The following is a 57,671-nucleotide window of genomic DNA, read 5'->3' as shown; positions in this document are numbered from 1 at the left end:
AAACCAGGTACAAGAGTTGCGCGATAAATACGAAGTTTTACCGAAAGATATTGAATGGCATATGATCGGTCATTTACAAACAAATAAGGTAAAATATCTTGCGCCCTTTATCAAATTAATTCAATCTGTTGACAGTTTGAAATTGCTTCAGGAAATTAATAAACAGGCGTCAAAACATGACCGAATCATTGATTGTCTTTTGCAAATTTATATTGCGGACGAGGAAACGAAATTTGGCTTGGCTTACGACGAAGTAATCGAACTACTACGATCCGACGAATTCAGCATACTTAAAAATGTTCGTATTGTTGGTCTAATGGGAATTGCTACCAATACCGATAATGAGAAGCTGATCAAAGAAGAATTCTATGAGTTAAAAACACTTTTTAATGGCATTAAAGCCAGCTTCTTTCGAAAAGACGACGCTTTCAAGGAGTTATCGATGGGTATGTCGTCCGACTATAAAATTGCCATTGAACAAGGGAGTACAATGATTAGATTGGGAAGCACCATATTTGGGTCACGTTGAGTTGTTGAAACGTTAAGTTGTTGAGTCGTTAAATAGTTGAGTCGTTGAGACGTTGAATAGTTAGGTGACTACTTAACTACTTTCCTACTAAACTACTTAACTAGTTGTTGAGTCGTTAAATGGTTGAGTCGTTGAGACTTTGAATAGTTAGGTGACTACTTAACTACTTTCCTACTAAACTACTTAACTAGTTGTTGAGTCGTTAAATGGTTAAGTCGTTGAGACGTTGAATAGTTAGGTGACTACTTAACTATTTTCCTACTAAACTACTTAACTAGTTGTTGAAACGTTAAATAGTTGAGTCGTTAAATGGTTAAGTCGTTGAGACGTTGAATAGTTAGTGACTACTTAACTACTTTCCTACTAAACTACTTAACTAGTTGTTGAGTCGTTAAATGGTTGAGTCGTTGAGTCGTTGAATAGTTAGGTGACTACTTAACTACTTTCCTACTAAACTACTTAACTAGTTGTTGAGTCGTTAAATGGTTGAGTCGTTGAGACGTTGAATAGTTAGGTGACTACTTAACTACTTTCCTACTTAACTACTTAACTACTCCCCAACTATTTCCCTACTAAACTACTTGACTATTTTATTACACAAAGCATGATACGTAAAGCGCAAAAAGAAGACTGTTCGAGAATTTTAGAATTGATACATGAGTTAGCCTTGTATGAGAGGGCCCCGGAAGAGGTGACCGTTAGTCTGGAAGAAATGGAAGATGCCGGCTTTGGAGCGAATCCCGTATGGGAGGCTTTTGTAGCTGAAATTGACGGCGTTATACAAGGTATTGCTTTATACTATACACGTTATTCGACTTGGAAAGGGCGACGGCTTTATTTAGAGGACTTAATTGTTACCCAAGAAATGCGAGGTCGTGGCATCGGCAAGCTTCTGTTTGATAAAGTTATTGAAGAGATGCAGAACAAAGGCTATAGCGGTATGGTATGGCAAGTATTGGAGTGGAATGAGCCTGCGATAAACTTTTACAAAAAGTATCGCGCAACTTTTGATTCCGAATGGGTTAACGTTTCGATAAACAATTAATAGATTACCTTGTTAATTTGTCTAATATGCCGTTTTGTCTCTTCCTTTAATAAAGTGCTGATATGTTTAGAATAAAAAAATCTTTACTGATAAACGCTAGCCTGCTACTAACTTGTGCAAACATGCTGTTCCTATCATGCAATCTTAACAACGAACGGAGAACTGTCGCAAAAGCTGACACGCTCCGTTATCGGTATCAGCATTATATATTATCAAGTAAGGAGGTTGTGGATAACGATGGAAAAAAAGACACGACTTATTTCAAAGCGATTTTTCCTGAATTTGAACAAAAGGAAATCAATGATTTAATCAAAAGACAGTTTACAGCTAATAGGCAGCCCGACACGCAATATAATTCAATTGAACAAGAAGCAAAAGCATTTATTGAAAACTATGAAGATTTTGTAAAAATGGACGAATATCCCCGTGCCTGGTATTCTGAAATGCACGCAAAGGTATTACAAAACAAACCTTCTTTTCTATCTCTATCCTTAGAACTTAGCGACTATACAGGCGGAGCACACGGGAACTATAATACACTTTTTTACAATTACGACCCGTTAAAAGTCGACACCATTGGACTTGAAAAGATTATCCCTGTGGAAAAGCAACAATCGCTAACCAAGATAGCAGAAGTGATATTCAGAAAACAGGAGGGACTATCTACCGAGCAAGCACTGGACGAATCCTATTTTTTTGAAGATAATCGTTTTCATTTAAACAATAACTTTACCCTTACCCCAAAAGGTTTATTATTTTTGTATAATGTATATGAAATCAAACCTTACGCAGCAGGCATCACAGAATTGATGATTCCCTATGAGCAGATCGACTCATTGATGACGGAGGAAGGCAAACATATACGAACCCAGCTAAGACAGAATATTACAACAAATTAATGCAGGTATTTAAATTTGGAGGTGCATCTGTAAAGGATGCCGACGGGGTTAGAAATGTTGCCCGTATCGTAGAAGATTATAAAGATCAACAGCTTATTATTGTAGTTTCAGCCATGGGCAAAACTACGAATTTATTGGAAGAAGTAACAAAGGCCTATTATAACCAAGAGCCGGAGCTATACAACCTTTTCGAAAAAGCCAAAAAATTTCATGAACAGGTGCTAGACGAGCTATTTGAAGATAAACAGCATTCCATTTTTGACGAGGTCGCCAATTTATTTGTTGAGATCGATTGGATCATTGAAGAGGAGCCGCAAGACGCTTATGATTACTTGTATGATCAGATTGTTTCTATTGGTGAGCTGGTCTCTTCGCGCATTATAGAAGCATACCTGAGAAAAGTTGATATACATAGTCTTTGGATTGATGCTAGAAACTATATCCACACCGATAATACTTTTCGAGAAGGGCAGGTAAATTGGGAAAAGACCGAACGCAGCATGCGATCTTCGATTCCCGCTCTATTGGAGAAAAATATACTGGTTACTCAAGGCTTTATTGGTAGCACCTCTGAAAATTTCACGACTACCCTAGGCAGAGAAGGCTCTGATTATACCGCAGCCATTTTTGCTGCTTCCTTAGATGCAGAGCTAGTAACGATATGGAAGGATGTTCCCGGGGTGCTCAATGCAGACCCAAAATGGTTCGACTCAACTGAATTAATACCTGAACTTTCTTATTTAGATGCGATTGAGCTTACTTATTATGGAGCCACGGTAATACATCCGAAAACAATTAAACCTTTACAAAACAAGGGGATTGCGCTAGCCGTACGCTCTTTTGTTGATACCAAGAACAACGGCACAATCATAAGGGCAACCAATAATACATTACCGGTCTCCTCTTTCATCTTTAAAGTAAATCAGGTACTCATTTCTATTTTGCCCAAGGACTTTTCTTTTATAGTTGAGGATAACTTCAGTCACATCTTTGATGTGTTTGCCAAACATCGGTTAAAGATCAATATGATGCACAATAGTGCAGTTAGTTTTTCGGTGAGCGTCGATTATGATGAACAAAATATCGTTTCTCTGATTAAAGAGTTGAAAAAACAATATGATGTGGAGTTTACACGCGGCTTGGAGCTCGTAACCATACGATATCATAATCCGCAAACAATTGAACGGGTATTGATAAATAAAGAAGTGATCATGCAGTTACAGGATAACTATACCTGCCAAATGCTTATTCGATCGGTGGGTAGTTAGTTCGTTGAGTTGAAGAGTCGTCGAGGAGTTGATTAGCTGTTGTGATTATATGGGCGATAGTCGATTGCTGCAAGTTGATTACTAGTCCCTAAAAACCCAAAAAAATGAACCAAGCGATTTTAAAACCGGAAGTGCAAAATTTCTTGCGGGATCATATCCAAGCATCTCCCGCTTCAATAGCCTTAGGGAAAAGTCCCTTTCCGGATGTAAGCGCCCCTGAACTGGCCGAGCAGCTAGATGGGATGAAGCGAGCTCAAAAAAAATTACCGCAATGGTTTAATACAACGAATATCTATTACCCGGGCCTCTTGGGACTCGAACAGTCTTCTTCATCACTTACCGGCGCCTATAAAAGAGGATTAATAAATGTCGGCAGCTCGATTGTCGATATTACCGGCGGATTCGGCGTTGACGACTATTACTTTGCTCAACGCGCACAGCAAGTAATTCATTGCGAGCGCAATGCCTCTTTATCACGGATAGCCGAGCATAATGCCAAACAACTTGGCGTTACGAATATTCAATTTTTCCCGAATGACGGCATCGGCTACCTTCATTCCTCCGATAAAGTTTTTGATTTCATTTACATCGATCCCTCGCGAAGAGTCAAACAGCAAAAGGTGTTTAGGCTAAGCGATTGTGAGCCCGACGTAGTTATGCATGGACCTTTGCTTAAACAGAGAGGTAAAACTGTGTTAATAAAAGCCGCACCGCTTTTGGATATACAGGCAGCTGTTCATGAACTTTCGGGAGTTACCGACGTTCACATTATCAGTGTACACAACGAATGCAAAGAGCTGCTATTTGTTTTGCGTAATAACCCTACAAACGCAATCACTTTTCATTGTGTGGCGCTTAGCAACAAGACTTCAGACATTTTGCGCTTCAACGAGGAACAGGAGAAAACGAGCCAACCTGTTTTTGATAATCCCGGGAGGTACTTATATGAACCGGATGCAGCGCTGTTAAAGGCAGGGTGTTTTAAATATACGGCCGTTCATTTCAACTTATCGAAGTTGCATCAACATACCCATTTATATACCTCCGAAACTTTCAAAGAAGGCTTTATTGGCCGCTGTTTTGAGGTTATTAAAGTAGAAACGTATAGTGATTTCAAAAAAAATAAGAATTCAACTCAAGGAAATGTATCCACGAGAAATTTTCCATTGAAACCGCAAGAATTAAAAAAGAAGCACAAAATAAAAGATGGCGGTGATCAGTATCTATTTTTCTGCACCGGCCCCCAAGAACAGCTTCTTGTACTATTTTGCAGAAAGCGTTAAATTAAGATCACCATTAACTATTCGGCAGAGGGCTTTATATCTTTCATCTCCTCGTGTTCTAATCCGCTTACCCCACCCGAAACCACGAGCTTCATGGCATCTGTTGCGCTCATTTTTAGCGGTGTTACACGTTTTGCCTTTACCACACAAACTTGCCCGGCAAAAGAGTAGGAATACGGAAAATAAACAATAACATCTTCCGGCAAGTGTATTTTACGAAGATCGTGCTGCGTAAGAAAGCCGATTTTCTTGAGTCCCGTTTCATTCACTTCTACCAGAACCGGCTCGTTAAATTTTTTCTCATCCCCAACAAATGCCTCTGTAAAATCTTTAATCGACGAATACAATGTACTGAATAGCGGTACTCGGTTTAACAATTTATACAATCGATTATAGATTGGCTCGGTAATAAAATTGGTAACGATCACACCGGCAAGAATTAATATCAGGATCATTATGACAATACCTAAGCCCGGTATATACAGCGGTTGTCCTGTTTCGTCGCGTATCAGCCAACTTAGATTTAAAGCGGAATCAATTGTTGCTACGATCCAAAAGATCAATAGTAAGGCACCTGCTAAAGGCACCAAAAACAAAACTCCTTTGATTAGGTAGTTTAATAACAATCTCAACAATGTTCTATTCGACATTTTATGGGGTAGATTAAATTTATTCAAAGTAATAAACGCGTCTTACGCGTTGTGAAATACTTGTTAGGATTTCGTATGGGATAGTCCCGATCGCTTTTGCCAATGTTTCTGGAGAAAGTTCCTCTCCCATTACCAAAACCTCCTCTCCTTCCCTAACATCAATCCCTGTAACATCCAACATACACATATCCATACAAATATCTCCAACAGTGGGTACAAGCATTCCTTTTATAAGCATCTTTCCAACGCCATTGCCAAACCTTCGACTGTATCCATCGGCATAACCGATCTTTACCGTAGCAATGGTGCCGTCGCCGCTTAAACGCCCGTTCCTATTATAACCCACTGTATCTCCAGCCTTTATATACTTAACTTGGGTAATCCCCGTACGGAGGCGAGTTACCGACTGCAATGGCAAAGAACGATATTCATCTGCTGAGACACCATATAGCCCGATGCCCAAACGAACCATATCAAATTGTGCTTGCGGAAAGCGGGAAATAGCAGATGTATTAGCTATATGCCTAATAAAATGATAACCTAAGCCACGCGTTAAATCTTGCGTAAAAACATCAAATAACCGTATCTGTTCTGATGTAAAGTTATCGTGTTCCCGGATCCCGCTTGCCGCCAAGTGCGAAAATACACTTTTTACGACTATTTTATCGGTTCTTTTCAATTTGGCCAATAATCGATCCACATCGTCCGGTTCAAAGCCTAATCGATGCATACCTGTATCCACCTTAATGTGTATCGGATAGGCTTCCATCTTTTCTGAAGGCAACTTGCTGATAAAAGCTTCGAGTTCAGAAAAGCTATATATCTCCGGTTCAAGACGATACTCAATCATTTGTTCGAAAGTATCCTCTCCGGGGCTCATTACTACGATAGGAAGCGTGATACCACTTTTTCGAAGAGCAATCCCTTCATCGGCATAAGCAACCGTTAGGTAATCCACTTTATTAAATTGTAACAAATTAGCAATTTCAAAACTTCCACTCCCATAGGAAAAAGCTTTTACCATTACCATCAATTTAGTGCCTTGCTGCAACAATGATTTATAAACATTCAAATTGTGCTCCAGCGCATTTAGATTAATTTCCAACGTAGTTTCGTGCGTTTGTAGCGTAAGCGCTTTACTGATGTTTTCAAAGCCGAAAACCCGACTGCCTTTAATGAGTATTGTACTATCTCGAATCTCAAGCTTAGGTATATTTGTCAGCAATTGTTCTGTTGTATCAAAGAATTGGGTATCCATACGAAATAATGCTGCATTTTGACGAAGGTGTTTTCCTACGCCAATCAATCGATCAAGTCCTTTGCCTTCGAGCATGGAGGCTACTTTTGTATAAAGTGCCGTTTGATTTTGCCCTACTGTCGGTAAATCGGAAAGTATCAGCATTTTACGTGAATGTTGTTGCTGTTGTTTCAGAAAGTCTAAAGCGATCAGTAAAGATGACAGATCGTTGCTATACGAATCATCGATAATCGAGTTGTTATTAATGCCCTTTTTAAGTTCTAAACGCATACTTACAGGAAGGAGACGTTTCACACGATCAACGATAACCATCGCTTCATAACCTATTGCTAACATAAGGGCCCAGCAACAAACGAGATTTTCTATAGAAGCCTTATCCACGAATGGCACAGTTAGCACATAAGACTGTTGAAGGTACGTTGCTTCTAACACGTATTGCGATCCGTTTTCCTTGAGAGAAGCCGTTACCTCCAGCTGAGCGCCTTTGCCGATTCTCCATGTAAAATGATGTCGACCAGGTACCTCTATTGCTGAATCTACGTATATCGGGTTATAAACGATTTTATCAGCATCTTTAAAAAGCTTTAACTTTTCAATGGTCTTTTCTTTAGTGGAAGCAAAACCATCATCATGAGCATGGCCGATGTTTGTTAATATACCAATTGTTGGCTTCACCATTCTTTCAATGGCTTCCATTTCACCTACTTTACTAATACCGGCTTCAATAATGGCTAAATTATGTTGTCCATCCATTTGCCAGAGTGATAAAGGTACACCAAGCTGTGAGTTATAACTTTTTGGGCTCCGAACAATGTGGTATTCCGGAGATAGTAATTGATAAAGCCATTCCTTTACGATAGTTTTGCCATTACTTCCTGTAATCGCAATTACAGGATATGCAAATTGCTTCCGATGGTAGGTAGCCAACTGTTGTAATGCATGCAGTGTATCCTGCGCAAAAAGCCAATTGCAATTAAGGTAATCGGTAATGTTAACAGCTTCTGGCCTGACAACAAAATTCCTGACACCTGCACGGTAGGCCTCTTGCACATATTGATGTCCGTCTCTCCTTCCAGGCAGCGCAAAAAAAAGAGCGTGTTTCGCATCCGTTATTTTGCGACTATCATAGGCTAGCGTATAAACAATGGCTGAAGGATCAATTAATTCGGAAGCTACTGCAACAATAGTTGCTATATCTTGTACAGTATAAATCTTATTGCTCATTTCATGCTATATCTGGATATTTGGAAAGGCCAAAAGAAAGCCGTCTTTCTTTGAATAAGCAGTGGTTTTAGAACCTTTTTCTAACCATTTACCTTTGCAGGTCCAAAATTGAGTATTTTTTAGGAATACGGCAATTTTTTACGACTTTAGAAGTATGGACTACGAGAAAGAGATAAAACAAAAAAAGCTGACAAGACAACAGGCCAAATCAAAAGCGGAAAGCTACTGTGCCTATCAAGAAAGGAGCCAACAAGAAATGCGTGATAAGCTTTACAGCTGGGGGCTTCATCCAGTGGATGTTGAAGAAATTATTTCTGACCTTATTACCGAAAATTTCTTAAACGAAGAACGCTTTGCTTTAGCCTATGCTTCGGGAAAGTTTACGATCAAAAGTTGGGGTAAGATAAAAATCAGACAGGGACTAAAATTGCATCAAATTTCACAGCGACTTATTCACAATGCTTTGAACCAAATCAACCAACAAGCATATTATGATAAGTTGCGTGGATTGTTAGAAAAAAAAGCAGCGCATTTGAAAGAATCAGACCCTTATAAACGAAGAAATAAGTTGGCTCAGTACGCACTGTCCAAAGGCTATGAAAACGACTTTATTTTTGATATACTGACTAACAATAACTTATAAAATACTTTACATTTTTTTAAAAAATAATTTGCCAGAAATTGAAAACTGCCTATATTTGCATCACCAAAACGGAAAAACGGTCTCAAAAAGATCGAAACAAGCGAAAGTAGCTCAGTTGGTAGAGCGCAACCTTGCCAAGGTTGAGGTCGCGAGTTCGAACCTCGTCTTTCGCTCCGAATCCTTTCTCTCGAGAAAGGATTTTAATTTTAAAAGCTAGTATAGCTGCCTAGGTGGTGGAACTGGTAGACACGCAGGACTTAAAATCCTGTTCGCCTTAAAGCGAGTGCGGGTTCGATTCCCGCCCTAGGTACGAAAGCCGCAGTTTAGCAACTGCGGCTTTTTTTGTAATAAATTATGACCTCTTCACCTTCGATTGAATAGTAAAAATGTCCAGAATGGATTCATCAATTCGTTCTTTGGTTTGGTTCCTTCCGTCAAGGAAAAGAGCACTTTCGTAAAAAACGAAACCGATAACCATATAAAATTTTATCTTAGTATTTTAAATAGCTGTATATATGGCGCAAGAACTACTTCATCATTTACGAAAATTCATTAAAATATCTGCAGAAGACTTTCTTGACGTGATTCCTTATTTTAGCGGCAGAAGTTTACAAAAGAAAGATTTTCTATTAACTGAAGGTCAAATATGTAAATCCAATTATTTTGTGATAAAGGGTTGTTTACGAATGTACTTTGTTAATGAAAAAGGAGTTGAACAGACAACACAGTTTGCCATCGAAAATTGGTGGATAAGCGATTATATGGCTTTTCAACATCAGGCAGCGACGTCTTTTTTTATTCAAGCGGTAGAAAAAACAGAAGTCTTGATTATCGACCGTATCGTGCAAGATAAACTACTTGATCGATTTCCGATTATGGAAAAATATTTCCGTCTAACTTTTCAACATGCTTTTGCAGCTTCTCAAATGCGCATGAAATACCTATATGACTTCTCCAAAGAAGAATTGTACCGGCATTTTAGTACGAATTATCCTTCCTTCATCCAGCGAATCCCGCAGTACTTATTGGCATCCTACCTTGGCTTTACACCTGAGTACCTTAGTGAACTCAGAGCTAAAATACGTTCTTAAACCAGTTTAAGATTTATCTCCACCTTCTTCCCGACCTTTGAATCCATAAAGAAATACAAATTGTAAGATTATGAAAACGAGAGTCAATGTGCAGGCTGTAGAACCGGCCGCTTATTCAGCTATGTTTGGATTGGAAAAATATTTACAGGGAACTTCACTGAAGAAATCGCATAAGGAGTTGCTAAAAGTGCGGGCTTCGCAGATAAACGGTTGTGCCTTTTGTTTGGATATGCATACAAAAGATGCCATAAAAGGTGGTGAAACAGCACAGCGTTTGTTTTTGCTTAGTGCTTGGCGTGAAACCGATCTATTTGATGAAGAGGAAAAGGCTATATTGGCCCTGACAGAACAAATGACACTTATCCATCAGGGAGGCGTATCTAATGAAGTATATGAGCAAGCCGCCAACCTATTTGACGAGCATTACTTATCACAGTTAATCATGGCTATTGTTACGATCAATGCTTGGAATCGAATCGCGATTACTACCCATTTACCGATTTCCAAATAAGCATCCAGTATAATGCGGTGATAAAGAAGATGTCTAAAAAAGTGTCGCTCGACACGCGAAGAAAATATCTTTTTAGACATCTTCTTTCATTTTTAGTTTTAATTTTGCACCCGCAAAAAAACATTAATGAACTGGAAGAAAACGATCCGCATATCTTTTGTACTCTTTTTATTAATTATCCAAAGCTTATTTCTTATTGCTATTCTTTTAGAGCATCAGCGTACTACTTTCATTCCGATCTTTGTTATCTTCATTTCCATCGCGCTCACCATAACATATCTTAGGGCGCCCCTCCACCACGAAGAACATACTTATGAGCACATTTTCGTCGCTCTCTGGATTCCTGTTGGTGCTTTATGTTCCTATTATATAAATAACATATTACATTTAGGGCCTGTCATGGCGGCGGGCATGGTAGGAACAAGTGCCTCCTTTCTTCCGAATTTAAATAAGCGTTCACATTATTTAAAACAGCTTCCGCCCGCTTTTTATTGCGGAGCCTTTATCGGGATGTCAAGTACCAAGGTGGCATCAAGTATGCTTTTCATCTTAGCCGCCAGTATCTTCACGGGCATGTTGATGATTCTCTCCAAGAGCCTTTTTTCAGGTCTTGGTGGCAAGTTAGGTGTTCTCGCATTTGCCGGTGTAACCATTACATCTTTGATTTTTTTTCTTATTTTCTGATGTCTGTACTGATTTTATTCATTGTAAGTTTTGCTGCCGCAATTAGCACTTTCTATGTCAACGAGCATCTAAAGCAAGGTCCTGTCCGCTCATCAGCCTTTTTATCTTTAAGTATTGCGATCTTCTTCTTTTTATTTCCCAAGCTTTTATCCCCATACCTCACGACGAATATTCCTGTGGTTTTTATTGGCTCGTCCTTTATTGGTATGGTATCCGCACGTCTTGTTTCAAATTATTTTTTAATCGGTGCTGCCGGACTTGTTTTTTGCACGGTTTATCTCAATACGAGTAGTTTTTTTAACGGATATGGGGGAGCTTTGGGGACGTCTGCGGCGATTTCGTTACTCGCAGTACTCAGTTTACCTATACTGAAAGCAAGCGGCAAGTTCACAAACGGCTTTCATCTTTTGCGTAAAATCGTTTTTAACAGAAAACTACGAAAATGACCTTGTTTCCATTAACCATCGAAAATGTCAATTACGTACACGATTTTGAAAACAATTAAGAAAAAACTCGCGAAAAAATTATTTTTGCGTCTGCTTTATGGAAGATACGATTTTACCTGACGAGACATATTTTTATAAAAGCCAACCCCTAAGGGTAACTTTCAAGAACATAGACTACGAGGTTAGAATACTAAATAAAGACATCAAGAAGACCGACACATCGGTCAAAATCTTATTAGATGGTATCGTGCAAACCTTAGAGAGGTCAGCATCACAATGGTATTTTAGCGGATCAGATGATGATCCTGCTTTCGCGCAAGCAATCTGGCATTCCATTTCGCTACGATACCGGTTATAATCAATTGCTAAAAGTCGAAACTTGCGCCCTTTAAACAATCATTACAGTTCTGTTCTTCCTGAAAAATCAGATGGAATCCGAGTTGAAATCGTAATCCTCAGTCCTTGTTGCTTTGGCATTATTTTTAGACAAACGCAGGAACCGGATATATTTAGCGTTGTATAAACCACATGTTCCATTCGCTTCAATATGGCCATATTAATTGTCTGATAATGATAGGCGGGTAATTTTTCGCACAATACATCCCACAAGCTACTTCCTTCCAAATTTACATCGGAATATCCCAATAATTCGGCAGCTTTTTTATCTACCTTTACAATTTGATGCTCGCTGTCCACTTCTAAGTGACCTACGTCCGGCGATACTGTTCGGAGCATAACCTCGTGGAACCGGTCCGGTAATGAGGGAGCAGATGTCCTCTTCATACTTTCTGATCTAAACTATCTATGAAACAATTAAGGGGTATAATTTGTTTGCAAAGTTTGATGCTTAATAAGGCCAGCATATTTTTAACAAGTTCGTTACGTAGGCCATACGGCAACGATCATCCTTTGAATAGACAACAAATATTAAACCACGTATTGTAACAGGCTCCGAACACAGCGAAACTAAAATCAAAAAAACTTGTATATCAATAAATTATACGTATCTTTATAGCAATTAATATATTTTTTTATTTTATCTATTACACCATGCAAAAAGGCATAGTAAAATTCTTCAATGAAACCAAAGGATTCGGTTTTATTACTCCACAAGATGGCGGACGCGAAATTTTTGTTCACAGCTCCGGATTGAAAGACCGTATTCGTGAAAATGATGATGTTTCATTTGAAGTACAACAAGGCCAAAAAGGTCCAAATGCAGTAAATGTTAAGTTGATTTAATACAACTCCATGATATTGTCTTTAAACCGCATCAATGCAAATTGATGCGGTTTTATTTTTGATAATTGCTACTCGGTAAACAATGAATAACTCGCGTATCGTTACAGGATCGATAGTACCCCTTAAAAAAGTTTATTGATATCTTTGCAATAAAGTATTTAATATGGATCATACAAGATGATGCAATGGGTATAAAAAAAGAAAATGCAGATTTGAATATTGCCGTTCTTATTGATGCAGATAACGTTTCAAGTACTAAGATAGAAGGTATTTTAGATGAGGTAAAGCGGCATGGCACTCCTTCTATCAAACGAATCTATGGCGACTGGACTAGCACCTATGTTGCCGGGTGGAAAGAACCATTACTTACTCATGCCATCACGCCCATACAGCAGTACAGTTATACCACGGGGAAAAACGCAACCGATTCTGCACTTATAATAGATGCAATGGATATACTCCATACCCAAAAAGTGGATGGTTTTTGCATTGTCTCCAGCGATAGCGATTTTACAAGACTTGCCATTCGACTCAGAGAGTCGGGAAAGCTTGTATTAGGCATAGGTCAAAAGAAAACACCTAAACCATTTATTGCTGCTTGCGATAAATTCATTTATATTGAGATTCTATATAATAGCCGCGAGTCTACAGGCAGTGGAACACAAGCGCTAAATAAAGAAAAGGAACCTACCGAGCGGGAATCTCTTCGGAGTGCGGACGCAGAAAGCATCAGCCATAATTTTCTTAAATTAATAAAGAACACGATTGATGACGTTGCCGATGAAAGCGGATGGGCATCACTCGCTGAACTTGGTGCCTTGCTGAACAAAAGGAAACCCGATTTTGATCCTCGTATATACGGGTTTAGCAAACTGACACCCTTCTTTAAATCACTTAGTCGACATTTCGAAATCGAAGAAAAGAATGTCGAAAATTCTAAAATCAAACACGTATATATCAAGAATCGGGAACTTCTAAAGTCAAGTCGTAAAAAAGCAAAATAATGACGATGATTAACTCTTCGACAAATAGTGATTATTCAAGCCTATATTAAATTCGCTACGCCAAAACTTACGCAAACAGATATTAGAGATTACTCACCGGGAGGGAATCGCTTTTTTAGCGCTATAATCAGCTCCTGCTTTATTTTCTCATAAGCCGGATCATCTGTCAAATTATAGAACTCGTTGGCGTCCGTTTCATGATCATAAAGCTCGGCTCCTGCTTTACCGGCATCCCATTCGGTATATCGCCATCGCTCCGTACGAACGCTTCGTCCGATTACTCCATTTGGCCTTTTTACCTGAGTATAAGCGGACTTGGACCATCGGGCTTTCGGATTATGAAGGAGTGGCACTAAACTTTCCCCCTCCAAGTCTTTCGGAGCGGGGATATCGGCTAATTCGGCGAGCGTAGGATAAATATCGAGTAGTTCCACTGTACGATCGGAACGTTTGCCGCCACTAATCCTTGGCACGCGAAAGATCAATGGCACGCGCGCGGATGTCTCAAAAAGGCTCTGTTTCATCCACTGCCCGTGATGCCCGACATTGTAACCGTGATCACTCCAGAAGACTATAATGGTGTTTTTTGTAAGATCCAATTTGTCCAGCGCATTTAGTACTCTGCCCAGCTGTGCATCCATAAAAGAGATAGAAGCGTAATAAGCCCGAAGTGCTTCTCTTTGCTTTTCCTCACTCAATCCCCAATGCGCGGGTTTTGTAAACAAAGCATCCTCCGGTATATCATCTAAATCATTCGGCAATTGCTTCGGCAACGGAACCGTCTGGAGTGGATATAGATCAAAATATTTTTTAGGTGCTACGTAAGGTGTATGCGGTCTAAAAAAACCAACAGCTAAGAAGAATGGTTTTCTTTTGCTTTTGCTTTGCATCAACAATTTGATTGCTTCAGTTGCGATTAGTCCGTCCGTCTGCTCCTCATCCGTACCTTGGGCATTGAAATAAGACAGGGCAGACCCCAAGGGCCGGTCCGGCGTCAAATTTATAACTGCTGATTCTTCCGCTTTATCACGTCCCTTCGGATTGATACGTATGTCCCATGAAATTGAGTCGTCCAAACCGTTCGTACCGATCTGGGAGGGTACACCATAGTGATAAATTTTTCCGACTCGCGCAGTGAAGTAACCGCTATTTTTAAAAAGTTGTGGCAGGGTTATGACATTCGGTAAAGTCTCACGGAAGTGGGTTTTAAGTTCGTATACCTTGGTTACGTCCGGTGTATGACCGGTTAGTAGTGAACTTCGACTGGGGCTACAAAGTGGGTATTGATTGTAAGCCTTGTTGAATTGGATTCCTTCAAGCGCTAGGCGATCGATGTTGGGCGTCTTCACATACGTTTGTCCATAGGTTCCTTCATGATTGTTCAGATCGTCGACAGCGATGAATAAAATATTTGGTTGTTCTTTTTCTTGCCTCGCAATCCCGGATGAATTGCAGAAAATAACCAAAAGAAACAGGAATAAAACAGATCTGAAGTCTACGAAATAGCGCATAATGATTGAATTTAGTTACAACGCAGGCTTGCAACGCCAATTGAAAAGCCTTTATTTTAGTAATGATTAATGCGCATCCCACAAGTCGGTACGCACGCTCTTGTCATTCGTTTTTTTTACAATAATAAAAAAATACTACTAATCTTATAGTCTTTATAAAAATATTTTTTCAAATAACCTCGCAAGCACTTACGGTTCCGTTAATCTTTCAAAAGAGAAGAAGTACAAAAGTATAGGTCAATTTATCCCTTTACGTCAACTTCAAATCAAATCACAATGCCTTTGGTTCAGGCATTAGGAGTAATTGCAAAATAAAAAAATATGAAAAAAACGATTAACAAACCAAGCGTTAACATTCATGAGTTTAACACAAACACTTAAAGTATGGCACAGACAAATCCTCCTGTAAAGGCAGCGAATGATCCCTCTATTTTTAAGGAAATACGGGGGTTCTTAAAAGAATTGAACGCGGGTGATGGCAAACCAATTGAGCAGTTAGGTGCGGAAGAAGCGCGTCAGGTATTGTTGGCGCGCAGAAATCGGTAGAAGTAGATTATTCAGGTATTACAGAAACCGAAAGGGAAATTTACACGTTATAATGGACTGATTCACGACTACGGCTTACTAAATCCAATAGCTCATGTACCTGCAATTAAAACGGCTATACTTCAGGCGGCGGTCATAATTAAAAAAAAATTGGTCGATTAATCGCTTCATTTCCCTACTTTCTACGATACAATAAAGGTTGCCCTTCCTTCCGGGCAACCTTTTTAGAAACCGCGTCTAAAAAACCGCTTATCCAAATTGACCTACTTTATAGTCACCGGGCACCGTATGAAAAGCAATATTAAGTCGATTCCATACATTGATTGCGCCAACGGTTAAAGTTAAGTCCACAAGCTCCTCATCAGAAAAATGGACCTTTGCTTCTTGGTAGATGTTATCAGGCACATCGCAATGATTGACCGCTTCTGCCCAAGCCAAAGCAGCCCTTTCGCGTGCAGAAAAATAAGATGTTTCTCGCCATGCACTTAAACCATACAGACGCTGCTCTGTTTCGCCTGCGGCTCGAAGTTCCTTGGAATGCATATCCAAGCAATAGGCACATTTATTTATCTGTGATATTCTAAAATGTACCAATTCTTGAAGATTTTTTTCAATTGACGATTTTTTCAAATAGGCACCAACACCGAATAAAGCCTTTAATGCATTCTGTCCTTTAGTCTGAAAATTAATTCTCTGTTCCATGATATATTTTGTTTTTATACCCCTATGACAATTGAGTATTCGCGATTGGACATATTATTTGTTTTTTTTTTAACAAATCAATACAAATTTGAAATTCAACAACTTCGTTAGTTATTTATGTTTCTCAGAACAATGAGCTATAGGATCTGTTATTAAATAGACGAGTGTTTTTCGTCTCGTTTTAGTAGCATAGTTGTAAAATCCCTCATCGCCTGTTGAGGGATTTTTTAGTAGGCTTAGCTTATCTGTTTTTCTATCTCTTTGGCAATCTTTTCCAAAAGCTTTACTTCAATATCCGCATTGGTTGTAATAGCAATAATGCCATCCCCACTGTCCTTGAATAGTACTTCACTATTATCGACATCGGTTGTGAAAGACAGCTCCGAACTGTTAAGTGCGGGTTTTATCAGATAGACCTTGCCGGCCACCGTAATATCAAAGGAATCCATGGGTAAATAGTTTACTATAAAACATAGAGACCATTTTAATTGTTTCACCTGTAGTTTTCGATGGGTGCTATTTAGTTAACTACCTTATAACCATTAAATTCATCACAATTAAAAAGTAGCAGGTCATCCAGCAAAATAATCTCTTCTTCTCCCAAGGCAGCAAATTGATTACTGTTAATTGCCTCCAAGTCCCACTTTTTTGGCGTCAATAGGCAATAATTCCCAGTTGAGTGCATTGAAGAAACCAATACAGTATACCCTTTGACAATAAGTTCATCGATCAATTTTCTATCTAGATTAACTTCCATTTCAATAGACTTGATGAGAAAACAAGTGATACCACTTAACTCGTGTGCAAAATGCATCAGACATTTTCATAATTTAAATATTACTTTCCCATCCTACATACTTCTGAGAAAGCTATTGGTTTTGCTGTATAACAAACGATTACAAAAGAAAGTTTGCTATATATATAGTGAGTCAATATAAAAACAGCTTCCACATTGGAAATGCAAGCATCGCTCACAAAATAGTGCGAAAGAAAAAATACGACCATTTGTCATGCCACTTGTCAGTGACAAGAAATTATAAAACAATGCTAGCTAAGCCCTGTCTCCCAAAAATTTACAACAACATTAGTACGGAAAGAACACCATTAAATGAACCATGGCTTAATTTTTGACAACAGCCTTACCTATTACAAATTTTCACACATGATTTTTATTTACTCCATTAACGAAAAACAACTTATCCAAAAAAACATTCAGGGAAAGCTCAAGAACGCGCAAGTTGAAGAGTCCTTCGTATTGGCAATTAGCCAACATTATATCTCTTGGTTGGGACCTTGGTTCCCAGCGAGTGTTAAGAAAAGTCGGCTTTATACGATTCAAGGAAAGGAAATTCTAAAAGCAGATTGGAGTGACCTTATAAAAAAGGAGGCTGAAGTACTAAAGGAGGCTGTCCCTTTTCAAATTGGCTTCTTCAGAAATACAATCATTTTCTTAATCGCTATTGCTGTCCTATCGGTTGTAATGCCAAAGATAAATGCAAAAAAATCAGCGGAAGCTGCCACTCGGAAAGAAACGTTGTACAATCGTTTAAGGCAGTTAAAACAGGGAGATATTTTACGTGTATCTTTTATTAATACCGCAGATGAGCAAAGTATAAATGGAATCGGATTGGTTAAGGTCATGAAGATTGAAGGTGATTCCATCTTTATTGTCAGAAGTAACACCCTAGTAGAAGATAATATGGATAATAGGCAAAGTGAACTATCAATCGGGAATTTCGGAGCTAGCCAAGAGCGCGTTATTAAACATCTAATGGAAGAAATTGTACAAGAAGATGTGCTTATTGCTTACCCAAAAGACATGCAAAGAGCTAACTATACTATAGGACGGGTTATTAAATTTGAGAATTGAGATTATGGGTTTTTTACATAGTTTAGGAAGTTCGCTACAGCAAGTGGCGCACCTCAAAGAACAATTACTTTATTGTCATCAATGGATTGATCAACATCAAATTCCGGTAAAAAAAATTGAAGATAATTTAGATGAACAATTGGTTGAGCTGGAAAAATGGAGTCATACGAATAGCTATTCAGCCGTTCTGAAAAAAGGCAAGCTGTGGAAATCAATCACGGTATCCATAGCCCTGTTGATAGGTCTCGTTATCGGGGGAATATACTTGACAAACCTTCTCTTTCCTGAGTATTTTATTCAAAAGCAGGTATTTAGTTGGATGTTTAGTCATATACTACCAGTGACCATTATACTAGCAATTGTTCTTCTTTTTCTCCTAGTAAGTGTTCAAATAGGAAATAGCTATATGAGAAGCACTCGGGGTGGTGGCAAAGCTTATCAGCAAGCATGGAATGAATTCCGTCAACATTTAAAAAATTCCCACACTTCATAACGAATAAATGAACAAGCTGTATTAAGATACCAACAAAAACAAGCAGATAATACTTAATTCTTTTAAATGCATTCTTAAATGTTTCAAAGCATAGGTGAGTTGATTTTCTACCGTTCTTTTTGAAATTCCGAGCTGTTGGGCAATCTCCTCATTAGACAACTGGTCAAATCGGCTCATCGAAAAGATCTCCTGACATCGAGCGGGTAGTGCCGATAAGTAATATTGAACAAGTTGCATCGATTCGTCTTGTACTAGCCTTTCTTCTCCCCTGTTAGTTGTATCATCTTTCAACTTTCGTTCTAAATCGTCCTCATATTCCATTAAATTTTTTCGAAGCTGGGACAAATTCCGGAAGATAATGTATTTGGTAGCTCTCGTTACGTACGCTTCAAATGATTGGATCATCAACGCGTCTCTTCGTAACCAAAGCGAAGTAAACACATCGTGTACTACATTTGCAGCTAATTCTTTATCGCGCAGATAGCTATAAGAAGTCGTATAGATTTTTGACCAATATCGATCGTACAAAAAACTAAATGCTCGTTGATCGCTTCGCTTTACCGCGAGCCATAATTCAAGGTCGGTTAGTTTGCTGCTTGACATAATTGGTTTCTGCAAATAAAACACATTCTCAAAAAAAAATAAAATTTTTATGTGTGTGTCTTTAATTTTTTGTCACTACCATAATAACCAGTTAATCTTATGAATCGAGAAGATTTTATTGCACTCTATAAAAAATATACCAAAGGACTGTGTAGCGCCGAGGAAAAGCAACGTTTACGAGAGTATTGGCAGGAGTTTCGGCTAGACGATAAGCCATGGGATGAAAAGTTCGGTATTGAGAACGACATAAAAGAATCCATTTTCGAACGTATTAAAGAAACCACCGCACTTTCATCTTCAGGAAACACGCGAACAGTTAAGAAATTGTGGTACTATGCGGCAGCCGCCATTGTCGGTGTTTTACTAATCGGTTCTTATATCCATCTTTTAAAACCAATGAAACAATCAACGCGGCATATAGCGAAAGCAAGTGAATCTCCTATAGTTCCTGGAAAAAATAAGGCAACTCTGACACTTGCCGACGGTAGCACCATTCAATTAGACGACACCCAAAACGGTACAATAGCCAACGAGGAAGCCTTAATTACAAAAGACGAAGGGCGTGTAGTATATAAAGCAAAGGACCAAAAGACAAAGCAAGATGCAAATATAATTAACACACTTCATGTCCCAAAAGGTGGTGAATATCAATTGGAATTAGCAGATGGTACGAAGGTGTGGCTTAATGCTGGTTCAACGCTCAGTTTTCCCAGTTCATTCGCCAATCTGAAAGAAAGAGTTATCACACTAGCGGGCGAGGCCTATTTCGAAGTTGCTAAACGGACTCAACAGCCTTTCGTTGTCCGAAGTGAGGGCAGCACCGTGCAAGTGCTGGGCACCAGTTTCAATATTAAAGCGTACCCAGAAGAGTCCCTTGTCCAAACTACCTTGCTATCTGGGAGTGTAGTGGTGAAAGAACCTACATCAGCAAACACTAAACAACTATATCCAAACCAGCAAGCAGTCGTCCAAAAGAATCGCGGAAATATGCAGGTACGTACAGTAAATCCAGCAGATATTATTTCTTGGAAAAACGGCTACTTTATATTTGATAATCAAAGTATCCAACAAATTATGCCCGTAATTGAACGTTGGTATGATGTGGAAGTAAGCTATCAACAAACTGACAACACCGATCGTTACGGAGGGACCTTTTCTCGCAATGCCAACCTACAAGATATTCTCCGTGATTTGACGACACTCGGCAACATTCGGTTTAAACTTCAGGGAAGAAAGCTTATTGTGATGGATAACAACGAGTACAAATAATGAAATAAGGCAACGTTACCAAATAAAGAAAGGAGAAAAAAGAAACCGGAAATGTTGGCGCATTTCCGGCTCAGTAGCACAGGCTACAGTTAGGTAAATAAATTCATTGCTTCTAAACAATTTTAAACCCAACAATCAAATGTATAAAAATTTTATCGAAACGTCATTCGGTATGATACCGTATTGTTTCCGTCACATCTTGTTAAAAATGAAACTGACCGCATTGCTAGTTGTACTAACCATGTTGCAGGTGCATGCATCCAGCTTTGCACAGAAAATCACCCTTAAGGCTAAAAATGCAACACTAAAAGAGATCGTCGCAAAGATCAGGCAACAGGCAGATTACGATTTTCTCTATAATAATCGTGTTGCACAAGAGTTGCAACCTATTACGGTAGATATGCGAAACAAAGATATCAGAGAAGTACTCGACGCCTGTTTTGCTAATCAGTCCTTAGACTATAACATCCGCGGTAAGACAATCCTATTGCAAAGAAAAGTATCCGTTATATCACAACAAGAAGAATTACTGACGGGAATTGTAGTAGACGAACAGGACAAACCCTTAGCAGGTGTCACGATAAAAAACAAAAGCAGTGGCGAAACAATTACAACCGATGACGAAGGCCATTTCCAATGCAAGATTAATCTCCGTACAGGAATTCTTTTAGTGCAATTTTTAGGATACGAAGCTCAGGAGATCAACCTAAATGGCCAAGCTACGCTAACAATCTCCATGAAACCACTGATTAACGATCTGAACGAAGTGGTGATAGTGGGCTATGGAACGCAAAAAAAGGAGAATGTCATTGGGTCTGTTGCTACGATTAATGCGTCATCTATAGAGAACCGTTCTACTTCCACTTTATCTTCTTCTTTGGCGGGCCTTGCAGCAGGGGTCAATGTGCAAGCGAGCACCGGAAAACCCGGAGCGGATGGGTCCAACATTTTAGTACGTGGAACAGGAACCTTAAACGGCACTTCCCCTTTAGTGGTTATCGATGGTATTGTAGGTTCTATGGATGCCGTCAACCCAAATGATGTGGAGGCAATTTCCGTTTTGAAGGATGCAGCGAGCGCAGCTATTTATGGATCGCTAGGTTCAAATGGTGTTATTTTGATTACAACTAAGAAGGGCACAAAGGGAAAAACAAGCGTATCCTATACCGGCATGACTTCCTTGCTTAGGCCTAACAATGTGCCCGAATTTGTCACTGACTACACCAGGCATATGCGACTGGTAAATGAAGGTTTTATGAATCTTGGACAAGCTGCTATATATACGGACGCAACAATCGATAAATGGGAGACAGCGGCGAAAGATCCGAATGGTTTAACCGAACACGGTATTCCCAATTATGTCGCTTATCCTAATACAAATTGGGGAAAAGAACTTTTCGGAGAACGGAAGTTATTGCAAAATCATAACCTTGCTTTGAACGGTGGAACAGAAAACACGCAATATCTTTTCTCCGTTGGTTATTTTGATAATCCCGGAACAATGCCCTTAACCAGCGCCGACAATATTCGGCTGCGCGTTAACCTCCAAGCTAAAGTAGCCAAATTTCTGACGGTGGGCACCCAAACTTTCGGTGACATCCAGAATACCAGTGTCGTTGACGTTGCAACGGCATATTCTTACTTAACGCAAACGGTTCCAGGTGTATACCCTAGCTACCGCGGTGTTTATGGATTCCCTGCCGCAGCCGAGGAGTCGGCAACGGCCAACAATGCATTAGCCTTCTTAAACAGCCAAGGGGGAAAAAACCAGGTGAACCGCATTAATAGCACAATCTTTGCAAAATTGGACTTGGTAAAAGGCTTAACATTTGAAACAAAAGTTCACTACGACAATTCGTATACAGAGAATAACACCCACCCTATCCCCTATGAGAAATGGAATTTTGCAACCAATCAGCTAAGTACAGCTGCACAAACTCCAGCACAAATGACAACCCGATATTCTTTGTACAAAAGCTATAATGTGATAATCGATAACGTTTTACGTTACAACAACACCCTTGGAAAACACGACTTTGGTGCGATATTGGGGTACAACGAACAATATTATAACCAATATAATTTTGATGCTGCTAAATTAGGCTTGATACATCCTGATTTAACGACATTAAATTCAGGCACAACCATGACTGGCATTAACGGAGATGAAACAGATTATGGTTTGCGATCGGTATTCGGTCGTCTCAATTATGCTTTTAACCAGCGCTATCTTGGAGAAGTAGTCATACGCTATGACGGCTCGTCGCGCTTTGGAGCCGCGCGTCGCTGGGGCTTGTTCCCTGCATTTTCTGCTGGTTGGCGGATTTCCGAAGAGCGCTTTATGTCGTCTATTAAATCCTTTATCGATGATCTTCGCATTCGCGCCTCTTGGGGCCGAACCGGCAATAATGCTTCCGGCAATTATGACCATTTGCCGACATATGGTACCGTTCCCTATTCTTTTAACAATCAAGCGGTACGAGGCTTGGCGCAGACGAAACTTGGTAACGATTTACTCCATTGGGAAACAACCACGACAACCAATCTTGGCATCTCCGGTATCACGTGGAAAGGGAAGCTTAATTTCGAAGTTGATTTTTACCGGGGGTATACGGACGGAATCCTCTTCGTTCCAAATATTCCCGCAACTACCGGCACTGCGGCAGCAGCGACAATGAATATTGCTGAGGTAAGCAAAAAGGGGGTCGAATTGAGCTTGGGATATCAGGGAAAAGCTAACGATTTCCAATATTCAATTTCCGGCAATTTTGCATACAACACCAATCGGGTTGAAAAATACAAAGGACGCTTGCAGGAGGGCTTCATAACTGATGCCACGGGAAACCGTGTTTATCAATCCAACATTGGCCAGGTTTCAAATGGAAGCAACACACGAATTTTGGAGGGGCATGCTATTAACGAGTTTTACCTGTACAATATCTATCAAGGTACGGGTGACCATTTTTTGGCCGACGGTTCTGTCAACATAAACGGTGGACCGCATGATGGCATGATCCGCACACCGGAGGACATGGAATGGTTAAAGCAGATGGTTGCGGCCGGTTACAGCTTCCAGCCGGCAGATGGTATTGATCTTACTAAGATCTGGTATGGCGATTTGATCTATGCGGATTTAAATGGTGATGGTATATATGGCAATGTCTACGATCAACAGTTTATGAACAAACGTGCCACACCCGCTTACAATTTCGGTTTAAGCGTTAACATGGCTTATAAAGGATTCGACTTTTCTATGATTTGGTCGGCGGCCACGGGAATGTCTTATTATTGGAATACGATTTATTTAAACCAATCGATCGTAGCACAAGGTAAATCAGTTCCACTTTTAGTGGCTGACAATCATTACTATTACAACGAAACAAATCCCAATGATCCGGCTAACAATATCCAAGGACATTATCCGCGCCTAAAGGGAGTCACCGATGCACAAAACGGCCGAACCAGTAATTTCTATTTCTATGATGCATCCTTTGTCAAACTTAGAAATTTACAGATCGGTTATACCATACCGAGTAATTTTGCTAACCGATTTTCCATCTCCAAGCTTCGGGTTTACTTAGCTGGCGAGAATTTGTTAACGTTCACCAAATTTCCGGGTTTGGATCCTGAAGTTGGGCCCGACTCAAATTACCCCACCATGCGTCAATATTCATTAGGCATAAATCTAACCTTTTAAACTCAGATGATCATGAAAAAAATATTCGCGATATTAATGATTAGCGCTCTTTGTAGTTGCAAAAAAGACCTATTGGATACTTCCCCCTATTCTTCTGTTTCCAGCACCACGATGTGGACTACGGATAACCTAACCGATTTAGGTGTCGCCGGCGTCTATAATGCGTTACGATTAAAAATGGGGCATAGCGGACTCGTTTCGCCCTATGAACTGTATCAGATGGACAGATTCTCATTTACAGGACAAGGACGTTGGGATGAGCCCTTGTTAACAGGTACGATTACTGCCGGCGATCCTTTGTTCTTAAATATCTGGCAGATGATGTATGAAGGCATCCAACGGGCCAATGATGGCATAAAGAACATTCCGCAGAAGTCACCATCTAGTACGGAAAAGAAGGCAAGGTATATTGCTGAATGTAAATTTTTGAGGGCCTACTTCTATTTCCGATTAAATCAAGTATATAAGGGGGTGCCTATCTATTTGGAACCTTTCACGGCAACAGAAGCGGTTAAGCCAAGAAATACCGAAGAAGAGGTATGGGATCAGGTTTTAGCTGATCTTAGCGACTGTATTAATGAACCACAGCTACCGGAACGATACGCTACCGGAGATGGAAACTATGGACACGTCACCAAGGCAGCGGCCTACGCCTTGCGTGGAAAGATTTATCTATACAAGACCGATTGGGCATTGGCCGCTGCAGATTTCCAAAAGGTGAAGGATGCCGGACATACTTTATTCGCTGACTACAAAGCTCTGTTTAAGGAAGCCAATGAACAGTCGTCAGAGATGATATTTTCAATTCAAAATCGTAGTGAATTTGGTTACGGAAACAATTTCCAGCTATTCTGCGGATGGCCCTCCGCTTACACTCGCGGTTGGAACTATTATATGCCCTCTCCGCATCTCGTGGATCTTTATGAAAATATGGATGGATCGAAATTCAGCTGGGACGCGGTTATTCCCGGCTACACAAAACTTTCCGTTAATGAAAGGGAGGTGTTTTTCTTACGCGATAACCTAACCGAAAGTGAAAAAGCCGCTGCTGCATTACGTGGTGCAAAAATGGAGCTTTATCTACCACAGGGTAACGAAGAACGCATTAAGGCAGCCTATGATAACCGTGATCCCCGTTTGCAGGCGAATATAGTTACTCCTTATGCAACCTTCCGCGGTGCCTATAATTTTACTAATGTGGAAAGTATACAACATATGCGTTGGCCCTTTAGGGCGCAAGCGCCAATCGATGGTGATATTCAAAGCGACACACAGATCAATTTCTTTTACTTTTATAGAAAGTTTGTAGCCGAAGGGGTTACTGAACTAGTAGACCGGAATTTTGGGCCGATCGATTTTCCTATTCTGCGGTACGCAGATGTGCTATTGATGTGGGCCGAGGCCCTCAACGAACAAGGGCTGCTATCAGAGGCAGTCGAAAAAGTGAATGAAGTACGGGCGCGGGCGGGTGTTGCCTTGTTAAATTCAAATACAGCCACTACCGTGACAGGACAAGAAGACTTGCGCGAGCGTATTCGCAATGAACGAAGAGTGGAATTTCCTAATGAAGGTATTAACTATTTCGATGAATTACGATGGGCTACTTGGAAAGAAAAGGTTTTCCAGGTCGGAAATGGTCGAAAGCAGATTTGGGGTGCCAATGTCAGCGATTATAGCTATAAAGGTGATCATCTGTATACCTGGCCCATACCATCAAATGAAATCCAAATGAATCCCAACTTGAAACAGAACCCAGGTTGGATTGATTAAATCAGCATGCCGTAAATTATTAAAGATGAAAAAGTTTTTATTCCCATACACCTTATTATTGACTTTGCTACTGGTTTCATTTAACCATGACAGGCAAGATATTGTCCAACGAAGTTTCGATCGGGCAGCGCGACAATACACCCTCCTGTTATCCGCTGCAACCGATCTAAATCGCTATCCACGATCGACCGATGCCAACGGAAAAACTAGCTATACTGTTATCCATGATTGGACCGGTGGTTTCTGGCCAGGGTGTCTGTGGTATCTATATGAGTATACCAAAGACAATAAGTGGAAAGCAGCCGCTCAAAAATGGACCCATTCATTAGAAGCAAATCAATACAATACAGATCATCATGACATCGGATTTATGATGAATTCTAGCTATGGCAATGCATACCGGCTAACCGGCGACACGTGCTATAAGAAAATACTGATTCAAAGTGCCAAATCGCTTGTTAGTCGCTACAATTCAAAAGTCGGTGCCATCCAATCGTGGAACAGTTTTAGTTCGTGGGATGGCCAATCGGTTTATCAATTTCCGGTAATTATTGATAATATGATGAACCTGGAGCTGCTTTTTCTGGCATCACAGCTTTCAGGCGATAGCTCTTTCAGAACCATCGCCATAAAACATGCTGAAACAACGCTCAAAAACCACTATCGTCCAGATTATAGTTCTTATCACGTGGTCAACTATGATCCTTTAACGGGAGTGGTACTGAGTAGAGAAACGGCTCAGGGTTATGCCGACAATTCGGCTTGGTCAAGAGGACAAGCTTGGGGACTTTATGGTTTTACGGTTATGTATCGGGAAACTAAAGACACGAAATTTCTCCATTCCGCCATCAAAATGGCGGAATATTATATCAATCATCAACACTTGCCCAGTGACCTTATTCCCTATTGGGATTTCCATGTCGGACAAGCAGGTTATCAGCCAAACTGGGATTATGATGCCTCCAAGTTTAAAGAAATTCCAAGGGATGCATCAGCGGCTGCAATTACCAGCTCGGCACTGCTTGAGCTCAGTACTTATGCAGAAGAAAAGCATAAACGCTTATTTTACAGCACTGCAAAGAAAATTCTGCAATCATTGAGTACGGACAGGTATATGGCTCAAGCCGGCACAAATGGCTATTTTCTGCTAAAACATAGCGTAGGCAGTATTCCTCATGGAGGTGAGATTGATGTACCCTTAGTATATGCCGACTATTATTTTCTGGAAGCACTTTTACGCATCCAAAAGAATTCACACACTTAACTTATTCACTTATTCAAACCATGACGATCCGATTCTACTTGCTTATCAGTTTATTTTCTGTTATAACCTCTGTTGCCACGCAGACAGCCATTGCGCAGTCTGAACAGACAATGAAGGAACGTTGGCGAGAAATGAATAGAAGTAAGGCCACTGCTTTGGAGGAATTCCAAGACCTAAAATTCGGGCTGTTCATTCACTGGGGGTTGTACGCCATTCCCGGTGGAATTTGGGAAGGAAAAAAAATGGAAGAAATGGGAAGTCCCAGCGTTGCAGAGTGGATTCAGCTTGTCGCGAAGATTTCACGAAAACAATACGCCAAATTGGCGGACGAATTTAACCCAAGTACCTTTGATGCCAATGCTATTGCTAAAATGGCCAAGGACGCCGGGATGAAATACATCGTCATCACCGCAAAGCATCATGACGGCTTTGCGTTGTTCAAATCGAAAGCAAGTCCTTTCAATGTTGTTGACGCCTCTCCATTTAATCGCGATATTATAGCAGAGTTCAACCAGGCCTGTCGAAAATTCGGTTTACGTTTCGGCGTTTACTATTCTCATAACATTGATTGGGCCGATGGTGCTGATGCGCAGTATAAAGAAACCAAAACGATGAATGATAGAGAGGGAAAACGAACCGACGCTTTTGGTGCTAACCTATGGGATCCCAGTCCAAATAGTTTTCAGTCATACCTAGACAACAAATCGGTACCCCAAGTCAAAGAATTACTTTACCAATTTAAAGACATACGTTACATCTGGTTTGATATGCCGGGTTTAATGAAACCCGAACAAAGTTTCCGATTCTATAAAACAGTTTATGATATTAATCCCAAGATTGTTATTTCAGAACGCATAGGTAATCAGATGGGCGATTATGCTATTCCGGGTGATAATAAGATCCCCACAGAAAAGGACCAATACGCTATTCCTTGGGAAACTGTCGGAACCTTCAATAATTCATGGGGTTATAAGTCCTATGATCAGGATTGGAAAAGTAAAGAGGAGCTACTTTATTGGTTGCTGGAAATAGTTAGCAAAGGTGGGAATTATATGCTCAACATCGGCCCACGTGCCGATGGTTCCGTACCCGAAATGGTCATTAACAATCTGCAATCGATTGGCAAATGGCTTCAGGTGAATCAAGAAGCCATTTATGGCACAAGACCATGGCGTATAAACCATGAAGGCCCTGCGGAATATAAAATTACCGATACAGAACAGCGGGAGAAAGAAGGTTTCACACTACAGATCAGCCCGACCGATTTTTGGTTTACACAAAAAAACGGTTCGGTATATGCCATAGCACTCAAAACGTCCTCTCATTCGAACATCTTAATTAAAGCCTTTTCAAAAGAAATCAGGACTATACAAAAGGTAGAAATTCTCGGTTTCGGCAAAGTAGCATTCGCACAAAAAATTGACGGCTTGGAAGTAACTTTACCTTTATCAATTATCAATTTGCCAAACGGCTATACACTAAAGGTAAGTTTTAAACGCGAGCCTGAATAGCTTAAAAAGAAATCAACTTTATAACAAGCTTGTTATTATCGGGTTTTAGCACAAAGGACGCTTCATCGAAACGAGGTGCCTTAAATAAGGGCATCTTTCTCGCCGAAAAACCAAAGGGTTCTTTGGGGATACCTAAGAAATTTGTATCCATTCGACCGTTACCATTTTTGTCAAAAAAAATAGCGAGCGCATATTTACCTATCGGTAGTTCTTCAAAGAAAAAAGATAGCGTGTCGGCGTGATTGCTCTCAACAATCTTACTGGCGTAACATTCCTTTTCATTTAAAAAAGACTGTTGATTTCTATAAAGAGCCGCGTATAAAACTCCTTTATTATTTTTTAGATTGCAAACATCGACCCGAAGCACACTTTTTTGCTGCGCACGTAGCCCTATATAACAAAAAACAAACGTAAATAAGCAAAATAATAGACGATGACAGGAACTAAACATCATTTTTCATTTTTTGGATCTGAATATTGAGGGTTATCCGATTCAAACATCGAAATCAATTCATCAAAAGAGCTCTTTTTATCCAACGAATAAATCGGGCGATGTCGTTGATCCAATTTTTGCAGTAACGATAGTAATACGAGATGCTCCTTTTCCGACAACGGCGACATAATGAGATCAGTAACTTTATTAATGCGTTGCAAAGCCAAATAAAAAGCTTGCTTTCCCAGCGTCGTGGCAGACAGAACTTTCGCTCTTTTGTCTGTTTCGGAAGGTGTTTGTTCTACTAATTGTTTCTTTAACAAGCGGCGTATAACCTCGATTCCTGTCGGTTTAAGTTGAAGGTGAGTTTCAATTAATTTAGATGGAGAATAATTGCCTTTGAAAACCAAGCTCAACATAAAGGCAAACTCGTCGTAAGTATCGAAAGCAGTCCCGTCTAGCGCTTGCCGAATGTAGTTCATTTTATGCCTACCTACAGCTGTAATCAAATGAGATGCATTATAATGGGCCTTACCGCCGCGATCTTTCCCATGCCAATTTATTCGCATAAACAAACTTTCATCCGCAGCATCATTGAAATCGCGCTTATTAATTAACCAAGTTGCAAAAGAATGAATATTGTCGGGAGATCTATTCATCTCCTGTTCGTATTGCCTAAGTTCGGACAACAGCTGTATCACTAAATTGTAATCCATGTCAGTAATTAACCACAAATGTATCAAAATAAACAACAAAGATTTTAGTATGTTTTAAAACTTATTTACTGATTTTTTTGTATTATTACATACAAATTAGTTATTCATCCTTATGACGCATAAAAAGCCATCCATATCCATTATAGGAGCGGGTATTTCGGGAATGGTAGCCAGCTGCTATCTACAAAAAAAAGGTTACCAAGTGACAGTATATGAAAAAAATTTAGAGCCTGGCGGTCGCGTCAGAAATTTTACGAATAAAGGTTTTACGTTCGATATGGGGCCAAGTTGGTACTGGATGCCGGAAGTATTCGAGCAGTTCTTCTCAGACTTTGGAAAAAAGATTAGTAATTACTATGAACTGATTCGTTTAGAACCTTCCTATAGTGTGTATTTCAATGATGGCAAATTCGAAGTGCCATCATCCATTGAAGGTTTAGGTGAAAAATTTGAAAAACTGGAACCAGGTAGTGCTGGAAGATTACGCTATTATATAAAAGATGCCAGAGAGAAGTACGAAATAGGAATGCATCGATTTGCGTTAAAACCCGCTTTACGTTTTGACGAATTCTTAAGTAAGGATATTTACACACTTTTGCGACGATTACAACCGCTTCGCAATATGGAGCAGCATGTGAACCGATATTTCGAGCACCCAAAAATCAGGCGAATAATGCAATTTCCAGTTATTTTTTTAGGTGCTATGCCTGAAAAAATTCCGGCGATGTATAGTCTTATGAACTATGCCGACATTGTTCTTGGAACGTGGTATCCTAGAGGAGGTATGTCCCGAATCGTCAGCGCTATTTATGCGCTCGCCCTCGAGCTGGGTGTCACGTTTCGTTTTAATGTCGATATCGACCACATTGAAGTTTCATTAGGAAAAGCAAACTATCTAAACAGTTATGACGAACGTTTATCTACCGATTTAGTGATAGGCGCCGGCGATTATCATCACATCGAGCAGCTTCTTCCCGTAAATTATCAACAATATAGTGAACAGTATTGGGAAAGCCGATCGATGGCTCCTTCCTGTCTGTTATACTATATAGGCATTAATAAGCGACTCGACTTAAATCATCACAATCTGTTTTTCGACACTGATTTTGAGAATCACGCTTCTTCTCTGTATAAAAATCCATCGTGGCCGGAAAAACCTTTATTTTACGCGTGCGCTCCATCTGTAAGTGACCCGAGCGTAGCCCCTTCAGGTTGCGAAAATCTATTTTTGTTGGTGCCGATAGCAGCTGGTTTAAAAGGAGATGACCCTTCTCTTAGGGCGAAATATTTCAAACACCTAATGAGCCGTTTAGAGCACCACCTTAAAACGGATATCACCGATCACGTAATTTATTATAAGGATTACAGTATTCAAGAGTTTATAACAGACTATCATGCATATTTAGGGAATGCCTATGGTTTAGCGAATACACTCAAGCAAACAGCCTTTGGCAAGCCTCGTTTAAGGAGCAAAAAGGTAGAAAATCTCTTTTACTGTGGTCAACTGACCGTCCCAGGTCCCGGGCTTCCACCGTCCATACTATCTGGCAAAATGGTGGCTGAGCAAGCAGATCAGTATTTGGCAAAACAAAAAGGAGTAATTATTAGCTAGCGAAATCTATGAATACAATTGACCTCTTTAATTCGACCAGTTATCTTTGCAGCAAAACGATCACGGTTAATTACAGTAGCTCCTTCTCGTCGGCAATCAAACTTTTTCATCCAGAATTACATGCGCCGATTCATGGAATTTACGGTTTTGTCCGCTTAGCCGATGAAATTGTTGATACCTTTCATAATTATCCCAAGGCCATATTGTTAGCGCAGTTCAAAAAGGACACTTTCGACGCAATAGATCAAAAAATAAGTTTGAATCCAATTTTACAGAGTTTTCAGCTCACTGTAAATCAATACAATATCGGGCATGAACTAATCGAAGCATTTTTTGACAGCATGCACTCCGATTTGGAAAAAAAAGATTGGACCACAAAGGAGGAGCTTAGCCGCTATATTTATGGATCGGCCGAAGTAGTTGGTTTGATGTGTCTTCAGGTGTTCTGTGATGGCAATTATGAGCAAGCAAAAATGCTTGCACCAGCCGCCACTTCACTTGGTGCGGCATTCCAAAAAGTCAATTTCCTGCGCGACTTAGCAGACGACTTAAAGAATTTAGAAAGAAGTTATTTTCCCCAGATTGATTTACATTGCCTTTCCCGGTCGGAGAAGGAGTTAATAGAGATGGACATCTCGAAGGATTTTGAAAGGGCTTACGCGGGCATTCTCCAATTGCCGGCAAAGGCTCGCTTTGGGGTATTGGTAGCTTATAAATATTACTTCTGCCTCTTTCAGAAAATTAAGGGGATCACGCCTGAACAATTGCTATCAAGCCGAGTAAGTGTTCCTCCAATAAAAAAAATGCTTCTTCTACTACAAATCAAAGTTGGTAATCGCCTTGGATTTCAATAGAATTTTAACTAGTTTAAACAATGGATATGTTATTATATATCGGGTTGACTATACTTGTTTTTGTGCTCATGGAACCGATTACTTGGGCAACTCACCGCTACGTAATGCATGGTTTTTTATGGTCGCTTCATCGCGATCATCACGAGCCTAATCACAGTAAACTGGAAAAAAATGATTGGTTTGCCTTTATTTTTTCCATTCCAAGTATGCTATGCTTTTATTTTGGCCATATGCGAGAAAATCCATGGTATTATTGCCTAGGTACAGGCATATTGCTTTATGGTATAGCTTACTTTTTTGTTCATGATATCATTATCCATCAGCGTGTAAAATGGTTTACCAGATCAAAAAATCGCTACATCAGGCAACTCCGCTGGGCACATAAAATGCACCATAAACATCTTGGTCCGGAGAACGGGGAGTCGTTTGGATTTTTATACGTTGAAAAAAAATACCGAGCAAAAATAAAACGTGATGACGATCTCAACAACAACAGCGCCCAGCGACAATAACTTCGATTACATTATTATCGGTGCGGGCCTAGCTGGATTAAGTCTAGCTGTGAGCCTACTAAAGAATAAAATAACGGGTCGTAAGCGTATCTTACTCTTGGAAAAAAGTCAGCAGCAATATCAGGGGCGTACCTGGTGCTTTTGGGAAAATGGTGCTGATTGGTGGGATAGCTTAGTTAGTAAAACGTGGTCCATTGCTACCTTTTACGAGGGTACACGTCAGTTAGCAAAAGAATTAGCACCTATGAAATACAAAATGGTGCATTCAGATGACTATCGGCGTTACGTTTTCAATATACTTCGTAAACAGCAAAACATCCATCTACTATCTCGCGATGTAGTCGATTGCAAAGACCTCGGTACAACAGTCGCTGTTCATACGGAGGAGGGACTATTTTTTGCGCCCCTTGTATTCGATAGTCGTTTCCAGTTGGCTGAATTAGAGAGACACAAAGGGCACATACTTTATCAACAGTTTATAGGCTGGTTTATAAAAAGTGAAGAGCCGATTTTCGATCCGCAAAAAGCGTGTTTAATGGACTTTAGGGCGACACAAGATACACATGTATCTTTTTGCTATGTATTACCCAAGACAGCACATGAGGCGCTTGTTGAGTTTACCATATTCAGTAAACAAATTTATTCCGATCAATACCTCCAAGCATTACTAACCACATATATTGACGAACATATTGACACTTTTAGTTTTAATGTATTAGGCAAAGAGACCGGCGTCATTCCGATGACCGATTATGCGTTTGGGAGTCCGTCAAATCGCATCATTCCAATTGGCACAGCGGGTGGTTGCAGCAAGCCATCTTCAGGCTATACCTTCACTTTTGTGCAACAACATGTCAAACACATCGTTCAACAACTCGCACAAGACCGATTGCCACTTCCCTTCCATAAGCTTCAGGCTAAACGTTTTCTTTTTTATGACCGCGTTATGTTACGAATCCTTAAAGAATTTCCAGAAAAAGGCGCCTCATTATTTTTTAGTATGTTTCATCGAAATAACGCTAACAGCATGTTCAAATTTTTAGCGAACCAAAGCACACTTTGGCAAGAAATTAATATTTTCCGCAAACTGCCAGTTTTATTTTTTTTAAGAATGGCTTGGCGAGAGATCGTTCGCGATAAGTAAGCAATTAATCTGTATATAAATGATCCACCGTATTTATACGATTACGTAAAAATACGGTTTCGTCAATCAAGGAAAACTTCATCTGCATTCTCCTGTTAAGTGCTGTAGCTAGTGATGTTTATATTTAACACCGAATTTATGTTAGCAATGAACTACCGAGGACCGTTTAGAGTCCGGACTGATGAAAAACCATATCCAAAAATCCTACATCCAGAGGACGCTATTGTTCGAGTTACTCGCTCCTGCATATGCGGTTCTGATCTACACTTGTATCATGGACTGGTACCCGATACACGCGTCGGCAGCACTTTTGGCCACGAGTTTATCGGCATTGTAGAAGAAGTGGGATCGCAAGTAACCGAAATTCAGGTTGGCGATCATGTGCTTGTACCCTTCAATATAGCTTGCGGTAAATGTGCCTTTTGTAAACAGGAATTATATGGCAATTGTCATGAATCAAACCCTGAAGCAACTGCTGTTGGCGGTATCTTCGGTTATTCGCATACAGCAGGTGGTTACGATGGTGGACAAGCGGAGTACGTCCGTGTCCCTTACGCTAATGTCGGACCGACCCGCATACCTCCCGAGATGGATCCGGACGATGCGGTATTATTAGCCGATGTGGTGCCTACCGCCTATCAGGCAGCCGAGATGGGAGGCATCAAAAAGGGTGATACAGTAGTTATTTTTGGAGCCGGGCCAATAGGTATTATGACGGCAAAATGCGCCTGGCTATTCGGTGCCGGCCGTGTTATCGTTATTGACCACTTGGAATATCGACTGGAATTCGTTAAAAATTACGCACAATGCGAGGCTTATAATTTTCGCTCGATGGAAGACCCGGTTCTCTTCATTAAAAAAACAACCGATTGGTTTGGTGCTGACGTGTGTATTGATGCTGTTGGTGGTGACGCTGCCGGTAATGCCATGCAAACCATCACTGGAAGAAAATTGCTCTTGCAAGCAGGTTCGGCTACGGCACTTCATTGGGCAATCAATTCGGTTAAAAAAGGAGGCATTGTATCCATTGTAGGCGTATACGGACCTACCGACAATCTGATCCCCATCGGCAACGTAGTAAACAAAGGCATCACCATTCGCGCTAACCAAGCGTCCGTAAAACGCGTATTACCTAAGCTTATAGATCATGTTATGGCAGGGCGGTTAAATCCCAAAGGCATTATCACACATCGGCTACCATTGGAAGAGGTATCCGACGCTTATCGTATGTTTTCATCTAAGTTAGACAATTGCATAAAACCTGTACTCATACCACCCAAAGCAAAAATATAATATGAAAGAGACAAAGGATTATTCACACATAAAAGGTTGGGGTATCGACGCAGATCCTGAAAACGAACCTACTTACCCCCTAAAAAACTATACAGGTGACGACCATGCTCGTACTCATTGGGACCGCCCAAGTCTACAGGTAAAGGACGTGGAAATCCTCCACTCTAACGAAAGGCCAACTATTAGCGCTGTATTTGGCAATACCTTACCTCCAAAAGGTTTAAGTGGAATCGTTAGACGTTTTGCCTTCAGATACAGCGAAAATCGATACCGCCATTGGTTACCCTTATTGTTGGCCGACCGGATTGATGTGATAGAGGGCTTGTTTGACGACCTACGCCATGGGCATATCCCAAACATCTTTGCAGAGAAAGGGTATAAAGCACGTTGGAAACATGATCGAAACGGTGTCATTAAAAAAGCGGCAACGGTTGTGGTGATAACAAGCTGCCTAATCCTTCTTCTTCGACACGGAAAAAATAAGCGGTAATTTATTTTTTTGCCCCAAGGCTTTTCCTATTTTTGGTGCTCAAATGCATCATTATGAAAATATTCGCCCTTGTACCTTTATTCTGTTTGTTACCGCTCGCACCTAAAGCTCAGACCCTCGAAAAAATGACTTGGTTTAATGAGCCCGCCGAATGGAAAATAGATGGTCGACAATTCACGATGGAGGTGACCCCTAAAAGTGATTATTGGCGAGTTTCGCATTACGGATTTACCGTAGATGACGCACCTTTTTATTATGCTAACTATGGAGGTGAATTCGAAGCGAAGGTGAAACTCATTGGCCAGTACCAGGCGCGCTTTGATCAAATGGGTTTAATGATCCGAACCGACCATGAAAACTGGATCAAGGCGGGCGTCGAATTTGTGGATGGCAAACTCAATGTCAGTGCGGTAGTAACGCACGGAAAAAGCGATTGGAGTGTGGTACGATTGGAAAAAATCCCGCCCCACATTTGGATAAAAGCGATAAGACGCTTGGATGCCATTGAATTTTTTTACTCCTTCGACGACAAAAACTATATTATGCTGCGCAACGCTCCCTTAGAGGACAATCGGCCTGTACAGGTTGGTTTGATGGCAGCTTGTCCCGATGGCGAAGGTTTTACCGCCAAGTTCGAAGAATTTACCGTCAAGCATTTACCTGATCAACGTCGGATTGAGTGGTTGAAAAAGAACGCTTCAGAATAATTGCAAGAATTAAAAATATCCTTCCTTTTCTAATTTATTAGACAATGATTATCGCCAATGCTTGGAATTCTGCATTGATTGCCTATTTTTGTTTGCAGTAAACCAAATCGCAGACCTAGTGGCTTTCGAGGAAAAAGAATTGATATTACAAGTATCAAAGGGCAATGAACATGCCTTTTCGCTTCTTTTTCGTCAATATCATTTACACCTGGCTACCTTTGTTTATAAGCTGACAGACTCCTATGAGCTTACGGAGGAAATTGTGCAGGATGTCTTTCTCAAAATATGGACAAACCGAACGCAATTAACCGCTGTTAAAAATTTTAAAGCCTATCTATTTACTGTTTCGAAGAACCATAGCCTCAATTGTCTGAAGCAGGCGGTAAAAGAAAAAGCAGTCCGCCAACACTGGAAACACGAACACAGTAGGCTGTTTAGCGAAGATGAGTTAACAAACTATCATCTTTTGCTTGATCAGGCGATCGATACGCTTCCTCCCCAACAGCAAAGAGTTTATTTGCTAAGTAAGCATGAACACTTAAAATACGCGGAAATAGCCGATCGAATGGGGATTTCTAAAGAGACCGTTAAAAGCTACCTAAAACTTGCAACCAGTACGGTTATCAGCTACCTGAAAAAGCATATTTACCTTCTCCTCTTTTTGCTCATTAAAATAAAGTTTTAATTTTTCGCTAGTCGCTACCCCCTTTTTTTATTTTTTATTGTCTTTTATATAGTCTCGCTTTGCTAGCAAGGGACATAACCATTTATAATAATATGAACAGCGCTTCAGAAAGATTCTATTTTTTGCTAAATCGTTTTTTAAATAAAAGCATTCATCGTGAGGAGTTAGATGAACTGTTGTTTCTGTTAGATACCCTTCCGAAAGAAGAGATCGATCAAGTGTTACAGGCCATCTATGAGGAGACTCTTGTATCGCCCCTGTTAGCAGAAAAGCTAAAAAGCGAAGAGATGCTCAAACAAATATTAGGAAAGAAAGTAGCGCGCCCGATCTCCAAGCGTCATTCTCTGTCCCTATATGTCAAACTTGCGGCTACCGCGGCAGTCTTAGCGGGACTTGCTTTCGGAGTTTTTATTCTTCAGCAAAAAAACAAACCGCTGAATTTGCAAACGACAAACACTGCGCCAAGTAAGGAAAGCGATATTTTACCGGGAGGAAACAAAGCCACCTTAAGAATGGCAGACGGAACTACCATTATACTGAACGACTCACCGAACGGCCTTTTAGCCAATGAGAAAGGTATATCTATAAAGAAAATAGCTGACGGAGAACTCATCATTGATGCCGGTACAATAAAAAATGATGAAACGCCAACACAGCGTTGGAATACCGTAGCGACCCCTAGAGGGGGTCAATACCAAATACGGCTCCCCGATGGAAGTAAGGTCTGGTTAAACGCAGCAAGTTCCTTACGATTTCCTTCGCAGTTCCATGGCAATGAACGCAAGGTAGAATTAAGTGGTGAGGCTTACTTTGAGATTGCTAAACATTCAAACAAGGCATTTAAAGTGATTAGTAGGCATTTAGAAGTGCATGTATTGGGCACTGATTTTAATTTATTGGATTACGATAACGAAACGGTAGTTAAAACCACCCTGGTTAACGGAGCAGTTAAAATAAAGCGCGGGACACAGGCGAAGTTGTTAAAACCGGGCCAACAAGCATTACTGCATCGCAATGAGACCATTACTATAACTGATCATGCTGACATAGAAAGTGAAATTGCCTGGAAAAATGGCGTCTTTATATTTAAGGACGCTAGTATTCAACACGTTATGGAACAAGTGGCCAGATGGTATGATATTGAAGTGGAATATACCGGTGTTCGATCCAAGAAATTACTGAATGGAAGCGTTTCCAGAAATGTCAATCTATCTGAGTTGATGAATATGCTTGCCTATACCGGCGTAAATTACGAAATACGAGGAAGAAAAGTCTTGATTAAAAACTAACTGCAAAGCTTCGTCTTTGAGCCTAACCAATAACGTAAACCCAAACATGATGAGCGAATAAAAACAATAAGAATGACAGTAAAACGGAGAGTGCTGGTACCACTCTCCGAAAAGCTTGGAGTTATTTCCACATTGGTCTGACAACATTTATTAACCCAAACACAACAAAAGTAATGAAATTTATTTCAAAGGCCGCGCTATGTGATCGGCCGTTCCTGCAGCAATTATTATTGACTATGAAACTTACTGCGTTTATACTACTATTAGCCCTGATGCAGGTCAGTGCCAAAAGTTATAGTCAAGGGATAACCTTAAAAAAGGAAGAAGCTTCCGTCACTGATATCCTCAAGTTAATTGAACAGCAAAGTGGGTATCATTTTCTGTTCGATAAGATGGATATAGAGAAAGCCAGCCCCATCACCGTCGATCTTAAAAACGTATCCATTGAAGAAGCACTGAAAAAAAGCTTGGAAAACCAACCGCTATCATTCAAAATCATGCAACGAACGATTGTTTTGAAAGGCATCCATCGGGTAGTAAAAAGCGTTGCTACCTTTCAGCAATTTGTCAGTGGAGTAGTGAGAGACGAGAAAGGACTACCCCTACAAGGCGTTAGTATAAAGATAAAAGGTACTAACACCGGTACAACAAGCAATGTAGATGGGCTTTATAAGCTCTCGATTTCTCAGGAAAATGCAACTCTTTTATTCAGCTATATTGGTTATGTTACACAAGAAGTACCCATTAAGAACCAAAACACGATTGATATTACCTTAAAAGAAGATGCGAATACGCTTAATGAAGTGGTAGTAGTAGGATATGGCACACAAAAACGCGAACAAATTACCACCGCCATTGCCAGTGTTAAATCAGAAGATTTCGTTCAAGGTTCGGTAAATGACGCTGCACAATTGATTCGTGGTAAAGTTGCCGGTTTAAGTGTAGTATCACCCGATGCCAATCCGGTTGCAACTGCTCAAGTTAATCTCCGGGGAGTACCCTCTATTTTAGCCAGTAGTGCCCCTTTGGTGTTAATTGATGGTGTACCCGGAACGCTGTTTACCGTTGCACCGGAAGATATCGAGTCCATCGATATCCTGAAAGATGGCTCTGCGGCAGCCATTTATGGTACACGGGGCACCAATGGGGTTATTCTGATTACCACCAAAAAAGTAAATGGGGAAACACCCGCAACTATTGACGTCAACACCTATTTTACCACACAAAGTATTGCCAGAAGACTGGATTTTATGGATGCTGCTCAATACCGTCAACGGGTGGCTGAGGGAAGGCCAGGTGCTACTGATTATGGTTACGAGACCGATTGGTTGGACGAAATAACACAAACACCTATTTCACAAGTATATAATATCAGTTTAAAAGGCGGAAACAGTAAAACCAATTATATCGCTAATGTAAATTACAGAAATCTTGAAGGTATTATCAAAAGGTCGAACAACCAAGTACTTTTCCCACGCATTGAGTTTAATCATCAGATGTTTGACGGTAAGTTAAAATTGAATGCCAATATAAATGGTTATCAACAAAAATATTTTTCCGGCGCAGACGGTACGAGCTTCCGAGGAGATGTGTACAGAAACGGACTTACTTTTAATCCGACTGATCGTCTAAAAGATGATAACGGGACATGGGTAGAGCGGATAGAGAAAACCGACTATATGAATCCCGTAGCGCTCTTGGAAGAAACACAGGGACTCATTCAGAACAACAATTTCAGAACGTTTGGCAATATCACTTATTCGCCTACACAAGACATCCATGTAAAGCTTTTACTTTCGCGCGATCTTTATAATAGCACCCGGGGTTACTACGAAACAAAGAAGCATTTCTCAACCATTCGAGATGGAAGAAATGGCTACGCTTCCAGAGGCACTACACGCACGCAAGAGGATCTGTTAGAATTGACAGCTGACTACCATACAATTATTAAAGACCATGAAATTACCGGCTTAATCGGTTACAGTTGGCGAAACAATAATTACCAAGATTATTGGATGCAAAATTGGGATTTTCCGACGGATGATTTTTCATATAACAATATGGGAGCCGGATTAGCCTTAAAACGCGGACAAGCGCCTGAGAATTCCTTACAAAGCGAGAACAAGTTAGTCGGTTATTTTTTCAGACTAAACTACAATTATAAAGAAAAGTACCTTCTCATGGCCAGCATTCGTCATGAGGGGTCTTCTAAGTTTGGACGAAACAGCAAATGGGGTAATTTTCCGGCAGTTTCAGTAGGGTGGAATGCCATTCGCGAGCTTTTTTTCCAAGATGTCAAAGCTCTTAGTAACCTAAAATTTCGGGCAGGGTTCGGCATCACCGGTACGGAACCACCCGATCCGTATCAATCCTTAAGCCTAGTTAACTTTGATACCTATAGTCTTGTTAATGGACAATGGATTCAGGTAGTGAATCCTTCGCTAAATCCGAATCCCGATCTACGTTGGGAGAAGAAAGAGGAGTTAAATATGGGTCTTGATTTTGGGTTCTTTGACAACCGTTTGTCCGGTTCGGTCGACTACTACAGAAGAACCACAAAAGATTTGTTAATGGATTATCCGGTACCTACCCCACCCTATTTGTACAATACGATTCAAGCAAATGCAGCCTCTATGCAGAATAAGGGAGTCGAGTTGCAGGTGAACGGTGTACCTCTGCAAACGGGCGACTTTCAGTGGCGTACATCCGTAAACTTTTCCACCAACAGTAATAAGATTTTATCCTTATCTGATGAGAACTTCCAGCTCGCTAGCGGTTACTTTGATACCGGAGAAACGGGTGAACCGATTCAACAACGTACCCATCGCGTGCAAGTGGGTCAGCCTATAGGCAATTTCTATGGATTTAAGACCGTTGATATTGATGAGAACGGCTATTGGATTATTGAAGGTAAAGATGGCAACCCAAAGCCCATAGCCAATCAACAAGCCGATGACAAGCAAATTATAGGCAATGGGTTACCGAAATATTACGCAAGCTGGAACAACACTATAGTATACAAAAATTTCGATTTGAATATTACTATGCGTGGTGCCTTCGGTTTCCAAATCTTGAATATGCCCGAAATGTTCTATGGCAACCCGGTGATGCTTACACGCGGTAATTTACTCAATTCAGCCTATAACAACGTCTTTGACAAACGTCCACTTGCCGATGATCAATCCCTTAATTACGTAAGTTATTATATAGAAAATGGCGACTACTGGAAAATCGACAATGTCACTTTGGGCTATAATCTTCCGGCTACCGGCAAATACATTAAGCGCGTACGTCTGTATGGATCGATTTCGAACCTAGCTACCATTACCGGTTATAAAGGGATAGATCCCGAAGTAAGTATTAGCGGCTTATCTCCAGGTATTGATAATAAAAATCGTTATCCGTCTACTACTAGTTACACCTTGGGTGCATTCTTAACTTTTTAAGTCCTTGAAAGATGAAAACACTAACATATTATATACCGTTTTTTTTATTCGTCATTATGCTCTCTGCTTGCAACAATGACCTAGACGAAATCTTATATACTGAGGTAACTGATGATCAGTTAACCTACACCAATGCTTATCAGGCAACCGGCATTCTCTATGCCAATATGCGTGAACTTTTCGACCATCACAATTGGGCGGGCGTACAGGAAACTTCCTCGGATGAGTTGGTCATGCCTGCTAATGCCTCTGGTTGGGATGATGGTGGCATATACAAGAGAATCCACTTACATACATGGAATTCAGAAAACGAGCAAATGAGTGCCATGTGGAACAGCTTCTATAAAGGTGTAATCAACGCCAATCGCATTATAAGCTTATTTGAAGCGGACAAAATTCCCTTAAGTGACGGATTAACAAAAGAAAGCATCATAGCAGAAGTAAGAGTAATACGTGCTTTTTTTTATTGGCTCGTTTGTGATAATTTTGGCGATGCACCCCTCGTTACAACAGTCAGCACTCAGCTTCCGGCTAACGTGTCGAGAGCTGAACTTTATCAATTCATTGTTTCGGAAATCAACGCTGCCATCCCCGCACTAAGTGAAGATCGTGATCAGCTTTTCTATGGTCGATTTAATAAATGGGCCGCGAAATCCCTGTTAGCTAATGTGTATCTCAATGCAGAAGTTTACAGTGGTGCACCCGCCTGGCAAGATTGCATACAACAATGCAATGATGTGATCAGCTCTGGTAAATACAGTCTAAGCACCAACTTTAGGGAGATATTTAGCACCTTTAATGAAAATTCTCCGGAAATTATATTTGCCGTTCCCTTCAATGAAACTGTTGGCGGTGGTTTTCTCTTCCATATGTTTTCTTGGCACGCCTCGCTAAAAGCCAAAGCGAATATGCAAGCCACCCCTTGGGGTTCCGGTTCAGCCATGGCCGTACCACAATTTATCGACAGCTATGATCCAGTTGACGGACGCTTAGCCGACACTTGGTTGATGGGGCCTCAATTTGCCGCCGATGGCAAGACAGCACTTCTGGGTGCATACGATCAAGCCGGCAAGCCGCTTGTATTCACAAAAGCAATTCCGGACGGATTGTACACCGGTGAATCAGAAGGCTATCGGATGAATAAATTTACCGTCAAGATGGGAGCCATGCATAATTTAGATAATGATTTTCCTTTCTTCCGATATGCTGATATCCTGCTGATGAAGGCCGAGTGCCTGTTGCGTAACGGCAGCGCAGATGAAGCAGCGATGTTAGTTAGCCAAGTAAGAAACCGGGCTTTCAGAAATAATCCTGAAAAAGCGAATGTAACCGGTAGTGAGCTGAAGCAGAACAGTCGCTATCCTTATGGTTATGTAGAAGATTATAAAATAATAGATGAAGGCAACACAGCACCCATAAAATATGGACGCATGCTTGATGAACTCGGGTGGGAATTCGCTTGGGAAGGTCACCGTCGACGCGACATGATTCGCTTTGGCATATTTACCAGCAAAAGTTGGCTATCACATAAACCAAATGGTGATTATCGTATTATCTTCCCGATTCCGCAGCAGACCATCAACTCGAATCCTAATTTAACACAAAACCAAGGTTACTAACATCATGCTTCATACAACGATGAAAACAAAACAAGTTATATGTTTTATTCTTCTTGCTTTCGGCCTAGGCGTTGCAAGCGAGGCGCAAGTACAGAATCGTAGCCCCCTACGTCCTAATCCTTATCTCGAGCTCCCGCTGGGTAATATACAAGCAAAGGGTTGGCTGGCCGATCAACTTAATCGAATGAAAGCCGGACTTACCGGACACCTGGATGCACGTTATCCGCAAGTAATTGGCTCGCGAAACGGCTGGTTGGGTGGCGATGGCGATGCGTGGGAAAGAGGCCCCTATTGGGTCGATGGTTTACTTCCTTTAGCGTATATTTTGAAAGACCAAGCTCTTATTAACAAAGTGAAACCTTGGATTGAATGGACTTTGAACAACCAGCGTGAAGACGGTTATCTTGGACCTAAACCCCTTGCGGAAAAACCAGAGCCCGAACCCGGTATTCAAAAAGAGCCCGTAGAAGATTGGTGGCCTCGTATGGTTATGCTAAAAGTGCTCCAACAATATTACAGCGCCACAGGCGATAAACGCGTTATTGAAGCGCTGACTAAATATTTTAAATATCAGCTGCAAGAACTTCCCCAGCATCCCTTGGACCAATGGTCTTTTTGGGGAAATCGCAGAGGAGCTGACAATTTAATGGTCGTTTATTGGTTGTACAACGTGACGGGCGAAAACTTTCTATTGGATTTAGGTAATCTGATTTATCAACAGACTTTTCCCTATACAAAGGTATTTTCAGGCGCTTACGGCACAAAACAGGATGGTATTGAACATCTCTACCCATATAACACCGGCAATACTTATCCATTTAAGCAAGCGCTTATCGATAAATTACATGTTGGTCAGTTGCAAAGCTTCCACTGTGTTAATCTTGCTCAAGGTATTAAAACACCGGTTATTTATTATCAACAGCATCCCGATTCGACCTATATCGAAGCAGTAAAAAAAGCCTTTAATGACATCGCTATCTTTCACGGTCAAGCGCAGGGCATGTACGGTGGAGACGAACCTCTCCATGGGAACGCGCCTACGCAAGGTATTGAATTCTGCTCGGTGGTCGAAATGCTCTTCTCCTTAGAAAGTATGCTGACCATTACAGGCGACACGGAATTTGCCGATCGAATCGAAAAAATCGCCTATAATGCCATGCCTACACAAGCTACGGACGACTTTAATTATCGGCAATATTTTCAAAGCGCAAACCAAGTTATGATTTCCCGCGCCAAACGTAATTTTTTCGAAGATGATGGGCACCAAGGTACTGATCAATGTTATGGATTACTTACGGGGTATCCCTGTTGTACAGCCAATATGCACCAAGGATGGCCCAAGCTTGTACAAAACCTCTGGTATCAAACGGCCGACGGAGGCGTAGCGGCGCTTTTGTACGGTCCTAGCCACGTAAAAGCACAAGTAAACGGACAGCCCATCGAAATCTCCGAAGACACCTATTATCCTTTCGATGAGCGTATTCATTTTACTATTCATAGCAAAAAGGATTTAAGTTTCCCTTTTCATCTACGCATTCCACATTGGGCAAAAAATGCACAAATTAAGATGAACGGCGAACTAAGTAATGAAGAGGTTAAGCCAGGCAGCATCGTAAAAATCAGTCGCCTCTGGAAAAATGGAGATCAAATAACCCTTGTTTTGCCTATGCAAATTGAAACCAGTCGCTGGGCTGAACTATCCGTTGCCGTAGAGCGCGGACCGCTGGTATACGCGTTGAAAATCGATGAGGATTGGCGTAAAGTGAACGACGGCGACTATTTTGGAGACTACCTCGAAGTGCATCCCAAATCGGATTGGAATTTCGGTTTACTATCGAAAACGATCGCAGATCCTCAGAGCGGCTTTGAAGTCATAAAGAACAAGGCAAACGGTCAATATCCATGGAATTTATCCGGCGCACCGATTATCCTTCAGACCAAAGCTAAAAAAATTCCGGAGTGGAAACTCTATAAAAACATGGCGGGCCCGCTTCCCCATCAATTTACGGAAGCAGCGGAAGAAGAAATCCCAATCACCTTGATTCCCTATGGTTGCACTACCTTACGAATCACACAATTCCCTGTAATTAATTAAAAATATCATGACGAGAAAAAGAATGCTTTATATCGGCAGTTACTTCCTATTCGCAATAGGAAATGCTTATGCGCAGGAGACATTGTCCCCTATACGGCCCGTCAACTTTTCGAAGGTTGAAATAACCGATCAATTTTGGACGCCAAAAATCAAAACAGTGAGCGAAGTAACCATTCCGGTCTGTATAGAGCAGACCGAGGTTAAAACACCCCGTATTCGAAATTTCGAGAAAGTGGCACAACATTCGGGCGAAAAACACGAAGGAATTTATTACGATGATTCGGATGTTTACAAAGCCTTGGAAGCGATCGCTTATTCGCTCAAAAACCACCCCGATCAGCAATTAGAGCAAAAAGCCGATGAGTGGATTGATAAAATAGCCGCTGCACAGCTGCCTGATGGATATTTGAATACGTACTATACACTTAATGGATTAGATAAACGATGGACGGACATGGATATGCATGAAGATTACTGTGCAGGTCATCTTATCGAAGCTGCTGTTGCTTATTATAATACCACCGGCAAAACAAAACTCCTGGAAGTTGCTACTCGTTTTGCCGATCATATAGATTCTACTTTTCGGCAACAAAACCGGCCTTGGGTGAGCGGGCACCAGGAAATCGAGTTAGCTTTGGTCAAGCTGTATCATATGACCAAAAAAGAACGCTATTTAGCGTTAGCAGACTGGTTTCTTCAACAGCGAGGACGCGGTTACGGTAAGGGCCATACATGGGACGACTTAAAAGATCCGGCTCGCTGCCAAGACGCCGTGCCGTTGAAAGATCAGAAGGAAATTACAGGACATGCGGTGCGGGCAATGTATCTTTATACAGGCGCCGCTGATGTGGGAGCCGCCACAGGCAATACCGAGTACATGCAAGCGATGCAAACAGTTTGGCAAGATGTCGTATACCGTAATATGTATATCACCGGAGGCATTGGGTCCACTGCAAAAAATGAAGGTTTTAGTCAAGATTACGATCTTCCCAATGCCAGCGCTTATTGCGAAACCTGTGCCTCCGTCGGCATGGTTTTCTGGAACCAGCGAATGAATCTACTTACCGGCAAAGCTAAATATTTCGACATACTCGAACGAAGTTTGTATAATGGCGCGCTGGACGGTCTCTCCTATAGCGGCAATCGTTTTTTCTATGGAAACCCACTCGCATCACATGGCGGCTACGGTCGAAGCGAGTGGTTCGGCACTGCTTGCTGTCCTTCCAATATTGCACGTTTAGTGGAATCTTTGGGCGATTATATTTATGCACATTCAGATAAAGCGGTTTGGGTGAACCTATTCGTAGGCAGTAAAGCTGCCATTCCTTTATCCCAAGGTACTGTTGAAATAGCACAACAGACCGGTTATCCATGGCAGGGCGATATTAATATTCGGGTAACGCCCGATAGAAAAAGAAAGTTCCCGTTACATATCCGCATACCCGGCTGGCTGCTCGGTCAACCAGCTCCAGGCGATACTTATCGATTTTTGGACACTACGGAAAACAAATACACCTTGCAAGTCAATGGTAAGAATGTTCCTTATCACATCGAAAAAGGTTATGTTGTTATAGATCGAATTTGGGACAAGAACGATGCTGTCAGTATTCAAATGCCATTGGAAGTAAAAAAGATTGCGGCCAACGATCAAGTCGTCGCCAATAAAAATCGTATTGCCCTACAACGCGGACCACTCGTTTACTGTGTAGAGCAAGTTGACAATCAGGATAACGCTATGAACTTCATCGTACCTCCGGACGCCCATTTTACAGCAAGCTTTCAAAAAGATCTACTGGGCGGGGTAGTTACTTTACAAAGCAAACTGCCGGCAGCCACTCCATCGAGTGATGGAAAATCGATTCAGGTTACCAAACAAACGATCACAGCGATTCCTTATTTCTGTTGGGCTAACCGAGGCAATGGTGAAATGCAAGTGTGGTTACCTACTAAAATAAAAAATGTGCTGATTAATTCGAAGGGTCTTTAGTTAAGCTAGCTGTACCGACGATATTAAACTGTACTGTCCTGTTTTCCAATAGTTAAAATGGTTATGTTTGCTTCTAAAGCAACATATACTTAAACAGGCAGTACAGTTATATGAGGTCGTATAAATTTGAAGTATTCACTGTATCCATTGAAAAAAATATTCGTAAGGGTATTTATCAGCCAGGGCAAAGATTGCCTTCAGTACGCGACTTAAAAAAAATGCACCATTTGAGTACAACTACTGTGCAACACGGTTATGAACGACTTGTAAGTCAGGGATTAGTGACCAGCGTTCCAAAGAAAGGCTACTACGTAAGTGAACCGATTACAGACCTGGAAAACACCGTATATCCGATTGTAAGAGATCCGATATTTGTAAATAATCGCTTCCATACTACTTCAGCAAATCTGAAGAGGTCTGTATCCGAGTTTAATGTCGCTGCTCCGGGAGACCTCCTAATTCCTCAGAAACTGTTATTACGCACCATGCAGCAAGTGATCCGGGATAAAAGTGCTGGTCTCTTGCGGTATTACGATTCAAATGGTTTACAGGATTTAAAACATAAAATTATCAGTCATGCGGCCATTTACCGAACGATTATTTCGCCTGACGAATTACTAATTACTGACGGAGCCCTACAAGCTCTTTATATTGCGCTCAGTTCAGTCTGCGAAACCAATGATGTCATTGCCATCGAAAGCCCTTGTGTCTTTTCCGTTCTTGAAGTTGCAAGGGTGCTTAAGTTAAAAGTAATAGAGATTCCTTTTACCACTAAAATAGGATTTGACCTCGATTTCTTACGGAAAGCCTGTCTCAAAAACAACGTAAAGGCACTCGTCATTACGCCCAACTTTCACAATCCTACGGGAGCGATGATGACGGATGAGGAAAAACAGAGTCTTCTTTCCATTGCACAAAAGCATGGGCTTATCGTAATAGAGAATGATATTTATGGCGACCTTCCTTTTAATGGAGAACGACCTTCAACTATTAGGAGTTTCGACGAAAGTGGTTCGGTAATGACCTACTCTTCTTATGCTAAAACCTTGGCTCCGGGGGTTCGGCTAGGATGGCTATCGACGGCTCATTTTATGCATCGCGCCGAACAGATTAAGTTCGCTCTGGGAAGTACAGTATCCCCTATTTATCAGGAAACTGTTCATCGCTTGCTATCGAATGCCAGCTATCAACGACATATTCGTTCTTTTAGAGCACAACTCGCAAAAAATGCACAATTTACCATTGACTTACTAAATGAATGTTTTCCAAGGGGAACGCAAATCAGCGATCCAAAAGGGGGATATAATCTCTGGGTAAAACTGCCAAAGCATATCGATGTTGACCTATTTTATCGTAAATGCGAGGAAACAGGAATCAGGTTTACACCCGGTGACACTTTTTCTTTTTCCAACGCCTTTGAAAATCATTTTAGGGTCGTTTTCTCGGACAAATATTCATCTAAGAAAATCGAGGCAATAAAATCAATTGGAAAATATATTCATTAAATGCTGTACTGAAGAGTCTTAGTATTTCTGTATCGAGGATGCTACTGAAATGTTATATACTTTCGTATACTTCATAATGCTACAAGAATGAGAATCATAACTAAATTTACCGTCGGAACGGAGCAAGGAATAAATGACTTAATGCAATTAACAAGCACTATTGCCACCGAAAAATATGTACATTTATTGAGCCCGGAAACACTCGAGAATTATCTATCAAAACATTTCAATGAAGATGAGCTTATTCGCGAAATAAATAGTTTATCGAATCAATGGCTCGTTGTATATGCGAACGACAAAGCGGTTGGTTATGCCCGTTTAACCACCAAAGGAGAAAGACCCACCTATTTAAGCCAACAGCGCCTGATCCGAATTGCCGATTTCGGCATTTTGCAAGACCATAAAGAACAGGCGATAAAAGAATCATTATTAGATAAATGCGTATCCGTTTCGAAGTCCTATGATCTTATATGGATTAACGAATATTTGGAGAACCCCCTCGTTTCGTTTTTCGAACAAAATGGCTTTTGTAGAGAAAACGGCGTTTATCAAATGGAAGAATTACCATTAGCATCAACGTATCTGATTAAACGTATCCATCAAAATACAATATAAAGGAGTAGGTTCCTACTCCTTTATATCATTCAAACAATTAGATGACCCCAATAAATTGAAGGTAAGGGCGCATGATTTCTTTTGTAAATGCGGGCGGCTTTAGATCAATTTCATCCAAAAAGCGTTGGGTATTGCTTCGATCATAGTAGTAGGTGTTTTCATAGGCTTCTACCAAACATTTGCCTTCATGTACATCTTCCGTGAACAGGCTTAAAAGTGGGTATATTGGGAGTTCATTATGATAACGCCATTGATTTAGCCATTGTTGATACGCCATTCCTTCTAGTTTCAATCCAAAATATTCATTCATCTTAGCACAGAAATCGGTCAGCGAAACATCATTTTCCGGCAAAGGCGACAAGTGAAAATTTAGACCCACTGCTTCAGGCTTTTTTCCAATATGGGTGATTGCCTTGCACATATAATCCACGGTCGTCAATTCATCTTTCAACCCCATCACCAAAGGGAATGATTGCAATTCTGCACAGCTGCGAATTAAGGCTCCCCACCATTGATTCTTAACGGTAGCACCGGAAGTGCTGTGACAAACTGCAAAGCCTAATCGGAAATTAATGATCGGCACGCCTTTGTATTTGGCCTTTTCTGCGATGCGTTCCATCACCCATTTACTTTGTATGTAACCTAAATCGCGACTTACCGCATCCAGGTTCTGCTCTATTGGATCATCTTCATACATCCAGGTTTTACCTGTAAAAGGCCGCCCCCAACTAAACACGCCCATGGAGGATAGTAATACAAGATATTTGACTTTACGAGTAACCGCTAGGTGTAAAATATGGTGTAAGCCATCTATATTCGGCTTTTTAATGAGTTGATACGGCTGTACGTAACTCACCGAGCTACCAGAGTGGTAGATCACTTCGATGGTGTCCACTAAATAGGCGTAACGTTCATCTTCCAAACCAAAATTCGAAAGCGAAAGATCCCCCACTTCAACCTTCACACGGTGGTCATAATCAGCATGCCATTTAAGTTTAAACTTATCGAACGTATCAGTAAGCCTCTTCTTTGCCATTTTTTCACTTTCAGCTCTTACGAGGCAATAAATCAAAGCCTGTGGGTGCTGATGAAGAAGCTCTTCCAAGAGATGCGAGCCTACAAAGCCGGTACTACCGGTCAGAAAAATATGTTGGGGCCTGGCTAACACATCTGCACTTGGTAGATCGCCTATGGTAAAATCGAAAAGGAGCTCGGCATCATTCAGTAATTCTTTGACAGTCTGCTCCGCTTTTATTTTTTGCGACACCTCTGTTTCATTCAATCTCTTTTCAACTTCTTCTACAAAACCTTTTATGGTTGAGTAAGTATAAAGTTCCGGCAAAGCGATTCGGGCCCGCACCATTTCCGGCAATTGCATATGCAATTGAGCCAGCAATAAAGAGTGTCCGCCCAGGTCAAAAAAGTTCACATCGGTTGAAATTTGCTCCAAACCTAGCAAGTCTTTCCATATCCTTGTAACAAGCTCGGTCAGATTTGTCTCTCTCCGAATAGATATACCTTTTTTATCTTCCTGTGAAGGGATTAGCAATTGCGATTTATCGACTTTTCCCGCATGAGTTAGTGGCAGTTTCTCCATTACAACCACTTTGTCCGGAACCATATATGCAGGCATTAATTGTTGCAACTTGACCCTGACATCGCTGAATGTATGTTCATCAACATTAGCAATAGGCTGGACGAATGCAGTCAATGATGGCAAACCCAGCTCGGGACGATGCACTTTCACCGCAGCCCTTGCCACTTGAGGCAACTTTGCAATATGATGTTCTATCTCAGCCAATTCAATACGGTATCCTCTAATTTTAACTTGTTCATCTTCCCTTCCCACATACTCTAGCATGCCATCTGCACGCTTTATAACCCGGTCGCCCGTACGATAAAGTCTGGGCTCGGCAGCCTGTTCATTCACAAACCACGATGGAGCTTTTATAAAAGCTTTTTCTGTCTCATCAGAACGATTAATATAACCTAAAGCCAATTGCGGACCACTTATGTACAATTCACCGATCCCTCCAACAGGTACCTGTTCCATTTCTGCATCTAAAACCCAAAGACCAATTCCCGGAAGCGCTGAACCGATGATACGAGGGTTAGGATCTTGGTCAAACAGATAGTTGGTTACCGCTACGGTCGTTTCGGTAGGCCCATAACTGTTAATCAGCTTGACTCGCTTATACCATTTACGAACCGTGCTCTCTACACTTGCTTCACCCCCTATGGCAATGGTATGAAGATTACCTATAGGTTTATTGACAGGCAAAGAAGCGAGCACAGCGGGTGGTAATAGAGGCACTATATCAATGTGATTCGCTACTATAAAATCCAACAGAGGTTCCCCCACAATCTTATTTTTCGGGTACAAGACCACCGTAGCGCCCTGTAATAAGGGCACCCAAATATCGATAACTGCCGCATCAAAGCTTGGGGAAGCGAACTGTAAAGTTCTACTGTCTGTGTTAATGTCCAATACCTTAGCTTGTCGACTCACAAAATGATAAAAAGCGCCGTGGCTGATCATTACTCCTTTCGGTTTACCACTACTACCTGATGTATAGATAATATAAGCACAGCTATCTGCTTCTACTATTCGTTCTAAATTATTGTCTGGATATTGAGCTAAATCAATGTGATCCGGCATATCAAGCATCACACTTTTGACCCCCGAATTTCCTGCGGTTAAATCATAACATTGCTCCGTTATAAGTAAGTCGACCCCTGCATCGTCAATCATCGTTTGAATACGGCTTTCCGGGAGCTGACCATCAATGGGCACATAGGCAGCCCCCGCTTTTAACACGGCCAGAAAAGCGATAATCCGCTGCGGTGATTGACGCAGGCAAACCGCCACTTTATATCCATGGGTTATCCCTTTACTTCGTAAATAATGGGCTAGTCGGTTAGCCTCTTCATTTAGAAATTGGTACGTATACTCCGTACCCTCAAACACCAAAGCTACTTTGTGGGAAAGTCGTAAAGCAATGGCCTCCAATCGATCTACTATATGAGTACAGTGATCGTTGTCTAAAATAGGTTCTTGTATTTGCATAGTATCTTTATTTAACAAATACAATTTTGCAATTTATGGTTATACAAGAAAAAATTTTACACATAAAGTACTTTAGCCGAGACTAAACTTACTATTAACCTCTTTTTGTTAATTATAGGTTAAATATATATAAATATGTATAGCCAATTCAATCGCCCTAAAATCTCAATATCGGCAGCTTCATATCATGATATAGAAGTACGGCCCAATGCTCTTTATTGGCCTTCCGTTCCCACTCTTGGCGAAGCATCATTGCCTTTTTACCATCATAATCACTTTTATAGGCAATATGTAACTTTAAATAACCACGTTGCGGTAAATTATCGGCCCCATAGAAGGCTGTTTGTTTCTGTTCTCGTATCCAAAAAACTTGATGAAAAGGAGAATGTCCACCAGTTACCTGATAAGAGATTTCATTACTGATCATCCCCTCATCGTCCTCCATAAAAATCAGGTTTGGTAATTCAGCTAATTTTTCAAGCAGTCGGGGATTGTAAGATGGAACATCCTTCTGTTCCAAGGCAAAAGCCAATTCACGTTTCTGCAAAAAAATCTCCGCTTCGGGAAAATTGGATATTAACTTTCCATTTTTCATTTGACCGAGACCTTCTATGTGGTCTTTGTGCAAATGGGAAAGGAGAATTTTCGTTATGGCTGTTGGTTTTACTCGTTCCTTTTCAAGATTACGATATATGAGCGGCATTCCGTCAGTATCAATCGTCCCCAGACCAGTGTCCAGAAGAATGCGCTCTTCACCTACAATCACCAAAAAAGGATTAATTGCCATTTTAAGATCAGTAGCCGGCAAGAACTCGTTCAATTCAGTGAACTCTTTATTCTTGGTGACACTGTAGTTGCCTTCCTTTAAGGGTATAATTTTCATCGATCTATTTTCGTAAAATTAATGCTTTCGAACCATATTGGCACACCGGATGCTCGCTTTTTTAATGACTTCCTTTTAAGCAGGCACATTGCGCTGCGAAAAGCTTTCGAAAAATAATTTTCCTAAGCGTAACATAGTGATAACATTTTACATGTGTTTTTTGAACAATTTTTCCCTATATTTGACCAAAATTTGGAGTTCAGTCTGAACGTAGTATTTTATTTTAGTCAACCGGATAAGGGTCTGCATTACAAAGGCTATAGCTATAGTCAGGCCCGGATAAGGATTATATGAAAACCTTTACAACACACCTTCAGGCAATTAACCCCGACACACAGGAATTGCAGTTATTTGCAGGGCCAAATATTTTAGCGCGGGATTGGGATGAGGCAGAAGATTACTGTTATAGAAACGGATTAGGTTATCTAGTAGTGGATGGTGAACTTAACGAGGCACTCGGCACAGAAAATGCAACCAAACTAGTTCAACATATAACGTTAAATTAGATTCTAAAAGATGCTGTAAATAACCACTACAAATTCAATTGCTTTAAAATCACTTGTTCCAGTTCAGTTACATCAAACGGTTTCTTTAAGTAAACATCGGCTTGTGAATTTTGTGCTATTTTATCAAAATCGTTATTAGCTGAAAAGAAAATGATTGGAATATGCTTAAACCGGACGTCCCCCTTTAATAAGGCAATGGACTTTAATCCACCCGGCCCAGGCATCCAATTGTCCAAAAGAATGATATCCGGCGATTTCGCTTGCACTTGCGAAACAATATCCTCCGTTGTATTGCTTGTTTCTACTTCAAGCCCTAATTCCTCACTAATGATGGAACAAAAATATAAAATGTCTTTATCGTCGTCTAGGATAAGGATGCGTTTCGCCATAGTCCACAAAAATAGCACTTGAGAAGCAATTCGCAAATTAACTACTAATTAAATTCATTCTTTTTTCAATTATTAGCGATCATTAACAAGAAACACTTCTCCGTTTCCGTTGATTTCCCAAACGGTGATCGGATTGAAATGATATCCGCCCTTGCTTTCCCTTGCTTTAACTAACTCACGATAACTCGGCTGCCGGTATCCTGTTTCATCTATGGCTCTGCTCATGATCAATGTTGCTCTTCCATTCCAATGCCACAAATATCGAAATGCAGTATGGGCCTTACGTAAAATCGGTTCCTGTAGTGAAGCTTCCTGCCAAGACCTTCCCGCATCCACACTTACCTCTACCCGCCGGATCCTGCCTCTCCCGCTCCAAGCAATTCCTCTAATTTCAACCCATCCCCTCGAGATTTGCAACGGATAAGATGGAAATGTAATGATAGAGCGTGCATCCATGACGAAACTAAACTGCCTGATTTTCCCACCGGCTATAGGTTCTGTATACTTCGATGTCTCTTCGCGTGTCATATAAGGCTGATCGGTCAATTCAATTCGTTTTAACCACTTAATTTGCGTATTACCTTCCCATCCGGGCAATAACAGTCGCAGGGGATAACCTTGCTCAGGCCGTATAGCCTCTCCATTCTGTGCATACACAATCATGGCATCATCAAATGCCTTGTTTAAAGGAATACTTCGTGTCATCAAAGCCGCATCCCCTCCTTCTGCAATAAACCAACTAGCTTTACTCTTGATGCCAACCTCTCGAAAAAGTGTCGACAGCATAACGCCGGTCCACTCACTTTGACTGGTCAATCCGCAAATTTCCTGTGGTGTCAACGTCGTCTTTCCGGTCCGAAAATTTCCTGAACATTCAATAAAGCAGATGCGCGTAAATACAGGAAAACGCTTGATATCCTCTAGGGTAAACGACATTGGTTTTTCAACCATCCCATGAATAAGCAGGTCATGCTTGGAGGGCTCAATAAACGGCACACCTGCGTGATCTCGCTCAAAGTGCAAGTCGGCAGGTGTAATTGTTCCATACAGGTCTTGCAAAGGGGTTCTCGCCGAAGTAAAAGATGGCAATTTAACCGGTTTCTCAAAAACTGAACGTGTGCCTAAAATACCGGGAGGCGCTCCTTGAATTTTAGTTGGGTTGGTTATCGGTGTCGGGAGTGTTTGCCTTGCCACTTGCGTAACCCGGCCCAAAGAGTCTTCAACCAATACCAAACCAAGCGCTGCGGTACCCTTTAACATACTTCGCCGATCCATTTTTAAGTTGGATAAGTTATCAGCTGCCCGCGTATTTATTATTTTGTTATCCTCTTTCATATTCACTTAATCATTGGCCCATCACGCCTATCATCCGAAATAAATTTGTATCTATTAGGCATTTTTACTTTAGGCAAAGTAATCGAGTTAATGTGCAGTGTATCCGCAATTAATGAATTGGCCGACAATAAATAAGCCGTCAAATGATAAACTTCATCATTAGCAAGCGAGCCCGGTGCATTATAAGGCATTGCTCTCCTTATATAGTCAAACAAGGTGGTCGCATACGGCCAGTAATTTCCGATGGTTTTTTCTTTTACCCCATGGTCTCCTACTAATCGATCATAAACCCCTCCCTCGCCTGTCTTTCCATGACAGGAAGCACATTTTTGTTGATAAATTAGCGCTCCTTCTTTTGCATTTCCGTTGCCTGCAGGTAATCCCTTACCATTCGGAGCAACCGAAATTGCGAATTGGGTAATTTCATTTTCTTTTACTATCCTTCCAAAACCAAAACTTTCCGGGTAGTTTTCCTCTCGTGGACGAATAAGTACATCTTTAGGTGACGGTTGGCAGCTCCAAAAAGTACCTATGAAAAATAGAATGGCTGTATACAATTTATTCTTTACGATCATAGGATCCTGCGTCCAAGGTGCTTTTGGTTAAAGTATAATTCCGATGCTGACGCTTTAATACCACTTTAATGGAATCTCGCGACTCATTTAATCCCTCTAGAACCACCGTCGAGCCATTATCACTCGTCCTATATTGCAAGACCATTTTATTTCGAATAAGGGGGAGCGGTGCTTTGACGAAGTCTCTGGATCTTCTAGCCGTTGCCCCTCGTGGGTCGATCATTTGATCTTCCTTTCCAATATGCTGCCAAGCCGTAGAACTTATCCAATCCGCTGGATAAATATCATCAATCGCAGTTTGCCCGGCTCCTTGCCTATTTGGATAGTCAACATTTCGTCTTTTAACGCTTGCAGGGAAGCGTGCCGCAGCAATATTCTTATCTTCCAGATAAAGTGTTTGCGTAATCGTATCTGCATAATAGTGATAAACCCGGCGCCCACCAGCAACACCGGCAATCTCGAAGGTACGATCCACATCGCGGATCGGGCTACCACCCCCATTGGATAAATCCAATGGTTGCGCCCTATTAACTTTAAAGGTTAAGCTACTCCACTTTTCGAAGGTTAAATCCTGCCACCGTAATGAGTCATTTGGATTAAAAGGAATTAACTTGCCATTTAGATAAAATTCATCAACCTGATAATAGCCTCGGAGTTTTGCAACGCCCGGAGATGACGGTTGCTTATAAGGATCATACCAAAAATTGAGCAGTTGCACATAAAACAGTACGCCTAAGAACAAAACGAGGACCACTGTCTTTAAACCGAAACGGACAATATGCTGCCAATTTCTTCGAAATTTAGGGTAGTAATGTCTTGGCACGGTTACTTGTTCCAAAATCATTAAGCGATAGATATCAGACACATAATAGCTCAGAATAAATGAGCCAAAGAGCACGAA

Annotated in this window: 53 protein-coding genes and 2 tRNA genes (2 of these 55 running past the window's edge); 39 read left to right on the top strand and 16 right to left on the bottom strand. The window is 40.9% G+C overall.

Going from position 1 to position 57,671, the window contains the following annotated elements:
• The 5 genes from E0E36_RS16155 to E0E36_RS16135 all read left to right on the top strand — a co-directional run.
• Window positions 1-529, top strand: partial view of a YggS family pyridoxal phosphate-dependent enzyme gene (locus E0E36_RS16155; RefSeq protein ID WP_130856810.1) — the 3' portion only. The gene continues 137 nt to the left of window position 1, outside the view; only the last 529 of its 666 coding nucleotides appear in the window; its start codon lies beyond the left edge, outside the window; its stop codon occupies window positions 527-529.
• A gap of 604 nt (window positions 530-1,133) precedes the next feature.
• Window positions 1,134-1,574 (top strand): GNAT family N-acetyltransferase, encoded by a 441-nt coding sequence (locus tag E0E36_RS16150; RefSeq protein WP_013667891.1) that lies wholly within the window; start codon window positions 1,134-1,136, stop codon window positions 1,572-1,574.
• 122 nt (window positions 1,575-1,696) lie between these two features.
• The gene (locus tag E0E36_RS16145) at window positions 1,697-2,473 is read left to right on the top strand and encodes an RsiV family protein (RefSeq protein WP_165447010.1); all 777 of its coding nucleotides are present in this window, start codon (window positions 1,697-1,699) and stop codon (window positions 2,471-2,473) included.
• Complete coding sequence (locus E0E36_RS16140; RefSeq protein ID WP_130856808.1) at window positions 2,473-3,741, top strand: aspartate kinase; 1,269 nt, start codon at window positions 2,473-2,475, stop codon at window positions 3,739-3,741. The genes E0E36_RS16145 and E0E36_RS16140 overlap by 1 nt, the downstream gene beginning before the upstream one ends.
• A 104-nt stretch (window positions 3,742-3,845) precedes the next feature.
• Window positions 3,846-5,024: a class I SAM-dependent methyltransferase gene (locus E0E36_RS16135; RefSeq protein ID WP_130856807.1), complete on the top strand. Its 1,179-nt coding sequence runs from the start codon at window positions 3,846-3,848 to the stop codon at window positions 5,022-5,024.
• A gap of 17 nt (window positions 5,025-5,041) precedes the next feature.
• On the opposite strand, the gene E0E36_RS16130 is transcribed toward E0E36_RS16135, so the two are convergent.
• Both E0E36_RS16130 and E0E36_RS16125 read right to left on the bottom strand, forming a co-directional pair.
• Window positions 5,042-5,674 carry a DUF502 domain-containing protein gene (locus tag E0E36_RS16130; RefSeq protein ID WP_013667895.1) on the bottom strand — a complete coding sequence of 211 codons (633 nt, stop codon included), beginning with the start codon at window positions 5,672-5,674 and terminating at the stop codon, window positions 5,042-5,044.
• A 19-nt stretch (window positions 5,675-5,693) separates the two neighbouring features.
• The gene (locus tag E0E36_RS16125; RefSeq protein ID WP_130856806.1) at window positions 5,694-8,156 is read right to left on the bottom strand and encodes a bifunctional UDP-N-acetylmuramoyl-tripeptide:D-alanyl-D-alanine ligase/alanine racemase; all 2,463 of its coding nucleotides are present in this window, start codon (window positions 8,154-8,156) and stop codon (window positions 5,694-5,696) included.
• A 154-nt stretch (window positions 8,157-8,310) separates the two neighbouring features.
• Here E0E36_RS16125 and E0E36_RS16120 point away from each other — a divergent pair, with 154 nt between their 5' ends.
• The 8 genes from E0E36_RS16120 (at window position 8,311) to E0E36_RS16085 (ending at window position 11,889) form a co-directional block, all read left to right on the top strand.
• Window positions 8,311-8,799: a regulatory protein RecX gene (locus E0E36_RS16120; RefSeq protein WP_130856805.1), complete on the top strand. Its 489-nt coding sequence runs from the start codon at window positions 8,311-8,313 to the stop codon at window positions 8,797-8,799.
• Between the two features lie 100 nt (window positions 8,800-8,899).
• Window positions 8,900-8,972 (top strand) — tRNA-Gly (locus E0E36_RS16115).
• A 51-nt stretch (window positions 8,973-9,023) separates the two neighbouring features.
• A tRNA-Leu gene (locus E0E36_RS16110) sits at window positions 9,024-9,109 on the top strand.
• 205 nt (window positions 9,110-9,314) lie between these two features.
• Window positions 9,315-9,890, top strand: coding sequence for a Crp/Fnr family transcriptional regulator (locus tag E0E36_RS16105; protein ID WP_130856804.1), 576 nt, complete (start codon window positions 9,315-9,317; stop codon window positions 9,888-9,890).
• A 70-nt stretch (window positions 9,891-9,960) separates the two neighbouring features.
• On the top strand, window positions 9,961-10,401 hold the full coding sequence (locus tag E0E36_RS16100; protein ID WP_013667900.1) for a carboxymuconolactone decarboxylase family protein: 441 nt from the start codon (window positions 9,961-9,963) through the stop codon (window positions 10,399-10,401).
• Between the two features lie 126 nt (window positions 10,402-10,527).
• Entirely contained in the window at window positions 10,528-11,085 is a 558-nt protein-coding gene (locus E0E36_RS16095) for a hypothetical protein (protein ID WP_130856803.1), read from the top strand.
• Window positions 11,085-11,531 carry a hypothetical protein gene (locus tag E0E36_RS16090; RefSeq protein ID WP_130856802.1) on the top strand — a complete coding sequence of 149 codons (447 nt, stop codon included), beginning with the start codon at window positions 11,085-11,087 and terminating at the stop codon, window positions 11,529-11,531. Before E0E36_RS16095 ends, E0E36_RS16090 begins: the two co-directional genes overlap by 1 nt.
• 97 nt (window positions 11,532-11,628) lie before the next feature.
• The gene (locus E0E36_RS16085) at window positions 11,629-11,889 is read left to right on the top strand and encodes a hypothetical protein (RefSeq protein ID WP_013667903.1); all 261 of its coding nucleotides are present in this window, start codon (window positions 11,629-11,631) and stop codon (window positions 11,887-11,889) included.
• Between the two features lie 41 nt (window positions 11,890-11,930).
• Here E0E36_RS16085 and E0E36_RS16080 read toward each other — a convergent pair whose 3' ends face one another.
• Entirely contained in the window at window positions 11,931-12,314 is a 384-nt protein-coding gene (locus E0E36_RS16080; RefSeq protein ID WP_130856801.1) for a PAS domain-containing protein, read from the bottom strand.
• Between the two features lie 267 nt (window positions 12,315-12,581).
• On the opposite strand from E0E36_RS16080, the gene E0E36_RS16075 reads away from it, so the two are divergent.
• Together E0E36_RS16075 and E0E36_RS16070 are read left to right on the top strand one after the other, a co-directional pair.
• Window positions 12,582-12,773: a cold-shock protein gene (locus tag E0E36_RS16075; RefSeq protein ID WP_013667904.1), complete on the top strand. Its 192-nt coding sequence runs from the start codon at window positions 12,582-12,584 to the stop codon at window positions 12,771-12,773.
• A gap of 185 nt (window positions 12,774-12,958) precedes the next feature.
• Complete coding sequence (locus E0E36_RS16070; RefSeq protein WP_130856800.1) at window positions 12,959-13,777, top strand: NYN domain-containing protein; 819 nt, start codon at window positions 12,959-12,961, stop codon at window positions 13,775-13,777.
• Window positions 13,778-13,866: 89 nt separating this feature from the next.
• Here the strand turns inward: E0E36_RS16070 and E0E36_RS16065 are convergent, their stop codons facing one another.
• Window positions 13,867-15,288, bottom strand: coding sequence for a sulfatase (locus tag E0E36_RS16065; protein WP_130856799.1), 1,422 nt, complete (start codon window positions 15,286-15,288; stop codon window positions 13,867-13,869).
• Between the two features lie 384 nt (window positions 15,289-15,672).
• Here E0E36_RS16065 and E0E36_RS16060 point away from each other — a divergent pair, with 384 nt between their 5' ends.
• A complete protein-coding gene (locus tag E0E36_RS16060; protein ID WP_207303774.1) occupies window positions 15,673-15,834 on the top strand; it encodes a hypothetical protein in 162 nt (53 codons plus the stop codon).
• A 249-nt stretch (window positions 15,835-16,083) separates the two neighbouring features.
• On the opposite strand, the gene E0E36_RS16050 is transcribed toward E0E36_RS16060, so the two are convergent.
• The 3 genes from E0E36_RS16050 to E0E36_RS16040 all read right to left on the bottom strand — a co-directional run bounded on the left by E0E36_RS16050 (window position 16,084) and on the right by E0E36_RS16040 (window position 17,350).
• Window positions 16,084-16,536, bottom strand: a complete 453-nt coding sequence (locus tag E0E36_RS16050; protein WP_130856798.1) for a carboxymuconolactone decarboxylase family protein — start codon at window positions 16,534-16,536, stop codon at window positions 16,084-16,086.
• Between the two features lie 236 nt (window positions 16,537-16,772).
• A complete protein-coding gene (locus tag E0E36_RS16045) occupies window positions 16,773-16,985 on the bottom strand; it encodes a hypothetical protein (protein ID WP_013667907.1) in 213 nt (70 codons plus the stop codon).
• Window positions 16,986-17,056: 71 nt separating this feature from the next.
• Window positions 17,057-17,350, bottom strand: a complete 294-nt coding sequence (locus E0E36_RS16040; RefSeq protein ID WP_013667908.1) for a hypothetical protein — start codon at window positions 17,348-17,350, stop codon at window positions 17,057-17,059.
• Between the two features lie 348 nt (window positions 17,351-17,698).
• Here E0E36_RS16040 and E0E36_RS16035 point away from each other — a divergent pair, with 348 nt between their 5' ends.
• Together E0E36_RS16035 and E0E36_RS16030 are read left to right on the top strand one after the other, a co-directional pair.
• Window positions 17,699-18,406 carry a hypothetical protein gene (locus E0E36_RS16035; protein ID WP_130856797.1) on the top strand — a complete coding sequence of 236 codons (708 nt, stop codon included), beginning with the start codon at window positions 17,699-17,701 and terminating at the stop codon, window positions 18,404-18,406.
• Entirely contained in the window at window positions 18,396-18,899 is a 504-nt protein-coding gene (locus E0E36_RS16030) for a DUF6097 family protein (protein ID WP_130856796.1), read from the top strand. The genes E0E36_RS16035 and E0E36_RS16030 overlap by 11 nt, the downstream gene beginning before the upstream one ends.
• A gap of 21 nt (window positions 18,900-18,920) precedes the next feature.
• Here the strand turns inward: E0E36_RS16030 and E0E36_RS16025 are convergent, their stop codons facing one another.
• On the bottom strand, window positions 18,921-19,502 hold the full coding sequence (locus tag E0E36_RS16025) for an RNA polymerase sigma factor (protein ID WP_013667911.1): 582 nt from the start codon (window positions 19,500-19,502) through the stop codon (window positions 18,921-18,923).
• 99 nt (window positions 19,503-19,601) lie between these two features.
• Between E0E36_RS16025 and E0E36_RS16020 the strand changes: the two genes are divergently transcribed.
• From E0E36_RS16020 to E0E36_RS16000, 5 genes are all read left to right on the top strand, one after another.
• On the top strand, window positions 19,602-20,771 hold the full coding sequence (locus E0E36_RS16020; protein ID WP_130856795.1) for a FecR family protein: 1,170 nt from the start codon (window positions 19,602-19,604) through the stop codon (window positions 20,769-20,771).
• Window positions 20,772-20,979: 208 nt separating this feature from the next.
• Window positions 20,980-24,468 (top strand): SusC/RagA family TonB-linked outer membrane protein, encoded by a 3,489-nt coding sequence (locus E0E36_RS16015; RefSeq protein WP_165447009.1) that lies wholly within the window; start codon window positions 20,980-20,982, stop codon window positions 24,466-24,468.
• A 12-nt stretch (window positions 24,469-24,480) separates the two neighbouring features.
• Window positions 24,481-26,238 carry a RagB/SusD family nutrient uptake outer membrane protein gene (locus E0E36_RS16010; RefSeq protein WP_130856793.1) on the top strand — a complete coding sequence of 586 codons (1,758 nt, stop codon included), beginning with the start codon at window positions 24,481-24,483 and terminating at the stop codon, window positions 26,236-26,238.
• A 25-nt stretch (window positions 26,239-26,263) separates the two neighbouring features.
• The gene (locus E0E36_RS16005) at window positions 26,264-27,502 is read left to right on the top strand and encodes a glycoside hydrolase family 88 protein (RefSeq protein WP_130856792.1); all 1,239 of its coding nucleotides are present in this window, start codon (window positions 26,264-26,266) and stop codon (window positions 27,500-27,502) included.
• A gap of 20 nt (window positions 27,503-27,522) precedes the next feature.
• On the top strand, window positions 27,523-29,013 hold the full coding sequence (locus tag E0E36_RS16000; RefSeq protein WP_130856791.1) for an alpha-L-fucosidase: 1,491 nt from the start codon (window positions 27,523-27,525) through the stop codon (window positions 29,011-29,013).
• Window position 29,014: 1 nt separating this feature from the next.
• On the opposite strand, the gene E0E36_RS15995 is transcribed toward E0E36_RS16000, so the two are convergent.
• Entirely contained in the window at window positions 29,015-29,467 is a 453-nt protein-coding gene (locus E0E36_RS15995; RefSeq protein ID WP_130856790.1) for a DUF2141 domain-containing protein, read from the bottom strand.
• Window positions 29,464-30,162 carry a helix-turn-helix domain-containing protein gene (locus E0E36_RS15990; RefSeq protein ID WP_130856789.1) on the bottom strand — a complete coding sequence of 233 codons (699 nt, stop codon included), beginning with the start codon at window positions 30,160-30,162 and terminating at the stop codon, window positions 29,464-29,466. The genes E0E36_RS15995 and E0E36_RS15990 overlap by 4 nt, the downstream gene beginning before the upstream one ends.
• Window positions 30,163-30,274: 112 nt before the next feature.
• Between E0E36_RS15990 and E0E36_RS15985 the strand changes: the two genes are divergently transcribed.
• From E0E36_RS15985 to E0E36_RS15915, 15 genes are all read left to right on the top strand, one after another.
• Window positions 30,275-31,774, top strand: coding sequence for a phytoene desaturase family protein (locus tag E0E36_RS15985; RefSeq protein WP_130856788.1), 1,500 nt, complete (start codon window positions 30,275-30,277; stop codon window positions 31,772-31,774).
• A gap of 8 nt (window positions 31,775-31,782) precedes the next feature.
• Window positions 31,783-32,628, top strand: a complete 846-nt coding sequence (locus E0E36_RS15980; protein ID WP_130856787.1) for a phytoene/squalene synthase family protein — start codon at window positions 31,783-31,785, stop codon at window positions 32,626-32,628.
• 20 nt (window positions 32,629-32,648) lie between these two features.
• Window positions 32,649-33,140, top strand: a complete 492-nt coding sequence (locus tag E0E36_RS15975) for a sterol desaturase family protein (RefSeq protein ID WP_130856786.1) — start codon at window positions 32,649-32,651, stop codon at window positions 33,138-33,140.
• Window positions 33,103-34,284 (top strand): lycopene cyclase family protein, encoded by a 1,182-nt coding sequence (locus tag E0E36_RS15970; protein WP_130856785.1) that lies wholly within the window; start codon window positions 33,103-33,105, stop codon window positions 34,282-34,284. Before E0E36_RS15975 ends, E0E36_RS15970 begins: the two co-directional genes overlap by 38 nt.
• A 138-nt stretch (window positions 34,285-34,422) precedes the next feature.
• Window positions 34,423-35,577: a zinc-dependent alcohol dehydrogenase gene (locus tag E0E36_RS15965; protein ID WP_130856784.1), complete on the top strand. Its 1,155-nt coding sequence runs from the start codon at window positions 34,423-34,425 to the stop codon at window positions 35,575-35,577.
• A 1-nt stretch (window position 35,578) separates the two neighbouring features.
• On the top strand, window positions 35,579-36,067 hold the full coding sequence (locus E0E36_RS15960) for a hypothetical protein (RefSeq protein ID WP_130856783.1): 489 nt from the start codon (window positions 35,579-35,581) through the stop codon (window positions 36,065-36,067).
• Window positions 36,068-36,120: 53 nt separating this feature from the next.
• The gene (locus tag E0E36_RS15955; RefSeq protein WP_130856782.1) at window positions 36,121-36,774 is read left to right on the top strand and encodes a DUF1349 domain-containing protein; all 654 of its coding nucleotides are present in this window, start codon (window positions 36,121-36,123) and stop codon (window positions 36,772-36,774) included.
• A gap of 118 nt (window positions 36,775-36,892) precedes the next feature.
• Window positions 36,893-37,459 (top strand): RNA polymerase sigma factor, encoded by a 567-nt coding sequence (locus E0E36_RS15950; RefSeq protein ID WP_013667920.1) that lies wholly within the window; start codon window positions 36,893-36,895, stop codon window positions 37,457-37,459.
• A 92-nt stretch (window positions 37,460-37,551) separates the two neighbouring features.
• Window positions 37,552-38,748: a FecR family protein gene (locus E0E36_RS15945; RefSeq protein ID WP_130856781.1), complete on the top strand. Its 1,197-nt coding sequence runs from the start codon at window positions 37,552-37,554 to the stop codon at window positions 38,746-38,748.
• A 173-nt stretch (window positions 38,749-38,921) separates the two neighbouring features.
• A complete protein-coding gene (locus E0E36_RS15940; RefSeq protein WP_130856780.1) occupies window positions 38,922-42,194 on the top strand; it encodes a TonB-dependent receptor in 3,273 nt (1,090 codons plus the stop codon).
• 11 nt (window positions 42,195-42,205) lie between these two features.
• Complete coding sequence (locus E0E36_RS15935) at window positions 42,206-43,813, top strand: RagB/SusD family nutrient uptake outer membrane protein (protein WP_130856779.1); 1,608 nt, start codon at window positions 42,206-42,208, stop codon at window positions 43,811-43,813.
• Between the two features lie 19 nt (window positions 43,814-43,832).
• Complete coding sequence (locus E0E36_RS15930) at window positions 43,833-45,908, top strand: beta-L-arabinofuranosidase domain-containing protein (RefSeq protein ID WP_165447008.1); 2,076 nt, start codon at window positions 43,833-43,835, stop codon at window positions 45,906-45,908.
• A gap of 7 nt (window positions 45,909-45,915) precedes the next feature.
• Window positions 45,916-47,895: a glycoside hydrolase family 127 protein gene (locus E0E36_RS15925; protein WP_130856777.1), complete on the top strand. Its 1,980-nt coding sequence runs from the start codon at window positions 45,916-45,918 to the stop codon at window positions 47,893-47,895.
• A 110-nt stretch (window positions 47,896-48,005) separates the two neighbouring features.
• Entirely contained in the window at window positions 48,006-49,400 is a 1,395-nt protein-coding gene (locus E0E36_RS15920) for an aminotransferase-like domain-containing protein (protein ID WP_130856776.1), read from the top strand.
• Window positions 49,401-49,487: 87 nt separating this feature from the next.
• On the top strand, window positions 49,488-50,015 hold the full coding sequence (locus E0E36_RS15915; protein WP_130856775.1) for a GNAT family N-acetyltransferase: 528 nt from the start codon (window positions 49,488-49,490) through the stop codon (window positions 50,013-50,015).
• Between the two features lie 37 nt (window positions 50,016-50,052).
• Here E0E36_RS15915 and E0E36_RS15910 read toward each other — a convergent pair whose 3' ends face one another.
• Window positions 50,053-53,082 (bottom strand): non-ribosomal peptide synthetase family protein, encoded by a 3,030-nt coding sequence (locus E0E36_RS15910; protein WP_130856774.1) that lies wholly within the window; start codon window positions 53,080-53,082, stop codon window positions 50,053-50,055.
• Window positions 53,083-53,239: 157 nt separating this feature from the next.
• Window positions 53,240-53,965: an MBL fold metallo-hydrolase gene (locus E0E36_RS15905; RefSeq protein ID WP_130856773.1), complete on the bottom strand. Its 726-nt coding sequence runs from the start codon at window positions 53,963-53,965 to the stop codon at window positions 53,240-53,242.
• A 290-nt stretch (window positions 53,966-54,255) separates the two neighbouring features.
• Between E0E36_RS15905 and E0E36_RS15900 the strand changes: the two genes are divergently transcribed.
• Window positions 54,256-54,471, top strand: coding sequence for a hypothetical protein (locus tag E0E36_RS15900; protein ID WP_013667931.1), 216 nt, complete (start codon window positions 54,256-54,258; stop codon window positions 54,469-54,471).
• Between the two features lie 26 nt (window positions 54,472-54,497).
• Here E0E36_RS15900 and E0E36_RS15895 read toward each other — a convergent pair whose 3' ends face one another.
• From E0E36_RS15895 to E0E36_RS15880, 4 genes are all read right to left on the bottom strand, one after another.
• Entirely contained in the window at window positions 54,498-54,860 is a 363-nt protein-coding gene (locus E0E36_RS15895; RefSeq protein ID WP_041387745.1) for a response regulator, read from the bottom strand.
• A gap of 72 nt (window positions 54,861-54,932) precedes the next feature.
• Window positions 54,933-56,195 carry a sulfite dehydrogenase gene (gene soxC / locus E0E36_RS15890; protein WP_130856772.1) on the bottom strand — a complete coding sequence of 421 codons (1,263 nt, stop codon included), beginning with the start codon at window positions 56,193-56,195 and terminating at the stop codon, window positions 54,933-54,935.
• A gap of 2 nt (window positions 56,196-56,197) precedes the next feature.
• Window positions 56,198-56,770, bottom strand: a complete 573-nt coding sequence (locus E0E36_RS15885; protein ID WP_130856771.1) for a c-type cytochrome — start codon at window positions 56,768-56,770, stop codon at window positions 56,198-56,200.
• Window positions 56,754-57,671, bottom strand: partial view of a hypothetical protein gene (locus E0E36_RS15880; protein ID WP_130856770.1) — the 3' portion only. Its footprint extends 711 nt past the window's final position; the window shows 918 of its 1,629 coding nt (coding positions 712-1,629); the start codon falls outside the window, past its right edge; the stop codon is at window positions 56,754-56,756. The genes E0E36_RS15885 and E0E36_RS15880 overlap by 17 nt, the downstream gene beginning before the upstream one ends.

Origin of the sequence: Olivibacter jilunii (assembly GCF_900607235.1) — a bacterium.
Classification (GTDB): domain Bacteria; phylum Bacteroidota; class Bacteroidia; order Sphingobacteriales; family Sphingobacteriaceae; genus Olivibacter; species Olivibacter oleidegradans.
The sequence above is the reverse complement of the archived record's forward strand: the minus strand, read 5'-3'. Positions and strand labels throughout refer to the sequence as shown.

Coding starts and splice junctions, on each gene's coding strand:
- E0E36_RS16150 (WP_013667891.1), top strand. CDS start 1,134: ATGATACGTAAAGCGCAAAAAGAAGACTGTTCGAGAATTTTAGAATTG.
- E0E36_RS16145 (WP_165447010.1), top strand. CDS start 1,697: ATGCTGTTCCTATCATGCAATCTTAACAACGAACGGAGAACTGTCGCA.
- E0E36_RS16140 (WP_130856808.1), top strand. CDS start 2,473: ATGCAGGTATTTAAATTTGGAGGTGCATCTGTAAAGGATGCCGACGGG.
- E0E36_RS16135 (WP_130856807.1), top strand. CDS start 3,846: ATGAACCAAGCGATTTTAAAACCGGAAGTGCAAAATTTCTTGCGGGAT.
- E0E36_RS16130 (WP_013667895.1), bottom strand. CDS start 5,674: ATGTCGAATAGAACATTGTTGAGATTGTTATTAAACTACCTAATCAAA.
- E0E36_RS16125 (WP_130856806.1), bottom strand. CDS start 8,156: ATGAGCAATAAGATTTATACTGTACAAGATATAGCAACTATTGTTGCA.
- E0E36_RS16120 (WP_130856805.1), top strand. CDS start 8,311: ATGGACTACGAGAAAGAGATAAAACAAAAAAAGCTGACAAGACAACAG.
- E0E36_RS16105 (WP_130856804.1), top strand. CDS start 9,315: ATGGCGCAAGAACTACTTCATCATTTACGAAAATTCATTAAAATATCT.
- E0E36_RS16100 (WP_013667900.1), top strand. CDS start 9,961: ATGAAAACGAGAGTCAATGTGCAGGCTGTAGAACCGGCCGCTTATTCA.
- E0E36_RS16095 (WP_130856803.1), top strand. CDS start 10,528: ATGAACTGGAAGAAAACGATCCGCATATCTTTTGTACTCTTTTTATTA.
- E0E36_RS16090 (WP_130856802.1), top strand. CDS start 11,085: ATGTCTGTACTGATTTTATTCATTGTAAGTTTTGCTGCCGCAATTAGC.
- E0E36_RS16085 (WP_013667903.1), top strand. CDS start 11,629: ATGGAAGATACGATTTTACCTGACGAGACATATTTTTATAAAAGCCAA.
- E0E36_RS16080 (WP_130856801.1), bottom strand. CDS start 12,314: ATGAAGAGGACATCTGCTCCCTCATTACCGGACCGGTTCCACGAGGTT.
- E0E36_RS16075 (WP_013667904.1), top strand. CDS start 12,582: ATGCAAAAAGGCATAGTAAAATTCTTCAATGAAACCAAAGGATTCGGT.
- E0E36_RS16070 (WP_130856800.1), top strand. CDS start 12,959: ATGGGTATAAAAAAAGAAAATGCAGATTTGAATATTGCCGTTCTTATT.
- E0E36_RS16065 (WP_130856799.1), bottom strand. CDS start 15,288: ATGCGCTATTTCGTAGACTTCAGATCTGTTTTATTCCTGTTTCTTTTG.
- E0E36_RS16060 (WP_207303774.1), top strand. CDS start 15,673: ATGGCACAGACAAATCCTCCTGTAAAGGCAGCGAATGATCCCTCTATT.
- E0E36_RS16050 (WP_130856798.1), bottom strand. CDS start 16,536: ATGGAACAGAGAATTAATTTTCAGACTAAAGGACAGAATGCATTAAAG.
- E0E36_RS16045 (WP_013667907.1), bottom strand. CDS start 16,985: ATGGATTCCTTTGATATTACGGTGGCCGGCAAGGTCTATCTGATAAAA.
- E0E36_RS16040 (WP_013667908.1), bottom strand. CDS start 17,350: ATGCATTTTGCACACGAGTTAAGTGGTATCACTTGTTTTCTCATCAAG.
- E0E36_RS16035 (WP_130856797.1), top strand. CDS start 17,699: ATGATTTTTATTTACTCCATTAACGAAAAACAACTTATCCAAAAAAAC.
- E0E36_RS16025 (WP_013667911.1), bottom strand. CDS start 19,502: ATGTCAAGCAGCAAACTAACCGACCTTGAATTATGGCTCGCGGTAAAG.
- E0E36_RS16020 (WP_130856795.1), top strand. CDS start 19,602: ATGAATCGAGAAGATTTTATTGCACTCTATAAAAAATATACCAAAGGA.
- E0E36_RS16015 (WP_165447009.1), top strand. CDS start 20,980: ATGAAACTGACCGCATTGCTAGTTGTACTAACCATGTTGCAGGTGCAT.
- E0E36_RS16010 (WP_130856793.1), top strand. CDS start 24,481: ATGAAAAAAATATTCGCGATATTAATGATTAGCGCTCTTTGTAGTTGC.
- E0E36_RS16005 (WP_130856792.1), top strand. CDS start 26,264: ATGAAAAAGTTTTTATTCCCATACACCTTATTATTGACTTTGCTACTG.
- E0E36_RS16000 (WP_130856791.1), top strand. CDS start 27,523: ATGACGATCCGATTCTACTTGCTTATCAGTTTATTTTCTGTTATAACC.
- E0E36_RS15995 (WP_130856790.1), bottom strand. CDS start 29,467: ATGATGTTTAGTTCCTGTCATCGTCTATTATTTTGCTTATTTACGTTT.
- E0E36_RS15990 (WP_130856789.1), bottom strand. CDS start 30,162: ATGGATTACAATTTAGTGATACAGCTGTTGTCCGAACTTAGGCAATAC.
- E0E36_RS15985 (WP_130856788.1), top strand. CDS start 30,275: ATGACGCATAAAAAGCCATCCATATCCATTATAGGAGCGGGTATTTCG.
- E0E36_RS15980 (WP_130856787.1), top strand. CDS start 31,783: ATGAATACAATTGACCTCTTTAATTCGACCAGTTATCTTTGCAGCAAA.
- E0E36_RS15975 (WP_130856786.1), top strand. CDS start 32,649: ATGGATATGTTATTATATATCGGGTTGACTATACTTGTTTTTGTGCTC.
- E0E36_RS15970 (WP_130856785.1), top strand. CDS start 33,103: ATGACGATCTCAACAACAACAGCGCCCAGCGACAATAACTTCGATTAC.
- E0E36_RS15965 (WP_130856784.1), top strand. CDS start 34,423: ATGTTAGCAATGAACTACCGAGGACCGTTTAGAGTCCGGACTGATGAA.
- E0E36_RS15960 (WP_130856783.1), top strand. CDS start 35,579: ATGAAAGAGACAAAGGATTATTCACACATAAAAGGTTGGGGTATCGAC.
- E0E36_RS15955 (WP_130856782.1), top strand. CDS start 36,121: ATGAAAATATTCGCCCTTGTACCTTTATTCTGTTTGTTACCGCTCGCA.
- E0E36_RS15945 (WP_130856781.1), top strand. CDS start 37,552: ATGAACAGCGCTTCAGAAAGATTCTATTTTTTGCTAAATCGTTTTTTA.
- E0E36_RS15940 (WP_130856780.1), top strand. CDS start 38,922: ATGAAATTTATTTCAAAGGCCGCGCTATGTGATCGGCCGTTCCTGCAG.
- E0E36_RS15935 (WP_130856779.1), top strand. CDS start 42,206: ATGAAAACACTAACATATTATATACCGTTTTTTTTATTCGTCATTATG.
- E0E36_RS15930 (WP_165447008.1), top strand. CDS start 43,833: ATGAAAACAAAACAAGTTATATGTTTTATTCTTCTTGCTTTCGGCCTA.
- E0E36_RS15925 (WP_130856777.1), top strand. CDS start 45,916: ATGACGAGAAAAAGAATGCTTTATATCGGCAGTTACTTCCTATTCGCA.
- E0E36_RS15920 (WP_130856776.1), top strand. CDS start 48,006: ATGAGGTCGTATAAATTTGAAGTATTCACTGTATCCATTGAAAAAAAT.
- E0E36_RS15915 (WP_130856775.1), top strand. CDS start 49,488: ATGAGAATCATAACTAAATTTACCGTCGGAACGGAGCAAGGAATAAAT.
- E0E36_RS15910 (WP_130856774.1), bottom strand. CDS start 53,082: ATGCAAATACAAGAACCTATTTTAGACAACGATCACTGTACTCATATA.
- E0E36_RS15905 (WP_130856773.1), bottom strand. CDS start 53,965: ATGAAAATTATACCCTTAAAGGAAGGCAACTACAGTGTCACCAAGAAT.
- E0E36_RS15900 (WP_013667931.1), top strand. CDS start 54,256: ATGAAAACCTTTACAACACACCTTCAGGCAATTAACCCCGACACACAG.
- E0E36_RS15895 (WP_041387745.1), bottom strand. CDS start 54,860: ATGGCGAAACGCATCCTTATCCTAGACGACGATAAAGACATTTTATAT.
- soxC (WP_130856772.1), bottom strand. CDS start 56,195: ATGAAAGAGGATAACAAAATAATAAATACGCGGGCAGCTGATAACTTA.
- E0E36_RS15885 (WP_130856771.1), bottom strand. CDS start 56,770: ATGATCGTAAAGAATAAATTGTATACAGCCATTCTATTTTTCATAGGT.